Annotated in this window: 34 protein-coding genes and 4 pseudogenes (1 of these 38 running past the window's edge); 36 read left to right on the plus strand and 2 right to left on the minus strand. The window is 55.1% G+C overall.

Features of this window, described 5'->3' with window-relative positions; translation table 11 throughout:
- The first annotated feature begins 191 nt into the window (after positions 1 to 191).
- From IQ273_RS01735 to IQ273_RS01880, 30 genes and pseudogenes are all read left to right on the plus strand, one after another.
- The gene (locus tag IQ273_RS01735) at positions 192 to 632 is read left to right on the plus strand and encodes a hypothetical protein (protein ID WP_194021456.1); all 441 of its coding nucleotides are present in this window, start codon (positions 192 to 194) and stop codon (positions 630 to 632) included.
- A 780-nt stretch (positions 633 to 1,412) separates the two neighbouring features.
- Positions 1,413 to 4,061, plus strand: a complete 2,649-nt coding sequence (locus IQ273_RS01740; RefSeq protein ID WP_228052223.1) for an ATP-binding protein — start codon at positions 1,413 to 1,415, stop codon at positions 4,059 to 4,061.
- A 15-nt stretch (positions 4,062 to 4,076) separates the two neighbouring features.
- Complete coding sequence (locus tag IQ273_RS01745; RefSeq protein ID WP_194021457.1) at positions 4,077 to 5,375, plus strand: hypothetical protein; 1,299 nt, start codon at positions 4,077 to 4,079, stop codon at positions 5,373 to 5,375.
- Between the two features lie 36 nt (positions 5,376 to 5,411).
- The gene (locus tag IQ273_RS01750; RefSeq protein WP_194021458.1) at positions 5,412 to 6,572 is read left to right on the plus strand and encodes a hypothetical protein; all 1,161 of its coding nucleotides are present in this window, start codon (positions 5,412 to 5,414) and stop codon (positions 6,570 to 6,572) included.
- 124 nt (positions 6,573 to 6,696) lie between these two features.
- Positions 6,697 to 7,377: a hypothetical protein gene (locus tag IQ273_RS01755; RefSeq protein ID WP_194021459.1), complete on the plus strand. Its 681-nt coding sequence runs from the start codon at positions 6,697 to 6,699 to the stop codon at positions 7,375 to 7,377.
- Positions 7,374 to 9,059, plus strand: coding sequence for a hypothetical protein (locus IQ273_RS01760; protein WP_194021460.1), 1,686 nt, complete (start codon positions 7,374 to 7,376; stop codon positions 9,057 to 9,059). The genes IQ273_RS01755 and IQ273_RS01760 overlap by 4 nt, the downstream gene beginning before the upstream one ends.
- A gap of 9 nt (positions 9,060 to 9,068) precedes the next feature.
- Positions 9,069 to 9,875 carry a hypothetical protein gene (locus IQ273_RS01765; RefSeq protein ID WP_194021461.1) on the plus strand — a complete coding sequence of 269 codons (807 nt, stop codon included), beginning with the start codon at positions 9,069 to 9,071 and terminating at the stop codon, positions 9,873 to 9,875.
- Entirely contained in the window at positions 9,872 to 11,365 is a 1,494-nt protein-coding gene (locus tag IQ273_RS01770; RefSeq protein ID WP_194021462.1) for a hypothetical protein, read from the plus strand. The genes IQ273_RS01765 and IQ273_RS01770 overlap by 4 nt, the downstream gene beginning before the upstream one ends.
- A 10-nt stretch (positions 11,366 to 11,375) precedes the next feature.
- On the plus strand, positions 11,376 to 13,253 hold the full coding sequence (locus IQ273_RS01775; protein WP_228052224.1) for a type IV secretory system conjugative DNA transfer family protein: 1,878 nt from the start codon (positions 11,376 to 11,378) through the stop codon (positions 13,251 to 13,253).
- Positions 13,253 to 13,459, plus strand: a complete 207-nt coding sequence (locus IQ273_RS01780) for a hypothetical protein (RefSeq protein WP_194021463.1) — start codon at positions 13,253 to 13,255, stop codon at positions 13,457 to 13,459. The genes IQ273_RS01775 and IQ273_RS01780 overlap by 1 nt, the downstream gene beginning before the upstream one ends.
- A gap of 1 nt (position 13,460) precedes the next feature.
- Positions 13,461 to 14,456, plus strand: coding sequence for a hypothetical protein (locus IQ273_RS01785; protein WP_194021464.1), 996 nt, complete (start codon positions 13,461 to 13,463; stop codon positions 14,454 to 14,456).
- 212 nt (positions 14,457 to 14,668) lie between these two features.
- Positions 14,669 to 15,610 (plus strand): dienelactone hydrolase family protein, encoded by a 942-nt coding sequence (locus tag IQ273_RS01790; RefSeq protein ID WP_194021465.1) that lies wholly within the window; start codon positions 14,669 to 14,671, stop codon positions 15,608 to 15,610.
- 165 nt (positions 15,611 to 15,775) lie between these two features.
- Positions 15,776 to 16,624, plus strand: a complete 849-nt coding sequence (locus IQ273_RS01795; protein WP_194021466.1) for an AraC family transcriptional regulator — start codon at positions 15,776 to 15,778, stop codon at positions 16,622 to 16,624.
- A gap of 66 nt (positions 16,625 to 16,690) precedes the next feature.
- Positions 16,691 to 17,584, plus strand: coding sequence for an SDR family NAD(P)-dependent oxidoreductase (locus IQ273_RS01800; protein ID WP_194021467.1), 894 nt, complete (start codon positions 16,691 to 16,693; stop codon positions 17,582 to 17,584).
- Between the two features lie 73 nt (positions 17,585 to 17,657).
- The gene (locus tag IQ273_RS01805; protein WP_194021468.1) at positions 17,658 to 18,542 is read left to right on the plus strand and encodes an SDR family NAD(P)-dependent oxidoreductase; all 885 of its coding nucleotides are present in this window, start codon (positions 17,658 to 17,660) and stop codon (positions 18,540 to 18,542) included.
- 46 nt (positions 18,543 to 18,588) lie between these two features.
- The gene (locus tag IQ273_RS01810; RefSeq protein WP_194021469.1) at positions 18,589 to 19,629 is read left to right on the plus strand and encodes an aldo/keto reductase; all 1,041 of its coding nucleotides are present in this window, start codon (positions 18,589 to 18,591) and stop codon (positions 19,627 to 19,629) included.
- Between the two features lie 190 nt (positions 19,630 to 19,819).
- Positions 19,820 to 20,671: an SDR family oxidoreductase gene (locus IQ273_RS01815; protein WP_194021470.1), complete on the plus strand. Its 852-nt coding sequence runs from the start codon at positions 19,820 to 19,822 to the stop codon at positions 20,669 to 20,671.
- Between the two features lie 282 nt (positions 20,672 to 20,953).
- Positions 20,954 to 23,386, plus strand: a complete 2,433-nt coding sequence (locus tag IQ273_RS01820) for a glycoside hydrolase family 19 protein (RefSeq protein ID WP_194021471.1) — start codon at positions 20,954 to 20,956, stop codon at positions 23,384 to 23,386.
- Between the two features lie 12 nt (positions 23,387 to 23,398).
- Positions 23,399 to 23,842, plus strand: coding sequence for a hypothetical protein (locus tag IQ273_RS01825; protein WP_194021472.1), 444 nt, complete (start codon positions 23,399 to 23,401; stop codon positions 23,840 to 23,842).
- Positions 23,839 to 24,516, plus strand: a complete 678-nt coding sequence (locus IQ273_RS01830) for a hypothetical protein (protein WP_194021473.1) — start codon at positions 23,839 to 23,841, stop codon at positions 24,514 to 24,516. Before IQ273_RS01825 ends, IQ273_RS01830 begins: the two co-directional genes overlap by 4 nt.
- On the plus strand, positions 24,513 to 24,803 hold the full coding sequence (locus tag IQ273_RS01835) for a hypothetical protein (RefSeq protein ID WP_194021474.1): 291 nt from the start codon (positions 24,513 to 24,515) through the stop codon (positions 24,801 to 24,803). The genes IQ273_RS01830 and IQ273_RS01835 overlap by 4 nt, the downstream gene beginning before the upstream one ends.
- Before the next feature lie 2 nt (positions 24,804 to 24,805).
- On the plus strand, positions 24,806 to 33,364 hold the full coding sequence (locus IQ273_RS01840; RefSeq protein WP_194021475.1) for a DUF6908 domain-containing protein: 8,559 nt from the start codon (positions 24,806 to 24,808) through the stop codon (positions 33,362 to 33,364).
- Between the two features lie 90 nt (positions 33,365 to 33,454).
- Positions 33,455 to 35,260 (plus strand): bifunctional DNA primase/polymerase, encoded by a 1,806-nt coding sequence (locus tag IQ273_RS01845; protein ID WP_194021476.1) that lies wholly within the window; start codon positions 33,455 to 33,457, stop codon positions 35,258 to 35,260.
- Positions 35,261 to 35,442: 182 nt separating this feature from the next.
- Positions 35,443 to 35,973: pseudogene (locus IQ273_RS01850) on the plus strand (transposase); the annotation flags it as partial.
- A gap of 821 nt (positions 35,974 to 36,794) precedes the next feature.
- Positions 36,795 to 37,712 (plus strand): annotated as a pseudogene (locus tag IQ273_RS01855) (IS982 family transposase).
- 467 nt (positions 37,713 to 38,179) lie between these two features.
- Positions 38,180 to 38,476 (plus strand): annotated as a pseudogene (locus IQ273_RS01860) (IS1 family transposase); the annotation flags it as partial.
- A 236-nt stretch (positions 38,477 to 38,712) separates the two neighbouring features.
- On the plus strand, positions 38,713 to 40,416 hold the full coding sequence (locus IQ273_RS01865) for an EAL domain-containing protein (RefSeq protein WP_194021478.1): 1,704 nt from the start codon (positions 38,713 to 38,715) through the stop codon (positions 40,414 to 40,416).
- Positions 40,417 to 40,546: 130 nt separating this feature from the next.
- Positions 40,547 to 40,861 (plus strand): hypothetical protein, encoded by a 315-nt coding sequence (locus tag IQ273_RS01870; RefSeq protein ID WP_228052225.1) that lies wholly within the window; start codon positions 40,547 to 40,549, stop codon positions 40,859 to 40,861.
- A gap of 705 nt (positions 40,862 to 41,566) precedes the next feature.
- Positions 41,567 to 45,625 carry a response regulator gene (locus IQ273_RS01875; protein WP_397196846.1) on the plus strand — a complete coding sequence of 1,353 codons (4,059 nt, stop codon included), beginning with the start codon at positions 41,567 to 41,569 and terminating at the stop codon, positions 45,623 to 45,625.
- 12 nt (positions 45,626 to 45,637) lie between these two features.
- Complete coding sequence (locus IQ273_RS01880) at positions 45,638 to 46,681, plus strand: PleD family two-component system response regulator (protein ID WP_194021480.1); 1,044 nt, start codon at positions 45,638 to 45,640, stop codon at positions 46,679 to 46,681.
- A 1-nt stretch (position 46,682) separates the two neighbouring features.
- Here IQ273_RS01880 and IQ273_RS33485 read toward each other — a convergent pair.
- Positions 46,683 to 46,943 (minus strand): annotated as a pseudogene (locus tag IQ273_RS33485) (IS4 family transposase); the annotation flags it as partial.
- Between the two features lie 379 nt (positions 46,944 to 47,322).
- Between IQ273_RS33485 and IQ273_RS01890 the strand changes: the two are divergent.
- From IQ273_RS01890 to IQ273_RS01910, 5 genes are all read left to right on the plus strand, one after another.
- Entirely contained in the window at positions 47,323 to 49,893 is a 2,571-nt protein-coding gene (locus IQ273_RS01890; RefSeq protein WP_194021482.1) for a PAS domain S-box protein, read from the plus strand.
- A 97-nt stretch (positions 49,894 to 49,990) separates the two neighbouring features.
- Positions 49,991 to 50,641 (plus strand): response regulator transcription factor, encoded by a 651-nt coding sequence (locus tag IQ273_RS01895; protein WP_194021483.1) that lies wholly within the window; start codon positions 49,991 to 49,993, stop codon positions 50,639 to 50,641.
- A 130-nt stretch (positions 50,642 to 50,771) separates the two neighbouring features.
- A complete protein-coding gene (locus IQ273_RS01900) occupies positions 50,772 to 51,245 on the plus strand; it encodes a hypothetical protein (RefSeq protein ID WP_194021484.1) in 474 nt (157 codons plus the stop codon).
- A gap of 157 nt (positions 51,246 to 51,402) precedes the next feature.
- Entirely contained in the window at positions 51,403 to 53,208 is a 1,806-nt protein-coding gene (locus IQ273_RS01905) for a GAF domain-containing protein (protein ID WP_194021485.1), read from the plus strand.
- Positions 53,209 to 53,415: 207 nt separating this feature from the next.
- A complete protein-coding gene (locus IQ273_RS01910; RefSeq protein WP_194021486.1) occupies positions 53,416 to 55,398 on the plus strand; it encodes an EAL domain-containing protein in 1,983 nt (660 codons plus the stop codon).
- A 332-nt stretch (positions 55,399 to 55,730) separates the two neighbouring features.
- On the opposite strand, the gene IQ273_RS01915 is transcribed toward IQ273_RS01910, so the two are convergent.
- Entirely contained in the window at positions 55,731 to 56,522 is a 792-nt protein-coding gene (locus IQ273_RS01915; protein WP_194021487.1) for an IS5 family transposase, read from the minus strand.
- A 942-nt stretch (positions 56,523 to 57,464) separates the two neighbouring features.
- Here IQ273_RS01915 and IQ273_RS01920 point away from each other — a divergent pair.
- A protein-coding gene (locus tag IQ273_RS01920; protein ID WP_194021488.1) for a hypothetical protein crosses the window boundary here: on the plus strand, positions 57,465 to 57,671 show its start. Its footprint extends 294 nt past the window's final position; only the first 207 of its 501 coding nucleotides appear in the window; the start codon lies at positions 57,465 to 57,467; its stop codon lies off the right edge, out of view.

Consider the following 57,671-nt stretch of genomic DNA (forward strand, 5'->3'; position numbering starts at 1 on the left):
CGTGCAGTCGTTCTTCGAAAGGCGACCACTGCTACAGCGCTCATGAACGGGGGTGCTGACCTTCTCTCAGACCCTGCAATCCGCCAATCTAGCTGTCGCGTCACCTCTATGTACTTGACATTTGATACCTTCGGCAGTTACTTAAGTTGCTGCCCTGGTTTAGCGTCGGTGGTCTGGTTGGATTCCATCTATTGACAGCATCTCCTGTCCTAGCTATTGGTTCTGGCTTGGTTATGGCCGTCAGCCTTATCCTCCGTCGGGCTGCCAAGAAAGACAACTTTGCAAATCGCATCTTGGGCAAAATCAAAGGCCCTCGCGCAGTTCGCCTGGTTATTGGCGTTCTCTTCGGCTCGACATTGTGGATGAGACATACCAATCCGCTGTTTGCGCAGTTCTTCCAGGTGGCTGAGGACTTCTTTACAACCACTTTTCCTGACGCAGGGGATGTTGTTCCCCTAGTGTTTGGGGTAATTCGAGCGCTGTTTTTGCTTTATATCGCGGTTTCCCTTGTGCGCGTTATCCAAGCAGCCAGAAATGACGACGATTGGCAGCAGTTGGCCCGTGCTCCCATGATTATTGTCATGGCTGTGGTTATTGGGGATGTGCTGGCAACCTTGGTAGTTGGAGCCTAGTCTCTAGCGACCTCATATCTAAATGGTTGTGCAGTAGCCATTTAGATATGAGGTCAAATGACTGTACAACTTCATTCGGAGAGTAATTCCCAATGTTGGGACACCCCGACGATTTTGTCCCGGTAAACGGGGCGATCAATATGAAGCCAGGGTTTGGGCCGATTCCGGCAGACCAGCTGGTTCCCTGGTGTGTGATTGCCCTGTTTAACATCGTTATTGTCAATCGAATTTTTGGGGCTGGGTGGATACCGACGATCTTGTGCATCGGCTGGGGGGCCGCAACTTGGTGGGTGCTGACGGGGTCTGATGCATCACGTTTTCTTTCCAAGTTTCATTCACCTCCCAGATGGTGCTACGGCCATCTTGCCTATTTCACGCCACTCGCGCCGTACCCCGACCTGAATCCGAAACCGAGCAGGGGCAAGAAGACCAAAAAGGCTAAAAAGAATCCCAAAAAGGCAGAGCGAAGGAAGGCATGCACAACTTCCAGAACTCCCCAGAATCGGCCCAAAGTAGATTATTTCTGAGCAATGGGTTTAAGACAATTAGAGAGTCAATCGCATGGCACGTGGAAAGCTTGGGAAACGAAACACAAAATCTCTTAAGTCAACAAAAGATGGGTCGGCAAAGACGACGCTAAAGGCATTTGAAGATTTTTGCAGCCTTAGAACCTTTGTCAGATTTAAGATGAAAGGCCGGAGTGTAGGAGCAGCTCTTTTATCCCATAAAAATAGCTATCGACTGGTATTTGGATTTACCTGTCGGGGGCTACACGACACGTTGCGGTCTGAGCAGATTTTTCCCACGGTTGAGCGGCTAGAGTCTGGGCTTAAGGAACTGCCTCGTAATGGCACGATGACGGTTCAGCTCAGCAGCTTTGCTACCGATCGAGATCGCCAGACTGAGCTAGATGAGCTAATTGCGTCGGCCCCATCACCAGAAATCAAGCTGATTCTACTCAGCGAGAAGAAACGTGCCCAAGACCTTGCCAGTCAAGGGGTTCGTAAGGTCAAAACCATGACCATTTACTGTACCTATACCATTGCTGGAGATGATCGCGCCGGGGCCGAGGCCGACCCGATTGAGAGAGCACTGGCCTCCCTGGTGTCCTTTTGGGAAGGGTTTAAGGGTAAGGGCAAAAACGTCATCTTGAGGCGGTTTGAGGAGATGTTTAGCTCTGCCTTTGAAGAGGGCTATATGCGTTGGGAGTCTCTGCTGGCCATCAAGATGGGACTTGAAATTACCCCTATGTCTGCTGACGATCTTTGGGGAAAGACCTGGGATATTTTCAATACGAATCAGCCCCCGGATGTCCCCAATCCCCTCACGTTTGACGGGCATACTATCACGGAAGAGTCCACCAGCGAATACGATCCAAAATCGCTGTTGATCCAGGGCGAGGGCGGTGAGATGACCGTCCCCGATGCGGATCGTGCCTGGGTCAAGGTGAGGGGCAAATACGTTGCCGTCATGCCCTTTGTGGCAAAGCCTGCGGGGTTCTCCAACATGCGCGCCCAATTGAGGTATCTCTGGGATGTGCTGTGCCGCCATCAGGTGGTGGATACCGAGATTTTCTGCCAGGTTTCCCCGGCGAATCAGGCTATTGTCAAAACTCAAATGCAGCGGCTGATTAAACAGTCGAACAATGCAGCAACAGCAGCGGCTAGCTCCAACTCCATTGACGTGGGGGCTGCCCTCAAGGTGCAGAAGTCGGTGGATGCGACCGCACAAATTATCGAAGGTGCCATCCCCGTCAAGATTGCAACGGTGATGGTGATCCATCGCTCCAGCCGGGCCAGGCTGACGGAAGCCTGTCGGCACATGGCCGAGGGATTCCTATTGCCCGCGAAGGTGGTCAGAGAACCCGAGGTGGCTTGGCAGCAGTGGCTCCAGTGTCATCCCACGCTGGCGTGGGAGAAGCTGCTGATGTCCCCGTACAACCGGACCCAGACCTACCTCAGCAGTGAGGCTCCCGGCCTGATTCCGTTCACCATGACTCGCCAGGTCAGCCGTCAGGGCTTTGAGTTGATCGCCGACGAGGGCGGGAGCCCGGTCAAGATCGACTTTATTGGCGAGCATCGCAATATAGCTGTATTTGGCACCACCCGGTCGGGCAAATCGGTATGTGTGTCAGGGATGCTGTCGATGTTTCTGGCGAAGGGTTATCCCATCGTATGCCTGGACTATCCCAAACCGGATGGTACCTCCACCTTTACTGACTACGCTAAATTCTTGGGCGACCATGCCGCCTATTTCGATATTGGGCGAGAGTCCAACAACCTGCTGGAACTGCCAACGCTCACCGGTCTGAGCCCCGAAGATCGCGATGAACGAATGCAGGACTATGTCTCGTTCTTGGAGTCAGCCCTGGTCACGATGGTGTTGCCCTCCACCGAGAACCAGCAGCTGCTGGAGCAAACGGTGAGGAGCTTGATTGGCAGAGCTTTGAGTAAATTCTTTGTCGATGCCGAAATATTGAGTCGATACAGGGCGGCTGAATCGGACGGGTTTGGCAGTGAGGCCTGGAAACGGATGCCCACCCTTGAAGATTTTATTGAGTTCTGCTCCTTTGAGAAGCTAGAGCTGGAAGAAAGCGGGAGTGATGAAATTGCCAATGCCGCCAGCCACATCAAGCTTCAGCTCAACTACTGGTTAAAATCGCGGATCGGTAAGGCGATCGGTCGGGCTAGCTCCTTCCGCACTGACGCCCAGCTCCTGGTCTTTGCGCTGAGGAATCTGAGCAACGAAAATGAGGCTGCAATTCTTTCGCTCTCGGCCTATTCTGCTGCCCTTCGCCGCGCCCTGGGCAGCCCAAAGTCAATCTTCTTTATTGATGAGTCACCTATTCTCTTTGAATACAAAACGATCTCTCAACTGATTGGCCGCTTATGTGCGAACGGTGCCAAGGCTGGCATTCGCGTGATGCTGTCAGCCCAAGACCCAGACACCATTATGAGGTCAGTGTCTGGGGCTAAGGTCATGCAGAACATGAGCACCAAGATGATTGGCCGTATCCAGGCCGTAGCGGTGGACTCCTTCGAGACGTTGCTGGGCTACCCCAGGGAGGTGATCTCAAGGAATGCGACAGAGGCATTTTTCCCGAAAAGAACGGAGCTGTATTCAAATTGGTTGCTCGACATAGACGGGCAGTATCTCTACTGTCGCTTTTACCCTGGTGCCGTTCAAATTGCAGCAGTTGCCAATAACCCAGACGAACAAGAACTTAGAGATCTGATGCTCAGTCGCCTCCGGTATGAAGGCAAATTTAAGGCGATGGCCAGATTTGCTGAATGCTACGTCAACGCCATTCGTAATGGCGGAGGAATAGCCGATCTCGTTGAGCAAGAAAAAGCTTTGGTGCAACGCGAAGTAACCCACGTCTACCCATCAGTGGAACGTCCCTCTCGACCCTTAAGTTCAGTTAATTAGTTATGAGGCGGACCTATGAATCGGCAACTCTTAAAACCTGGATTATTCTCATTAACGCTGGTTGGCGCATTCACTATGGCGGTGGCCCAGGGGCAGCCAGTACAAGCTCAGGTCATAAATCAGACTGCCATCCCTGCTGACTCGACTGCAACATTCGCCCCGACCTCTACTACTGGCTCTATCCCTGGACTTGACTTGGGGGCGCTTGCCAATGGGGGCTGGGGGAGCGGTACGGGTAGCATTCTCAATGGCGACCTGAGCAGTATCCTCAACGGGGGAGGCTTAGGAGGCATTCTCAATGGCGACCTGAGCAGCATCCTCAACGGTGGGGGTCTGGGTAGCATTCTCAACGGCGACCTGGATAGCATCCTCAATGGCGGTGGCTTAGGCGGCATCCTCAATGGCGACCTGGGCAGCATCCTCAATGGCGGTGGCCTAGGCGGCATTCTCAACGGCGGTGGCCTAGGCGGTATCCTCAACGGCGGCTGGGGCAGCACCCCCACTGGCGGTGGCCTGGGTGGCATTTTGACGGGTGGTGGTGGGTCTAACAACCCTCTTGGGGACATTCTCAATGCCGGTGGCGGGTTTGGCGGCGGGGCTGTGCTTGGCCCCGGTGGTCTTTTCGGCGGTGGCGCAGGCGCTGGGCATCAGGCTAATGTCAATATCCGGACTCCAACCCTAGTGCAGGGGGTTGCGGCTCGTTCTCCGCGCGTTGCTACGGCGGCAGGCCGCTTTCTTGACAACATTCGAGGCGGCTTTGGAGCACCGCCTGAATTCATCACCGGCAGCTTAGGTGTCCCCGATGTTCTGGCATCACAGCTCGCGCTCACCGAAGCGATCGTATCGGGGTCAGAAAATGGTTCGCCTGGTGCCGCCTCGCAGCGGGTAGACCGGTTCAACATGAACCCGATCGCCCTGGCTGACACGGCGAGTAAAGAAGTCTCCCGTGCGGCGGCGGCAGGCTTCGCCAACTCTCTCCTTAGCGAGGAAGGTCAGGAAGCGATTGTGGCTGAAGTCAAGGCCACAGACGACACCTTGCAGGAAATCGTGGTTCTGGCTGAAGAGGCTCAGGACCTGGATGTAACGCAGGACATCATGAAAAGCCAGATTGCGGCCCTGGCGCAATCGTCTGCTATCGACGTGGCTCAGTACGGTCAAAACATTCAGATGCGGCAGCAACTGGCGGCTGACTCGCTGGTGCAGATTGAAGCCGCCCGAGAGCTATCTGCTCTCAACCGGGCGCAATCTCGGCAGGGCATGGCCCAGGCCGCTGAGGTGATCAACAGCTCGGCGGGCTTGGTGCTGTTTCAGTAACTCAACCCAGGCAACGGTTCTATTTGGGGACTGCAGATGAGCGTAATTTTCCCGCAGATTTTAGGAGTGCAAGGTGCTGGCGAGCTGCTTCGCCAGGGCTTTGAGATGAGCCGTGATATTGGCGATATCTACAGCCTGTATTGGACGCAGCTATTCACCTCGGAGCTCTATACCCAAATCACTGGCCTGGCGCTGATCTTTGCCGTTGGGGCGCTGGTCTTGTTTATGATGCGATTTGCCTATATGGCCGTGCATGAGGATGATTACCGAGAGCCGCTGAGAATGCTGGTGTGGCCGCTGATTGTGGTTGCCCTACTGAGCAATCAAGGAAACCTTTTGGGCATCTCTACGCGCTCTGTTCGTGACGTCATCAACCGGACGAATGAGCAGGTGCTGCAAGTCTCGATGTTGAACGTCACCCTGGAAGAAGCCATCCGGGGGGCGATCGCCAAGGGTGTTGTGGTCGCCGAAGTAGATGCCCAGGTGCAGCAATGCCAGTCTCTTTTAGGTGAGGCCCAGATCCAGTGTCTGGAAATGGCCTATGAGCAGATCGAGGCGACGGTGGGTGATTTCAAGCAGCATTGGCTGGTGACGGCTACGGGCGTTGCTGGCAGCGTTTTTCCTCAAATTGACATGACCTTGCAGATGGTGCGAGGGGCAATCGACGCCTACAACACTGACGGCAGTGTGGGTGATATTCTGCCGGGTGCATTTGGGGGGCTGATTGGTTCCCAGTCCCGTGTGATTATCCATGCCTTTTTGATGGCATTCCAGTGGGCGTTTGTGAATTTGATTCAAATTTCGCTCTTGCTCACGGCGCTGATGGGGCCGTTCGCGGTGGCGGCCAGTCTGTTGCCCTTTGGCGGCAAACCCATCTTTGCCTGGATAACCGGATTCTTGAGTCTGGGGTTTGCTCAGATGGCCTACAACATCATTGTCGGCATGTGTGCCGTCGTGATTATGAATGCCAATACCTTTGATACCAATGGTTTCCTGGTATTAATCGCCCTGCTGGCCCCGGCGCTGGCGCTGGGGTTAGCCAGTGGAGGTGGCCTGGCAATTTTCAACATCATGTTGGCCGGGTCAACGGGCGCTGCGACGATCCTGCTCAGCCGGATGGCGCTATCGACCACCCACGTCAGTACCAATCATTCCTCTCAATCGGCCTATCCAAGACTGCCCCAGGGGGGGCGTTGATTTCTGCCTGGATTGCTGCCGGTTGAGATTCCTTTGGCCGTAGACCCTGTAGGTAAATGAGATGACGTTAATCAACCCGAAAAGACAAGGTTTACTCGCAACCGAAAACCTCCTACCCCTCTTTGTGTTGCTAGCGCTAGTGCTGGGTGGCCTCAATCTGTTGCTGACGGCAGTGCTGGGGATGACGACCAGTCAAATTGCTAGAAAGCCTGTCCCGACGCTGGTGCAAACCATTGACGGCAATTCGTTTACGGTGAAGCCGATCGACAACCTGGATAGAACACCGGAGTCGATTCGCTTGTTCACTCGGCAGGCGATGACGATGTTGTTTACCTGGAATGGTGTCAGTCAAGCTCAGGATGCGACTGGGACGATCCAAACGACGACCGATGCAGGCGTCAAGGCGGGAAGTAACACCGTCACGACCAAGGCGTGGCAAGCAAGTTTTAGTCTTTCTGAAGACTTCCGGGCTTCATTTTTGGAGCAGGTCGGTGCATTGACCCCGAGATCGGTGTTTCAGGGGCAGGCGCAAAGCGTTTTCAATATTGAATCGCTGTCTGAGCCTCTACTAATTGCGCCTGGGTTTTGGGACGTAACCATGGTCGCGAACCTGATTATTTTTGATGTCAAAAATCCTGGTGGGATTGCGATTCCGGTCAACAAGGTGATTCGTATTCAGGCCGTTGAGCCCCCCGCTGACCCGATGGAGGCTGAGGCGACGGCAGTGCAGCGGGCCGTCTATCAGGTGCGTTCGGCAGGACTACAAATTACTGACATTACTGAGATGACGGAGGCGGCGAGATGACGACTGGAACTGAAAACGGAAATGGGGCGGCGATCGCCCCGAACACTGTAGATTTGCTGCTCGATGAAGGCGATCTCGATCGCGATGAGCTCTATGAGCTATCGGTTTTGGTGGGCATAGACCCAGAGAATGCCCCTTCTTATTCTGCTGCATTGGGTGATGAGTCGTTGGATGGTGTGGCGACCGACCCTGATAGCGAGGATGCAGAGGAGTTGGTTGACCGCGATGTGTTGGCCGGTCGTGTCCATGCAGACGGCAAGACCCGTACCCCGATCTGGGCTAACCCTCTGGTGAAGGCGGGTTCCGTCGCCCTGATTGGGGGGCTGTGCATGGCGGTAGTGGGTGGTGTTTTATCGGGTTTTCAAAGTGCCGGGAAGCGAGATTTAACCCCCACGGCGAGGCCAGAGCAAGCGCCGGAACCGCCTCCAGACCCGACTCAGTTGGCCCTAGAGCGACAGCGGCAGGAGATTGGGCAACTCAAGACGCGCAATGCCCTGGGGAATCAAACTCAGGCGTTGCAGCTCCACGAAGCTCGAACCAACGGTGAAGGGAATGATCCATCAGCCGCCGAGTTGCTAGCGCTGCGCAACCAGATGGCCCGCGCCCAGGCCGAACAGGAAGGGGGCGCTCAGCCTGCGCCGAATGCTCAGACTGCCGCTGCTGTCTCTCCCCAGGCCATGCAACCCACTGGGCCAGTGACTCGCCCTGCGCCGACCTATGCCCCTGCTGCGCCGCGTCCGGCACCAGCGCCTAGACCCAGCGCATCATCGCCGCCGCGACAACCCGTAGTGAATAGGCCTCCCCCGCCTGCCCCCGAAGTTCTTTGGGCCTCGTTGGCGGCGATGGGCAGCTATGGCACCGGCACGGGAATGGAACCCGCCTTTACTCCAGGCTCACAGGAACCTACGCCAGTAGCCTCGACCCCTTTGGCGGACTCGCCACAGCAGCCCGCAGCGGCTGGACCTACCGCGCAACTCGTCAGCAATCCACCTCCTGCGTCGTTGCAAATAGAGGAGGCTGCAATACTAGGGCGGACTCTGAAGCGAGTGGCTCCCGGCACCACTGCGGCGGCCAAGCTGGTTGCCCCCATTTATTGGGCCGAAGATTTGAGCCGGGAGCAGCAGAGTCAGCGAACGGCGATCGCCCTCAGTCAGCCACTTCTAGCTGATAACGGTGCTGTGGCGCTGGACGTTGGCACCGTGCTGGTGGCCGAGGTGTCTGTGTTGGCAGGCTCGGGGATGGTGGAGCTGTCGGTCACCGATGTGGTCACAGGCGAAAATGGGGTGAGCAAGGTGACGCCAGTGCCCCTGAATCACCTGCTGATCACGGGTGGCAACGGTAACCCTCTGATCGCCAAGGAGATGCGCAACGGTGGCGAGGTCAGGGCAGCACAGATGCAGCTAGCCGCCCTGGGCGCACTCGGCCATGTGGGCGAGCTGCTCAATCGTCCCCTGAGCCAGCAGACGATTATCGGCGAGGGAGCCAGTGCTGTCGCTACCGAATACGCCCCGGTCAATATCATTGCGGGTCTTCTGTCAGGCGCAGCTCAGGCTGTTTTACCCATTGAGCAGCAGCGAGTGACTCAACGCATTGACGACTACGACTCCCGCAACCGGATCTGGTTTCACGACACTGCGGAGGTGTCTGTGTTTGCCCTGAACGAATTTGTCTTTGAGCCGTAGGATGCCACGATGAAAGACCGGAACAGACTGCTATGCATAGCGCTGACGGCTTGTGCCGTGCCCCTCTGGTGGGTGATGTTGGGGGTACCTAGCTTGGCCCAGGGTCGCCCGCTGCGACAAGAGGTGCGGTTAGAAGCGGCTCAGGCCGGTACGGTACCGATCACGGTCTGGCCGGGGTCTGGGGCCAACCTCGACTTTTCTCGCCTGGGGCTGCGCATTTATCGAGCCTGGTTAGATGACCCCTCTAAGCTGACCATCGACTTTGACGCGCCCCTCGATGCCGGTGGTGCTCAGGTGGTACACCTCCGGCGCATTAAAGGTGTTTCGTTCCAGGGATTGCCCTCTGCCCCGGCTACCCTACTCTCTGTGGTGGCGCGGGATGCCTCCGGTACAGCTCACCTTTTCCAGTTTCCGATCGCCTATGGGTCTGGGTCAGCCGATTACTCGACGATCGCGGTGGTTCCTGCCCCGGCATCGGTTGGCCCTAGGGCCATGATTCAAGCCTCGACCATCCCTGGCCAGGGCGCTAATCCCTTAACGTTCTCCCACGGGATTGCGGCTCTGATTGAAGCTGGGACGATCGCCCCCAATGGTCCAATGCACCAAAGCCTGAGGGCATTCTTGGCGTTGATCACTAACGGCGTGCCGGTGGCAGAGGCATCGGCTCAGACTGGTGTGAGCCTGGAGGTAGTGCAGGCGGTAGTCATGCGAGGGCTAGAGCAGCAGCGCCAATCTATTCTGAGGCCAGGTGGTGCCCCTGAGGATGCGGATGCAGCACCCTTCGACCCGGCTGAGGCGGCTGGGGGTGACGAATGATGGGGCGGGTAACCTGGCTCCCGGCGTCGATTCTTCTGGGGGCGCTGGGGGTAGTGTCTGGGGCCGGTGCGATTCCCTTTTGGGGAGGCTTCGCCAACGCATCCCCACTCAACCCAGCCCCTGCTCAGGAGGCGCTGGCCCAGCCCGAGGCCCAGAGAGAGGCTACATCGGAGGCGGGCCTGACTGCCGCTGATTTTAATCTACCGCTGGGGGTGCTGCGGATTGGCGATCGCCAGGCGGCCATGCCCGACTGGCGGCTGATTGCTTTCTCTGACCTGCCCGTGTTGGCAGAGTATGGAACATGGGGGTCGGTGTCGTGGCAGCGGGGCAATGCGATCGCCGATGTGCTGACGGTGGGCGATTTGCAAGGTGGGTTTGACGTCCACCTACTGACGATTGCCGCGATCGCCGATCAGCTAGGGGTGTATGCCAGCACGGGCAGAGATGGAGGGATTAGAGCTATCCCCTTAGACCAGTTTGGGCTGCTGAACTATCAAACGCTCTCGTCCTTGGTGAGAGCTACTCCGGCCCTCTTGTCTGTCAAGGTGAGTGACTCTCGGTTGGTCAAAGACCTGATTGCCATCGTTGACCCCACGTTCGTCGCGACCGGTGGCACCACCCTGGGCGAGCTGATCAAGCAGCAGCCAAAGTATGGCGAAATCAGCTTGTCCTATCTCGACTTGGCCAACTACACCATCGGTGAGCTGCCGGGAATTGAGATTGCTCCGATCCAGAACTTTAGCCAGTGGGAGTCGGCCAAACTGACCGAGGTGCCGCTGCTCGAACACCTCAGCCTATGGACGCTGCCGGGCAAAATCGGCGTGCAGGGTGAGATCGCGATCGCCACCGTGCAGGAGGCCGACGAGGGTGCCCTCGAAGTAGTCTTTTCGGCCCCAGAGTCAGCTTCAGGGCAGGCAAGAACGCTGCGCTGGCGGGTCGGACAGCTCCAGATGGGTGGTCTCGGGACGGGCGACCTCCCTACCGTCAATCAGGGGTTAGAGCATCTGGGTGCCGCCATCTACAACCCGTCGTTCAAGGTAGTGCCGCATCGGGTGTCCCGCGACGAGATCCAGCTGGTGGCCTACTTCAGAACCTGTCGGCGGTCGGGAGAGAGCACGGCGGCGGACTGTTCGCCCTACGGCATTGGCCCAATTCCCTTCATGGTAGTTAAGCCAGGGGATGCCGTCTTTTTGGGCCAGCAGGCCTTTGGCGCTATTCCCTACAGCCCCACCCCAAAGCCCCAAGCTCTGGCCCCAGAGGAGTCGAGCCCGGTGACCCAAGCAATTGAAGCTCTGGCTGATAATCCAGGGTCAGTTGGACTGGTGGCATTTTCATCAACCCTCGCCCTGGCGCTGGTCTGGGGGCTGTGGAAGGGCAACCCGGCTCACTTGTTCACCCTGCTGGCTCAGCTAACTCGCGTTCTGCGGCCTATCCAGAAACATTCATCGACTCGATCTCGACCTAACCCCAAGGGCCAGAAGAAGGCCTAGGTAGCCCAGTATGTTTGCCACCGATCGCTCGCTTACAGCACAGGCTCCCCCGGCCCGATCAACGGCCCTAGAGTCAGTGGGGAATTCGATCACCCCGGCGCTCAAACCGCTGATGGGCAGCAATGGCATCATCCTGGGTGCGATCGCGCTGGTGTTCATGGTCATGCAGATCATGAAGGGCCGAGGAACCAGCGGCAAGATTGCCAGGGGCAGCGTCAGCGGTGGCGCGGAAAAGGCGCGGGCGAGAAAGCGGGCGATCGCCCAGATCAAGGCCAAGAAACACAATTCCGTGGCCCTCTATATTGGCTCCCTGCGCCGCAACAAACAGGGTAAGCCCCGCAATGCCAAGGCCCTCTTTCTGCCGGATGTGCAGCGGGGGGTGGCGATCGCGGGTGGCCCTGGCTCGGGTAAGACCTATTCGGCGATTAACCCGCTGATTCGCGCGGCGCTCGATGAAGGGATGCCTGCCCTGGTCTACGACTTCAAATATCCAGGGCAGGCCGAGTGCCTGGTGGCCTACGCCGCTCGCCGTGGCTACGACGTGCGCATCTTCGCGCCAGGCTACCCCGAGTCTGAGGTCTGCAACATCCTCGACTTTATGGCCGATGCCGACGATGCCTTGATGGCCCGGCAGATCGCGTCGGTGATGAACCGCAACTTTGCCCGCTCTAGCAACAGCTCCGAGGATAAGTTCTTCGCCGATGCCGGTGACCAGCTGACCCAGGCCATTCTCATGCTGGCCAAGGGGATGCCCAACCCCGATTTGATGACGGCCAGCGCCGTGCTGGGTCTCGACGCGCTGCCCGCCCGCATTATGGAAGGCAAGCGCTTGGGGGAACTGGGCAGTCTGCCCCAGGGCTGGCACATTTCCCACTGGGTGTATTACGCCTTTTCTCAGCTCTTGCAGCTGAAGGACTCTGAGAAAACGGTGGCTGGGGTGATCGGTACCGCCAGCAAGGTGTTTTCTCGGTTCATGGCCCCCGAGCTGATCTCGACCTTTTGCGGTCAGACTACGCTGCCGATTGAGCTGTCCGGTAAGCAGCTGGTGATTCTGGGGTTAGACAGGCGCAGGCGTGAGGCCGTGGCTCCCCTGGTAGCCACGGTGCTGCACATGATGGTGACGATGAATGTCACGAAGAAACGCAGCGATCCGCTGCTGCTGGCCATTGATGAATTGCCGACCCTTTACCTGCCCTATTTGACCCAGTGGCTCAACGAAAACCGCTCCGACGGCTTGTGTACGGTGATTGGCTTTCAGAACATTACTCAGCTAGAGGATGCCTATAAGCGAGAGCAAGCCAGGGCGATTTTGGGCGGTTGTGCCACCAAGGTGTTGTTTAACCCGCAAGACCCGGATAGCGCCCGGATGTTCTCGGATTACCTGGGTGAAGAGGAAGTGACGATCAAGCAAAAGTCGCGCAGCAGCGGCGGCAAAGGCGGAGCCTCTCACTCGACTAGCGACCATTTGCAGAAGCGCCCCATTGTCGAGCCTGCCCAGTTCAACCGGCTGCCGGTGGGGCGGTGTGTGCTGATTAGCCCTGGTTTTTGCCGCAAGGATGAGACATCGATTCCTTTGATTTCTTCGATCAAGGTGCCCAAGGCTGACGTTGTCGATGATGACTGGAGCGTCAAGACCTGGCCCAAGGTGAAAGCGAAGCTGGAGGCCCGTACCCCGCAGTCGCTGGGCGATAGCGATCGCGCCCGGCAGGAGATTGCGATTCGCATGGCGATCGCTGCGGAGCTGTTGCCGCTGCCGGTCGATGGTGAGGGCGCTGAAGCGTCGGGGGGTCGGTTTAACGGTGGGGTGCCCTCCATTTTGCCGACGCCGAAGGCTGGAGCACGGGTGATCAACGCAGCGGCATTGATGGAATTCACGGAGGCATTCTAATGGCAGACCCCAGCTACCCCCTCAATGGCATTGACCCCGAAATGGTGAAGACGGTGAACCGGATTGTGGCGTACATCACGGGCCAAGCCCCGATGCCCATCATGATGGATGCAGCTCCTACTCAGGCTTCCTCAGATACCCCGGTACCACAGGCCAAAGCGCCTCTCCCCGAAACCTCGATTCCAGACCCATGGGAGGACGGTTGATATGGCTGGACTGGAAGAAACGACGGGGGTGCACGGGCATGATGGCGATAAGGCCGAGCACTCTATCCGTGACGTGATGAGTGGAATTTTGGCGGCTATTGCTTTAATTCAGGGGCGACGGGTGGTCGTTCACGATTCTCCCTCCTCCATCGTAGAGGAGGGGGAGGAGCTACGGCCTCTAGTGTCTGAGATAGCGCTAGAAGGTGCCCCAGAGCGCCTGGGGCTACCAGCGGGGCCGATTCATGCTGAGCAGGGGAAGGTGCCCAAGGGCCTGAAGCTACATCCCCCGACCGATTTGGTGGCTACCCCTGGACGCTCTCCCAGGGTGCAAGGGATAGTGCAGATTCAGGTGGGTGACTCGGTGTTGTTGACCACCGAGGGCACTCTGGCTGTAGATCTGATGCAGCACGAACAGGTGAATCCTGGGTTTATTGAGGGGTTGAAAAGGGCGGCGGAAGATCGCGACCTGCCTGCTGATGCACCAGCGGTTTCGGTGTTTCGGGATGGCAAGCTGGAGTTTTACCGAGATGGTGAGCAGAGGATTGCTTCGCCTACCTTTCGGAGGGAGCATGATGCCTCGGTGATGGATGCGGATGTGGTTGAGTCTAAACCAGCTTTAGCTAAAGCTAGTTTAGGGTCGGTGGGAGGGGAGGCTGATGGTGGCCCTGCTGATGCGGTAGGTGGGCAGCAACTGGGAGTGGGGAGTTTGTTGTCTCGGGTGATGGATACCTGTTTTGACCCAGGGGGTGGCCCGGCTAAGTTAATTGGGGCTGACTATGAGGTTGAGCGCAGCGCAGATCGCTCGATCTCACTGCGGGCAAAGGTTGGGAGAGGGCAGATTTTTGCGGCGGATGCGGCGGGTGTGACGACGCAGAATGATTTGACGGGGGCGGATTTTGAGCGGCTGCGGGTGATTGAGCAGATTGCAGTGCGGCGGGGGGTGAGTGCGATCTCGCCTGCGGTTGCGCCGCCCACGGGGGGGATTGAGTTGGACTAGCTAGCCATTGTGGTACCACGATAAAGAATTGCTGAAGTCATCTTGATAACACCCCACTTTTGGGAGTTATGCAGAATTTTTTCAGTCTAACTACCCTTTTCGAGGCGATATTCAACTCAAAATCTGGCTAATCACCCTGATTGGGGGTGTTATACAGAGTACAGAAAGAGAAAGCAGGCTAAACACAAGTTATCTCGCTTAGGTTTCGGGTGGTGGCAGTAGTTGAAAGCGGATCTGTTAACATTCAAAGCATCGTTAGACTCAGCACAGTCATGAATAGAAACAAGTTACTGTCCTTGCTCGGTGAAATGCCCACAAAAGCTGAGTTAAATCTCAAAGTACATGAGGAAGTCGATTGCGGGTCATTCATTCGTCAGAAAATTAGCTATTCATCGGAAATTGGCGAAATTATTCCTGCATTTCTCTGCATTCCCAAACACACACTAACATCCCTTCCTGCCATCTATTGCTTCCATCAACACGCGGGGAACTGGCAACGGGGTAAAAGCGAAGTCGTCGGGCTTGCGGGTTCTCCTGACCAAGCTTATGCAAAAGAATTGGCAGAACGAGGCTATGTCACGCTTGCTCCTGATGCAATTTGCTTTGAAGAGAGAGCAAAGCTAGACGATCCGATTCGATATCATGTTCACCAACTGCATACAAGGTTGATGAGCGAGAAGACCCTACTTGGCAAAGTGTTGTTTGATATTTGTGCAGGCATTGATCTGCTAGAGAATCTACCGGAAGTAGATGCAACACGAATTGGCTTCATCGGTCACTCCTATGGGGGTAGAACTGCATTGTTCGTCCCAGCATTTGATAAAAGGATCAAGGCATCAGTAAGCAACTGCGGTTCTACAACGTTCAAAACGATGTTGGTACAAGATACTGGAATTCAATTTGATTACGTTATTCCAGATTTTCTGAAGTGGGGTGATATTGAAGATGTTGTGCGATTAGTTGAACCATGCAACTTGTTAATTCTAGGTACAGACGACGATCGGTGGAGTCGAAATATAGAAGAGATTTATGAGTATGCAAAATCGGCATTTATTCAAGGTGAACTTGAGCGGCAAGTTTATGCTGGAAAGCATTGTTTTTCCGAGGAGATGCGTGAAAGAGCCTATAAATTTTTGGATAAGCACCTAAACTGATGTGTGGGGTCAGCGAGATAACAATTCTGTTGGAGCGGCGAGCAATGTCTTCACGCTTCGTTTCGGTTTTATCTACCGCCGCTCAACAGACCCGTTAGCTAGCTAAGTTATCAGTAGGAACCTGACCGAACAGTTGTCTGTGGGACGCAGCATTAAATTGCTTTTATGAAAAACAAAGCAGCAGAAATATCCATTCATGCCTGGGAATCAGATGGCATTTTACTAGAGCGATATGCTTACACATCAGGTTCCGTAGAGCCGCTTCTAAGACATTCCCATGAAGAGTATCAGTTTGGTTTGAGTTTTAACTGCCAAGGTAAATATCACTATCGCGGTGCATACTATTCCATCCCTCCTGGAAGTTTGAGCGTGATCCATTCAGGCGAGATCCATGCGCCGAGCGATCGCACTTATCTGGCCGCACCCGCCCATTTTGCAATGATGCATATCAATCCAAAATGGGTACAAAAGGTTGCTGATGAAATGGCTGAAAAGCCTGTCAGTCTTCCTTTCTTCTCAACAGCATTTCTTACCGATACAAAATTGAATCATTTGTTTTTAGCATTGCAGACAGTGGCAAATCAGAGTACTTCTAAATTGGAGCAAGATATAGCCCTTGGGGACTTCCTCTCCTATCTGGTTCAGCATTACGTTTCAAATAGTTCTTTCGTTCACCCTTTGAAGTCAGCCCATGCATCTGTAATGGTTGCCCGTGAGTATCTTCATGCTCACTACACCGACGATATCTCTCTGGAGTCGTTGGCAGCGATCGCTGAATTAAGCCGCTTTCACTTCTGTCGCGTCTTTCGTCAAACGTTAGGCGTATCTCCCAATGTTTATCAAACTCAACTGCGAATTGCTCAGGCGAAAAAGCTATTAATACAGGGAATCCCAGTTTCAAAGATCGCTGAAATGACAGGTTTTTATGACCAGAGTCACTTTGGTTGGCACTTTAAACGTCAAGTTGGCGTCACGCCCAGACGGTATGTCAGCAAAATAGCAATAACTTCCTAGACTGATGAAAGGCATTTGCTATACCCTCTTACTGTTTATTGAGTTGTGAGAAAGGGAGAAGGAAGGATGTCAGATGTCAGTCGCCGTCAAATGCTAACGACTGGAGCGGTTGGGATTGCTGGATTTGCAGCGGCAATTGCAACTCAATCGGCTCAGGCAAATACTCAAGATCCGCCTGAACCTCAAACCAGCGTGAATCCCAACGGTCGCTTTACAGGTCAAGTGGTGCTGATCACCGGAGCTACATCAGGAATTGGAGAAGCTACTGCACGGGCATTTGCTGCCGAGGGTGCTACTGTTCATTTTTGCGGTCGGCGCGAAGTGTTGGGAGAGCAAGTGGCTCAAAGTATTCGGGATGCAGGCGGCAAAGCTATCTATCAACGAGCCGACGTCCGAATTGAGGATGATGTAAAAGCGTTTGTCAATAGTTGTGTGGAGCAGCATGGGCGCATCGATATTGCCTTCAATAACGCTGGCATCTTTATGACTCCTGCTGAAATCCAAGACATTCCATTGGATAACTTCATAGACATCTTGACAACTAACACTGTAGGCGAGTTTCTCTGCCTGAAGTACGAAATCCCGCAGATGCGGCGGCAAGGCGGTGGCAACATCATTAACATGGCATCAGTGGCAGGACATGTGGGCTTTCGTACAACGGCTCACTACAATGCCAGTAAGCATGGAGTTATTGGATTAACAAAAGCGGCTGCCCAAGAAAATGCTGATCATAATATTCGCATCAACTCAATTTCACCCTTAGCAGTCGATACACCGCAGCTACGGGAGTCCTTTGCCTTTCAGGGAATTACCTACGAACAGGCAGTTCAAGGCTTTGTGACGAAGCGGATTATGACGACCCATGAAATGTCAGAAGCCGTTATGTTCTTAGCGTCTAATCAAGCAACATCAATGACGGGCATGGATTTAGATGTTACGGGGGGGCAGTTAGCAGGTTAGAACCTTCGCATATTAACTCAACCTGGTTAATCGAAAAAAACCACTACAAGCAATTCCACAAGGAGTCATATTCATGTCTAACCTCTCACGTCGTCGTATTCTCACCACAGGCGCACTGGGAGCCGCAGGACTGGTCGCAACTGCGGCTTCGCAATCGCAAGCCACCGCACAAACGTCTGCGATTTCTGAGACAGCGATCCCTAACCCAAGTAGCAAATTCCAGAATAAGGTTGTGCTGATTACAGGAGCCACCTCTGGGATTGGAGAAGCCACCGCACGGGCATTTGCAGCGGAGGGGGCAAAGGTTTTCTTTTGCGGGCGACGGGAGAATTTGGGACAAACCGTTGAGCGCGAAATTAGAAGTGCGGGTGGCGAAGCGACTTACGTGCGGGCAGATGTGCGGCATGCAGAGCAAGTCAAAGCGTTTGTGGATGCGTGTGTCACCCAACATGGTCGTTTGGATATTGCCTTTAATAATGCCGGAACCGATCATCCACCTCACAGAATTGCAGACACCCCAATTTCCGAATTTGATGACTTAATGAACACCAACGCTCGTGGCGTATTTTTGGGGATGAAATACGAAATTCCTTATATGCTTGAGGCAGGTGGAGGAGCCATTGTCAACATGGCAAGTATTGGTGGATATCGTGCCTTTCCCAATATTGTGGGATACGGGGCAAGTAAAGCGGCTGTAATTCACATGACAAAAGCAGCAGCCCAGGAATATGGAAACTTGCGAATCAATGCGGTGTTGCCTGGAGCGATCGACACCGCCATGCTGGATCGAGTCAAGCGCGATTGGCAAGTGACAGAAGAACAATTAGTTCAGCCCTACCCCATCCAGCGAGTCGGACAACCTGAAGAAGTTGCAGCAATAGTACTCTGGTTAGCATCGGATGATGCGTCCTATGTGTCTGGAGGACAATTCAGTGTAGATGGAGGTGGACTTGGGTAAGGTTCATAGTAATCGATTGGGCGAATCAGCCAAATTAGGAGAAATCATGCAATACACCACCCTTGGGAAAACTGGCTTGGTTGTTTCTCGCCTATCTTTTGGTGCCATGACCTTTGGTGAAGGGCAACTCGTTCCGGGAGTGACCAACAGCATTGACCAGGCGATGGCGGATCAAATGATCGGTCGCGTTATAGATGCTGGGATCAACCTGTTTGATACAGCCGATGCTTACACCAATGGACAATCGGAAATCATGCTCGGCAAGGCCCTTGCGAATCGTCGAGATGAGGTCATTATTGCCACAAAATCAGGCTTTCGATCGGGCAATGCCATTACCGATGCAGGGTCGTCTTATCGTCATATCATGATGGCAGCAGAAGCCAGTCTGAAGCGGTTAAACACGGACTATATCGATCTCTATCAGATTCACATTCCTGATCCGATCACGCCATTAGAAGAAACCTTACGCGCTTTAGATGATCTGGTGCGACAAGGTAAAGTGCGCTATATCGGCTATTCCAATTTTCCAGCGTGGAAAGCAGCAAAGATGGTGGGCATTCAGAAACACTACAACTATGCTCAATTTATCGCAGCCCAAATGTATTATTCGTTGCTGGGACGGGATTTGGAACATGAAGTCGTTCCGTTTGCTGAAGATACAGGCATTGGAGTATTGGTGTGGAGTCCGTTAGCGGGTGGTTTTTTAAGCGGCAAATATACCCGCGAAAACCCAACGCCAGAGGGAGCAAGACTGAACGAGTTCAAACTGCCACCGATCGATGTGGAGCAGGGCTATGACGTAGTGGATGCGATCAAGTCAATTGCTCAAGCCCATAGTGCATCTCCTGCCCAGATAGCGATCGCCTGGATTCTCACCAAACCTTTTATTTCTTCAGTTATCGTTGGTGCAAATAAAATGCACCAGCTTGAAGACAACTTGAAAGTTGTGGATCTCACGCTCTCTGCCTCAGAGATTGATCGACTGGATACTCTCACTGCTCCACCAGCACTTTATCCTGGTTGGATGCAAGCACTGGGATGGGATGCTCAAGTCAAAGCAGCATTTGATCCAGATTCCAAGAATTAGTGAAAGAGTTGAATTGGCAATAGGAGCGATCGTAAGTGCCGTCAGCTAACAACGCCCATGCACGCCGACCGCCGAAAGGTGATCAGGGATGATGCAGAGGTTATCTGCGGCGGGTGATTGGTACCGTTATGCTGCTCTAAGTTATCAGTAAGGCTATTCTTTAAAGCCTATTTGTCAAGGAGAAATCTTCGTGATCTTCGTAACAGGCGCAACTGGAAGGGTTGGAGGCAAGCTGGTTGAATCACTTTTGCGATCAGGAAAAAGGGTAAAGGTGTTAGTCAGAAATCCACAGAAAGCAACAATCTACCAAGCCCTGGGAGTATCAGTTTTCCTGGGTGACCTCAACCAATCAGATCGTTTAGAGGAAGCATTATGGGGGTGCGATCGCCTTTTTTCAATTCCTCCCAATACGATGAATCAAGCGGAGCAAGAGATTCAACTTTACCAAGCAGCTAAACGTGCTGAAATACGGCATGTTGTCAAATTATCTACTGTTAAATCTGACCCCGAATCACCCTGCCAGTTTTTTAAGCAACATGCGATTGCAGAGCAATACCTAAAACAATCCGGTATCAAATTTACAATTTTGCAGACAAACTCGTTTATGCAAAACTTTCTATGGTTCGCTCATGAGATGAAGACAAAAGGTACATTAGCTTTGCCCATGAGAGACGCAAAAACCGTACCAATAGACATTCGTGATGTTGTGCGTGTTGGATCTGCAATTTTGACAGAGGAAGGACATGAGGGGAAAACGTACAATTTAACGGGTTCAGAGCTACTCTCATTGCAAGAGATTGCTGAAAAGCTCTCTATAGTCGCCAATCAAAAGATTACTTACATTGATGCCTCTCCATTGGATTTTAAGCAAACCCTAATTCGATTGGGTGTTCCAGAGTGGTTTGCTGAGGCGGTAACTACATCTTGGCAAATCGCTAGCAAAGGAAGACCAACCCTTACTGACACGGTTACTAAAGTTGGAAGAGAGCAACCAATTACTTTTAATGAATTTGCTTGGGATTATAAAGCAATATTTACCTAAGAGTAGCTGCCAGCAGTCCAACACATCGGTAGAGCGGACAGTTAAAACTTGTGTGCAAGCCGAGCATGTCTGCTGCCGCTCACCTTTGCCGTTAGTGCAGCCTTGAAGGGGATGAGCAAGTGTTTTCCACGCTAGCTTCGCCATCATGTCTGCGCATAGAAAAAACGAGCCTGTAACTTTCTAGCGCAAAATTATCAGTTCTTCATCTCCCCCATATCGCACGCCATATAGTAGCCATATTGCCCCACTACCGTTCAGGTATCAGCGCTCCGCGTATCCTGAATGCTTGCAAAAATCAGCCTGGCCGCCACCCAAAAAGCCTCGACCCTCAGATCGCTGCTGCTCGCCCTGCTGGCTGCCCTCGCCCTCGCTGGCCTGCTAGCCGTCGCTCAGCTCACCCCCGCGCTCGCCCAACCCGCAGCCCCTGTTACCTACCAAAACTTCCTCACCACCACCTTTCGCGACCTGGGCCTCGCCACCACCCCAGGGCAAATCGCTGGCCTGCCCCCTGAGCTGTCGAGCCAAACCGGGTTTGATACCGCCCGCAGCTGGCAACCCGGCGCGGCCTTCACCGACATCCTTCGCCTCGGCGACCTGGGCAGCAGCTTTCTACCCCAGGCCCTCACCCTGGCCGAGATTGCCCAGGCCTCTGGCGTAGACACCGGGGCTGTTTCCCTATCCCAGTTTCACTCTTTATTGCAGCGGCAGACCCTCGGCAGCCTGGCCAACCTAGCCGATGTGCAAGACCTCGCCCTGCAAGACGTGCCCGCCTTGCAGAGCGCCTTCAACGCCGCCGTGCGCCCCGAGCTGCTGACGCTAGCCGGGCAAACCGGAGACTTGCCTGCCGGGGCCATCAACCCAGAGCAATTTGTTCAGCAGGCCCTCAACCAGTTCGGCGTCACCCCCATCACCGACCTGATTTCCTCCCCAGATCACCTCCTGGGCGGGGCCAACCTGGGGGAGATTCAATTTGCTGGGCCAGCCCTCGACCAGCTAGAGGGGTTTACCGTCGGCGACATTCCAGGGCTGGATCAAATTGAGATCGCAGACCTCGACGGCTGGCAAGAGCTAGCGATTAGCGACATTCCAGGGCTTGACCAAGTCCCCTTTGGATCCTTCCCCGGCCTGCTGTCGGGTCTAGTCAACGGGTTTGGCGGCACCCACGATGTCACCTACGGCGACCAAGAGCACACCCAAACACCCACCCAATTCTCGATCACCGGCTCCGACGTAGAAGGGTGGGAGGTGCAATGTGCCCAGGCACGGGGCTGCGCCCACCTGGAGCTAGCTGGGCCAGGCAAAATGCACGGTGCCCAGTGGATCGCCGGGGGTACCGGGCCGGGCCAGCAGATGGTGCGCGGCGGCAGCGGCATTCTCGCCGCCGTCAATGGCGGCATGGAACCCACCGGGCGCGTCCCCTTTGGGGCCGTGTTCAAAGTCGTGCTGTCTGCCACCACCGAGTCGGAGGGGACGGGGCGATTTTCGTTATACACCCGCTTTTGTAGTAATTCATTCTTTGCCCCCCTGGGCTGTACCCCCTACTTTATTGGGCCTATCCCCATCTGGAGCACGACAGAAAAGGGCTTTGTTTTGACCGGCCCCCTGGATGGCAGCGGCGGGGCTTCGGGTGGCCTAGACGTCCCGCCAGAGCTTCAGCGCTACGTCAGCCAAGACCTGGGTGGTTCCTACTATGGTTCCGGCGGATCTCCCGTGCAGATGGATGAGCCCTGCCTGGATAGCTTGATTGGTGCCCTGCGCCATTCCAGTGAAGCCGCCGGGGCGAGAGAGCACATTCCCCGCATCATCGCCGCCGCTAACGAGGCTGGCGTCACCGATAAAGCTCAGCTGGCCTACATCCTCGGCACCGTTTCTACTGAGTTAGAGGGGCGTTGGAGCCCGATTAGTGAGCAGGGGGTAGGTTGTGGCACCTATGGCAGCGGCTGCTACTACGGTAGGGGCTACGTGCAGCTTACCTGGGAGGCCAACTACCGCAAGATGGGCCAGGTGTTAGGCCTCGACCTGCTCAACAACCCTGACCTGGCCAACGACCCCGACACCGCTGCCAAAATTACCGTTATTGGTATGCGCGACGGCCTCTTTACCGGCGTGGGCCTCGGCACCTACATCGGCAATGGTAAGGCCGACTTCCGCAATGCTCGCCGCATCGTCAACGACGCCGACAAGATGGACTATACCGCCCAGCAGTCCCAGCGTTTCTACGAGGCGCTGCAATCGTGCTCGACCCTCGAAACCCAGGCGGGCGGTGGCGGCGACCTCAACGCCAAGATCATGGCCGGGGTCAGGGCCGTGCAGGCTGAAAACTTTAGCGCCTCTCGCATACCGGGAACCAACCAGGGCCGATTGGGCTGCGCAGGTATGGTCAACTACGTGCTGCACAAGGCAGGCATTTCGACCCTGGGCGGTGGCCCCCCCTACGGCAACCTGGCGGTGCGCGGCGTCGAAAGCGCCATCAAAGGCGGTCGCGGCATTAGTGTCAACGCCAATGAAGCCCAGCCCGGCGACCTCAATGTGATTGATATGGGGGGCGGACGACAGCACATCGGCGTCTGTATGAATGTGGGCTGTACCCAGGTGGTATCCAACAGTTCATCCAAGGCAGCCAGGGGCGAGGCCTCGTTTACCTGGGTGTCCGATGGCTATTTCTCGCCATCCTATGGGGGCGGGCGACGGGCGATCTATCGAGTAACCAATTAGTGAGGCTGGCAAATGTTTGATCGATTTCTACGAAAAGCGCTCAACGTCTTTGAGAGTAGACCCTCTGCTTGGGCGGTCTTTGGCCTGTGTTTGGCCCTGGTGCTGCACACCATCATTTTTGTTCTGCCGGTCACGGCCCAAGACAGCCGTGAGATCACCTTCTCGGGGCGCACTCCCCGTGCCGCTGTGCAGGCGCTGCTCGACGACCAGCGCCCCCCCGAGGTTGATGCCGAGATTGGCACCCTCTCCCAGACCGGCGACTACGGCATTGCCGACTACTGGTATGGCGAAGGCGGCGGCATGACCCTGCTGCGCCGAGTCCCTGGTGGCTGGGAAACCTTTTGCGGCACAGGGGGTGCCTACCGGGCCAACGACCTGGTTGACCTCTGCGGCCTGGCGATCGCCGATGCCCAGGCGCTCTGGCAGCAGTACGTTGCCGATGGGGGTGGGCAATGAAGACACAGCTACTAGGTTTGCTGCTGTGCGCCCTGCTCACACTGCCAGCCTTGGCCGGATGTTCGGCGCGGGCACAGAGCGATCGCACCCTGGGGGCCAAGGTAGTGCCGCCGGTCTTTCAGACGGTGGCGGCAGAGGTGGAGGCAGCATCAAACATCCCGGTGCTGCTGCCGACATCTATCCCCGAAGTGGTGCTGAGGGAGCCTGCCCCTGGCCAGGATGAGCCCTTTTACCCCTCGATCGCCAGAGCTGACCGGGGCGGCTACGACATCAACCTCGATGCGATCGACCAGTGCTACGGGGCTGGATACTGCAACTTTGGCGTATTGGGGGCCATCCGCCTCACCGCCGATACCCCCACAGTGGATGAGGAATACTCCTTCTACCTCGACCCCACCTATCAGCCCATGATGCGCAGTGAAGAATCCATCGCTACGGTCACGCTGAGCGGGGGTATTACTGGCACCTTTATCCCCTGGGTCTGTGGAGCTAACTGCAACGCGGCCAAAGTCTTTTGGGAGGAACAAGGTATTCGGTACTTCGTCGGCATTCGCTCGGGTCGAATGCGCGATGTGGTGGCGATCGCCAACGCCATGATTGAAAATCAGCCTGCGTCAGGAGTACCTGACTCCACAAATCCGCAACCTGGTGCCGTTCTTGAGGACACGAAATGAGCCATACAGACCCGTTCGGTAGCCCTGGACAACCCGCGCAACTCTCCCCTGAGTGGCTGGATCTTCTCTACTCTGTCTGCCCCACCTTACCGGAGGACGACTCTGGGCCAGAGGGCAAACCGGAAACGGGGTTACCGATTCCGGCTGATGACCCGTTCTGGGATCAGGCAGCGGCCTTGGGGTATGACCGTCCCGATGCAGAGCCGGTCTTCTATCCCCCCGTCAGCGACGTGCTGATGACTTCGTTTCTAGATTCTGTATTTGGCCCACCTTCTGCCGATCTCTAGCGATGGACGTCAACGATCAAATTGAGCTGACCCGTGCCTACGGCGATCACTTTAGAGCGGGCCATGCCTTCCGCAATATTGTGGAGGCCAGGGCATTTGCGGCGACGGTTCTGGGGGTGCCCGTCGAGCCCTCGACCATGCTGGCCAAGGAGGTAGATGAGGCGATTGAGTCAGGGTTGGTGCAGGCGGCTCGGCAGATAGTAGCGCAATCCGAGGGCGATCACCTCCTGGCCTTTGACGACCTGCTATCGCTCTATGAGGCTCAGCCCAACCTGCTGGTCCGAACCTCCGACAGCATGGCTCGGCAGGCCTACTCTACCCCGTTGCCCATGGCCTTTGTAGCAGGGCTGATTGCCCAGGTTCACCCCTCGGTAACCGTCTACGAACCCACGGCGGGCAATGGCTCCCTGCTGCTGCTGGCCGAACCAGCCCAGGCGATCGCCAACGAGCTCCATCCCCCCCGTGCCGCCCAGCTGCGCACCCAGGGGTTTACAGTCACCGAACACGACGCCACCCAGTACCGACCGGATCGCCCCTACGACGTGCTGGTGAGCAACCCTCCCTTTGGGCAGCTGCGCGAGAACGGTACCGGGCCGCCCCAGCGCTGGCAGCATGGCCCCGTCAGCACCCAGAAGATCGACCATGCGATCGCCCTCCAGGCATTACAGGGGCTTTCCCCAGAGGGTAGGGCGTTACTCATCATCGGCGGCCACATGGGCAATGCCAGCGCCCGCCAATCCGCCTACCGGGGTCAGGCAGACCGCAGTTTCTACTCATTCCTCTACCAACAGAGCGGCTGGAAGGTAGACGATCACTTCACCCTGCACGGCTCGACGTACCGACGGCAGGGAGCCGGGTTTCCCATCGACTTCATCTCCATTGCGGGCCAAGGCTCCACTGACCTGAGGCTGCCCGGCGCTCAAGCCCCCCGCATCTATGACCGATACGACGATCTCCGAGAGGTAGTCATCCATGCCGCTAGAACCTACGACGCAAAGTATCTGGAACTCTCCCCTCCCGTTGAGCTACGCCCTGGATCACCCCGACGAGCCGGTTCAGGTCTGGACGCCAACCCGGTGGCCAGCGATGACCCAGGCCGAGGCCGGAACCTGGTGGACGACGGTGCCGGTACCCCCCAACTCACTGTTGATGACTCTGGAGGATTACCGCGCCCGCTTGCTCTGGCTGTTGGAGGTGAAGCTGTCCCAATTCCTCATGGACAGGCAGGCGGAGGGGATGACGTCCAGTCAGGCGATCGCCTTGGTCAATCAACTGATCAACGCGGTGCTGCCGGAGGCCCACTGGATGCCGGGAACCGTGAGTCCGCTGGCCCGCCTGCTGAATTTGGATTACTCACCTCTGCGGGAGCTGTTGTTTCCCCAGGGAGTGGACGAGTTTCCAGTCCTACCGGAGGCGATGGCGACCGACACTCTGGAGATGATCACCGACAGCTGGAACCTGATCGACTGGCTGAACAACCTGCAAGCCCTGTTGATGGAGGACTCCCGATGGTAGCTCAAGCGAATACCGAGGAGGATATCCTCCAGCAACCCCAGGATGATGCCGTCACCCTGCCCTACAGGCCGCGATCGCAGGGCTACTCCCTGGGAGTATTGGCCCCCGCCTCAGCGATTACGGCCTACGGCAACGTGTTCGACCGTATCGAGGCGACTACGGGTCTGGGAGTCGATGCCTACGTCCAAGACCGACTGCAAGAACCCGACCTCGACTCCCTCTATAGCCACTACGCAGCAGAGCAGATCGACACCCTGGCCCTGGCCATCTACAACCACGAGTACAAGCAGCAGGCGACGGTTGTCGGGCATGATACGGGCATTGGCAAAACCCGGATCGTGGCGGGCCTCTGCCGCTACGCCCAAAACCAGGGGCTAACGCCTGCGGTGGTGACCGCTGACCCCACCCTCTACAAAGACCTGGTCTACCGAGATGGGCCAGACACCGGCAACCAATTCCGCCCCTTTATTACCGACAATGGCCTGAACGTGCGGGTCGAAGATAGCCAGGGCGAACTGATTGGGCGGATTGAAACCCCTAAAAAAAATGGGGTCAATGTCCGTCGGTTTACCGAGCTGGGCACCATTGGCGACCACAACCTGTTGATGAGTACCTACGGGCAACTCCAGGGGCTAGCCAGCAAAGATCGGCGGGCACTGTTCGAGGCGCTGGCCCCTAACCTGTTTTTGATTGCCGACGAGTCCCACAAAGCCGGTGGCCCAGCAGGAGAATTTGAGATCAGCAGCTACGAGGAAGCCGCCAGGGCCAAGAAGATGGCCGCAGGCAAGTTTATCGCCCCGGTGACCGAGTTTTTTCAAGATCTCACCCAGCGAGTGGGCGGGTTTGTCGCTAGCTCCGCAACGGCGATTAAAGAGCCGGTGGTCGCTGCCCGGCTGTTCTACCACACCACTGACTTCAAAGATGCCGCCGAAGACCAAAAGACCTTTGCCGGGCACCTCCAGTCCGGCGGGGCCGCCATGCAGCAAATGGCCTTTGGGCTCTGGTCAGAGGCGGGTGGGTGCATTCGCTTTCAAAAAGATTACTCCGGCGTTGACTTCAGCCCAGCCCCAGTGGCCGTCAGCCTGGATCGCGCCGAGGCCAATATTCAGCTGATGGCGGCCATCAACCGCTTTGATGAGTACAAGCAAGGCCTGCTCGAAGACCTCGACGCCCGGATGGCTGAGACCGGCGAAGCTCTGTTCCGCCATGACACCCATGTGGGCTATGCCGGAGTTGAATCAACGACTTTTACCTCGGTGGTGCACAACCTGGGAGCCATCTGCGCGATCGCCCTCAAGGCTGAGGCTACAGCAGATCTGGCGATCGCAGAGCTAGAGGCTGGGCGCAAGCCGGTGATCATGCTTCAACGCACTGGGGAGTCGGTGCTCAAAGACCTGGTGAAGCTTACCAATGGGAGCATCGAGACCCATAACGCCCTCTTTCCCGATGACCAGCGGTCTATCCTCAAGCCGGGCGATGCCTTTGACATTACGGCAGGAGAATACTTCAAGCGATACCTCGACGCGGCTCGAACGATTCGGATTGTCGGTGCCCATGAGGATGAGGGCGGCGGTAAAGTCATCCTGCCCCACTACCTGACCGACGCCGAATTGGGCGAGCGGGGGGTCGAAATGTATAACCAGGTGCTGACGGCGATCGAGTCTAGCGACTGGACAGGGCTACCTGCCGACCCCATTGCCTACATGGAGGCCCGCATTCGACAGGCGGGCTACAACGCGGTGGAAATGACCGGACGGAGCCAGCGGCTGGAGTACCAACCGACTGAAGACGGGCAATTTGTGACGACCTACCAGGCCCGTAAGTCGGGGGCCGCTGCCAAGGTAGCGACGATCGCCGGATTCCAGAACGGCACCGTCGATGCGGTGATCACCAACCTGACCACCGGCTACTCGCTCCATGCTGCGATCAATGGGGCCACAGACCTCAGGCGTCGCTCCATGCTGATTCTTCAGGCTCACCCCGATGTCAACCAGTGTGAGCAGTCGATTGGGCGCACCCATCGCAGCGGGCAGCTCGACCCAGAGGTTCACCCCGCTACCGGCACCGACTCTGCGGGTAATCCCCTGTGGGGTCAGAAGGCCGGTGAGTTTGGCCTGCCCATGTTCAAGCTCGTCTACGGGGAAGGATTGCCCACCGAGGCCAGAGCCATGGCCGTTTTGATGAACAAAATGCGGGGGCTCAAGTCCAACACCGCAGGCACGGGCGAAAGCCAGTTTTCGGGGGCCGATGTGCCTGACTTTTTGAACAAGTACGGCGACCAGGCAGCGGCCAACACCATGGCAGCGATGCCAGAGGTCAATCAAACCCTGGACTACCCCTGTAGCCCCCCTGACAAGGATGGAGATGTCAGCTATGGCGATGTGCGCAAGCTGACCGGACGGGTGGCTATTCTGTCGAGCGATCAGCTGCCGACCCCAGATGATCCGTACCCATCCCTGGCCCTTCAGGGTGAGGTTTACGACCTGTTGATCTCCGAATACAACGGCCTCAAGAATCGGCTAACCGCGATGGGGGCCTGGGATCTCGATGCTCAAAAGATGGATCTAGACGCCAGGCCCCTGCGCCGCAAGATGCTCCATAACGGCGATGGGGGCAACCCGTTCCGGCAGCCCGTCTACGCCTTGGAGGTGGAGGCCAAGACCGGGGGCAAACCCCAGACTACGTTGCAGGTGGTGCAGTCAGTTTGTGATGCCTTGGAACTAGCTAAACCCGACGACCTGGAGGGGGTTGAACTAACGGTTGAGGGTGCGATTCGCCAGGCCGGGCAGGCTCATGCCCAGGAGACGGTGGCGCGGGTGACCGCAGAGGGCGAAGCCTTCCGGGAGGGCAAAGCTGAGCATTTTACAGAAGCTCTGAACCGGGCTCGACAGCAGCTTGAAGATGCCAATACGCGTCGCGAGGGGCTGAGGGATGAGCGTGATCAGTTGACCACAGCTCTAGAACAGGTGCTCCCAGAGTACACCGCCGCCAGGGAAGCGCTGAACCAGTCGGGAGCGGTGACCCCAGAGCGGGAAGCTGAGCTGGAAGGCCAGTATGAGCAGCGCCGGGTTGATATGCGTAACGCCCTCAAAAAAGTTGAAGGGAAGCTAACCAAGCAGGATCAGCGGGTCAAAAACGCTGAGAAGAAGGTCGCCGATGCCGAGAAGGATAAAGCTCAGAGCGCCATGATTTTAACGGCCCAGCAGAACGGTGTCCTTGGCAAGCTGCGGGAGTTTCCCATCGGCGCTCCGGTACAGTTGGCCTCCCTCGATACCAGCCGGGCGCTGCCAGGGGTCATCGTCGGAGTCACCCGCCAGCAAAATGCCTCCAACCCAATCAACCCTGGGTCATGGCGATTCAGGATTGCCCTGGCGGACGAGGCCGGAGAACTGTCGGTCAAATTTAACGAACTTGGCCGAGATGTCTCGCTTAAGCCCCAGGAAAATTCCTTTGTCTTCAAGAATCAGCCGGGGCAGGTGTTGCAGCAGTACACCGAGGTGCCGACCTACAGCGTCTTTGACGAAAAGCAGATGGCCTCCCGCGAGCATCGCATGATGGTGGTGGGCCAGGTGCTCAAGTCTGACCTCGTGGGTCGGTTTGCCCTCATGCAGGACAACGAGGGGGAATACCACCCGGCCTACCTGCTGGCCAAGGGGATCGATGCTGGAGAGATTGATAACCGTCCGATCTCGATTCAGCAGCCCGATCAGTTGATGGCATTCCTCTCGGCAACATCGAGGGCGGCCAGCTTCACAGATCGCGATGGCGTTCTAGACGCTGAGTTTAACCTGCGCAACGAGCTGGTCTTGACGGTGCCCACCAGCAGCGCGGGTAAGAAGTTTTACCAAGACCGCGAGCTGCTCGACCTGGCGCAGGGGGAGTTTGTCTCGGGGACTCGACGAGTGGAAGGCGACAAGCCAGGCCGCACCACCGAAGAGAAGATGATGCAGATCAAAATTGGCGATGCCAAGGCCCAGGACGATGTGCTGGCCTACCTCGTTACCCGGCGCGGCATCAAGGCTACATCGCATCTGGAAGAGGCGACCGCTGCGGTGGGTGGAGAAACTGCAGGCTGGGAACCAGCAACCACCTGGCTCCCCGTGGGTAACGAAGTCACCAGCAGTGACCGGAGTCGGGCCATTCACCCCATTTTGCGGGCCGAACTGGAGCGCAACCCTGGGCTCATCCCTGAACCTGGCGAGGACTCATCCCCCAGCCGCTGGGAGGTGATGAATGCTGTTTCCGATCGCCTGTATTCCGGCAGCAACCTGGCCGACCTCAAGGCCGAATTCAACCTCTACGAGCCACCCCCGCCCGCGTTGACCTTTGACACCCTGGTTAAAGGCGGGGTGCTCCAGACTGACGGGCAACCCCTGCACCCAGAGGCGATCGCCTTCCATGAGTATCTCGGTGACTCGTCTAGCGGTGCGACCCCTGATGTCTTGATGCAGCGGGCCGTAGAGACCCTGGGTGGCGAGATATCCCCGGATAGGGCGATTGAGGCGATAGGACGCACCTACCGTTGTCTGAGCGATCACCTGGAGGCTGGCCTGGATCTGGAGATGGCTAAGTCCGCCATGGACAACGAAGACTCTGCCTTCTTGGGACAGTTTGCTGCCGATAGCCCTGAGATGGAGGAACGCATTGCCGAGGCTGTGCGCCAGGTTGTCGCAGAGGCCTTTGATGAGGCGATCGCTGCCCAGGCCCAGGAGCAACAGGATGAGGCTGTGCAGCAGGCGGGCCGACAGCGGCTGCGCGAGATGTCCCGCGAGGGTGGCCCCCAGGTGCTGGCACCGTCGCAGCAGACGACCCCGATCGCCCAGGCCGTTACCCGGCTGCTCCAGCAGGGCGGGCTCCAGCAGGCGGTCATGGTCGATGGGGACGACGATTTTCATATCAGAGTGCCGAATGAACCCTACATGGATTTAGTGGTTGAGTCGCACCCCAATGGGGTGGGCGGCAGTGATTTGTACCTGACCCACTACGCCACCGGCAACGGCGATATGTGGATTGATACTGAGATGAAGATGGGCATTCAGCCCGATGGACATCTTCAGTTCGTTGAGACTGCGGTGCAAGGGTCTAATGGCGGCGAACTGCGTGCCCCCGATCGCGCCTTTGGCATGATATTTGCTCAGAACTTGCTGGAGCAGGGCTTTGGTGAGGCGATCGCTGATGCTTATCTGACCCAGTTGGGTCAGGAGGCGATCGCTGAACCGGGTCTCGAATCTGTTGCCCAGCAGCCTCTCCCGCCAGAGCTTGTGAATCCCCTAGAGGTGCTATTCCAGCAGCGCCCCGATCTGTTCCATGGGTTTGATCGGGCTGAATTTGAGGCACTGGCTGCCGACTCGCCTGAAATTCTCTATCAAGACGGTGAGCAGGGCTTCCTATGGTTGGAGGGCCACAATAATCCCTATGCCTATCAGCAAGATGCGGTGAGAGATGCCTTGGCCGGGGCCTCGATTTCCCCGCCCGAGTTCCTGGCTGAGGATGCCCCTTCAGAGCCTCACCTAGCATCAGCCCACGACCCGCAGGTTCCCCCGGAGACGGCCCTGGCGGGGGGCATAGGAGCCACAGATATGCGGCCTGCCCAAGATATTTATGACGATCTGGGGCTGGTGGTGCAACCCTTATACCCTCAATCCTCTCAGGATGCGCCTGTCAGCAGCCCGTTGCCGCAGCCTGACCCGCCCACCGATGGAGATGAGGCATTGCTTCCCGATCTTGGCCCTGGGCCACACCATCCCCACCTGAAGCGTTTTGCTGAACTCAAGGCCGATTACCCAGAGGCTGTTGCTTTTGTCCGGGTGGATCAGGCCTATGAGTCTTATGCCGAGGATGCGCAGATCGCGGCCTATGGTGTAAGGCGACCCACTCAACCGATGCAGTGGGGACTTGACCCCGACTGCGAGGGCTTAAGCGTCAATACCGCTGACCTGCAAGAGCAGATTATTCCGACCCTCACCCAGGAGGGCATTACTGTGGTTGTGGCCGAGCTGCACCCGCAGCTGGGCTTTGAGGCAAATGGGGCTGCGCGCGTCTACGAGGCCGACCTAGAGCGGTTTCACGATGCTGTTGGATTTGCCCCACCCCCGGCGGTAGAGGTGCCAACGGGGTCTCTTGGGCTTGAGGCGCTCGAACGTGGTGGCGCTGTACTCACCTTTGAGGCTGGGGAGCGGATTTGGGAACTACAGCTTTCCCAGGATGAGCTGGCCATGGTCAACGCCTCCATGCAAAATGCCAAGGCCGTGGTGCGTGAGAGCGGTACAGAGGTTGGGGCTCAATGGATGGAGCGAGCAGCCAATACTATCGCCACGAAAGCCTTGGGCGATGAGCACGGCGACCCCGTGACCATCAGTGGTGCTGTTGGTCAGCTGATGGCCGAGTTTTATACCTCTCTAGATGCAGCGGTCAATCCTGCGAGTCAAAGTGCTACGCCATTCGAGCGGCAGGCCGATCCCGGTGGAGTAGATCCGTCCCCTACGATTCCCATCGCTGAGCAACCCTCCGTCGATGCTCCGTCTGAGGTGTCGCCGGTTGCCCTAGCAGAGCCGGTGCAAAGCCAAGCCTTGCTCGAAGATTTGCGTGAATGGTATTCCCAGGCGCGGGCCTTGGGGCGATCGCCGTCGCACCTGGGTCGCATTGAACAGATCGGCCAAGCGATCAAATCGGGGCATGAGGGGGAGTACGGCGACGTAGACAGAATGACGCGTCAGCACGACCAAAAGGCCTATCTTCAGCAGGCCGCTAACGTTTTGGCTCAATCTAAATACCTGTTAGCTCAGTTAGGGCAAGATCAGCCCGATGGTTCAAAAGTCTTTGCAGGTAAGACCTATACCCTTCTCAGTCAGGGAGATGAGATCGCCGTTTCGGCAAGAGAAAGAGGCGAAATTTTTAACGCCAAGGGCAGCCGAGTTTTGCACAGTCAGGGGCTGAGTGCCGAAGATGCCCACAAGTTTAGTGCCCAAGTATCTCGGGTGCGACAGGCCCTAGCGGCACAAACTACCCCTCACCCAGCTGCTATCCCGGCTGTTTATGATCGGTAGTACCCATACAGGTTTTGTTAGATGGCCCAGCCTTTGATGTTGATGGACTGCCCCTGAGTCAAGCACCCCCCCATTGCTCAAGGTTCCCCGATGAACGCATTATCGCCATGGCCAAAGCAGCCATCCGTGCAGGATGTCGCGAAGTGGTTGTTGAAAAATAACCTACCGCCGCTCCCCATTGCGCCAGAGCAGGATGCTTACCGGTATCCCAAGGTAAATCTTGACCGCCCGAACAGGGGGATTTATTGCCATACCCCCTTGGTTGAAGTCGATGGGAAGCTTTGCCCGATCTCTAGATTTACCGGTAAAAACCCGAGCTACCTGGATGCCGATGGCCATCCGCACAGTGTCAATCATCGGGACTTTCAGTCTAGGATGCCTAACCCAAGTGAGCTGGACGCCTGGTTTTCCAATCCCCAGAATGGAATTGCCACGCTGGGCAATGAGCGTACCGTGTTCATTGACTTCGATGTTAAAAACTTTGGTTCACAAGACGTTTGTGATGCCGCTGTTCTAGCGTGGGCTGAGACCCATCCTCAACTGAAGCAGACCTACGCTGAACAGACCCATCGAGGCGGGTGGCATTTTATGGTGCAACTGGATCACCCCAAAGACTTTACCAACTTTGCCCTAGAGCCAGGTGGCCAGCATGTGGGTGAGGTGCTTGGAGTCGGCAGGGTCTGTGTACTGGCTCCGACCATTGGCCCCACCGGCAATCCTTACCGGGCTAGGCATCTCGTGGCGGCCCCAGTGGCCGTCGCAGACCTCTCTGCGATCGGGATATTTAAATCAGGGGTTCAGACTGCAACAAAAAACTCTGAGCATGGTATCCCTATTGGCGAGACTATTCCTATCAAGGCTCGGCCACGACGTAAAAAGACGCTGCCAGGGAGTTCGACGGTAGACCTGTCAGATCTGATTTCAGACCGCGCCAGAGACGTTCTAGCAGGCGGTGGCGGTGGGCATAGCGATCGCTCCTATGCGATCGTGTCGCTGGCCCGAGAGACATTTGGCTGGGAAAACTGGGCCAGAGAGAATGGTATCCCTCTGAGCGGGCAGACTGCTGAAGCGCTGACGATTCAAGGGGGATTGGCCCACGGGGCTGACGAGGATCACATTCATAGAATCATGGATGGAGCGTCATTGGAACTGGCTTGCCCCTCCTGTGAGTATCAAGGGGCTGAGTTCCCCTGGGTACGATTACGAAAAGTTTCTCCGACGATGTTCGAGCAGAAGGCTCCGCTGGCCATGGGGCTTCCGGTAGATCGAAGTCGGCTAGACGTGAAGCCCAATCAAATAGTTAATGAGCCCGTCGATCTAAATCATGACTTGTTATGTGCGGCCAGTCGAGTTTTGCATGAGAGAGGGCAAGTTGGATCTAACGATTTGATGCTTGCCTTTGTGGGCGATCAGTATGCCGTAAATCTTGACAAAGAAGGGAAGCTTAGTATTTTGAAGGATGGACGAACTATATTCGTCTATGAGAATAAGAAAACTGTCTTCAATCGATCTCAAGCCAGCGATTCAAAATCACTTCTGGCTGATGCAGAGATTGAACCGGGTTCGCAATCTAACGCAGAGAAACAAGCTACTGACAGGCAGTATCCTTCTAAATCAGTTGAATTGCTAAATCTTGCTGCCTTGATTTTGTCTCGTGCTGGTCAGCCTAGCGAGCTTGGCGGGTTTAAAGTTGAGGGGCGAAGAAACTCAGTCATCTTGACCGAGGAGGGAGTTTTGCTAGCGACTCAAGAAGGGAGAACTGTCTTGAAGGCAAAAGGGTCAGCAATAGAATTTAGTCGAGCATCTGAGCCTGTTTTAGAAGACTTTAGGAATGCAGTCTCTATCTTAAACCAGCAGAATCAGGGACAGACTAAATCCCCGCAGAATCAGATTTAGTCTATATGACAACCTTTGCCACTTCTTTGAGGCTTCTCCAATATTTATTCTTGTCGTTAGCATCGGGGTGCAACACAGAATGATTTTATCAAGCCAGATCATGACCGGATTTTGATAGTTGAGTGAAATGCGGGGAGTCACTCCTTCTATATCGCCAGTAAATGAAGGGATTTATTCAACTTGAGGCTGGACTAAGTCTGGAAGGCTTGAACCAAGCCCTGATTGACCAGGTGAGCGCAGATGACAGCTCCCAGATCGTGGTGGTAGATTGCACCTTCACGGAGAAAAGTGGTCGCCACACCTACGGGCTGGACTGGTTCTACAACGGCAAAACGCAGCGGGCCGAGCGAGGGCTGGAATGGTCGGTGGTCGCGGTCGTTGATCTAGCGCAGAAGACGGGCTATGCGCTATCGGCTCAACAAACCGAAGCGGGGCTGGGTGCTCAGGCCCCCGCTGCAACTGATGCGTCGAAGCCTCCCAAAAGCCGAGTTGACTTCTATCTCGGGCATCTGGCCTATTGCACGGCCTACTTTCCGGCGAGGATTCGCTACGTGGTCGCCGATGGCTTCTACAGCAAGTACAAGTGGGTCACCGGTGTCGTGCAACTGGGCTTCCACTCTATTGGTCGGCTGCGGAGTGACGCCAACCTCAAGTTTCTCTATGAGGGTCCCCAGAAGCGACGGGGCAACCGTCGTCGTTATGACGGCAAGGTGAGTCCACTTTCTTGAGTCAAGATCAGTGCCAAACAAAACACCCCAAGCCGCAGCGATGGCCGGGGGTGTTGACTAGGGTGCATCTTCTTTGGAGTTTCAGGAACTCGCTGCCCGCCTATGGTGCCCTGGTCGGTGGAGACCGATCGCGGGAGTATAGTGCGTTCGGCCAGGTGGCTTAGTCGTTTTTGCTGCTCATGGCTAAGGCCCACTGGCCTTGGGTTACCACTGGGTAAATATAATGAATTGATAGCTTGCCGATCATCTAGAGTTCCGTAGAATTAGCCATGTGTCGGGAGAAACAATAAGGGATAATGTAAATCAGCATGGAAAGCAGGGTCTACCACTTGCTACAAAATCCTTATTATCTTCAAATTAATGCTGTTTTACTTCATACCTGCTAGCATCGTCTTTGCCTTTTGCTCAAGTCTCCTAATAGCTGATAGCTCAAGTCCTAAGGATTTAGAAAGCTGGTTGTTTATCCTTTTGGCATCTTTGATTTGGCCTATTTGTCTACCCTCTATTCTCAGGAAGCAGTATTCCAATTTGCGAAAGCTTTTAGGAGAAGCACCCCACAAAAATCAGGGCTTCAGCCCTGACGCACTCTGATCGCCCACTCAGCAGGCCATTCCCCAGAGTTCATGCTCAGCACCTACGCAACTGGCTTAAGGTGCCCAAAAACACAACCCCTCACCAGTGCAGCGCTGCTGGTGAGGGGTTGTGTCTATGCATCTTTTTTTAGGAACCTGAGTTCGACAAGGGTGAAGTGCAGAAAGAAAGGCTGAGGGTTACGCTCAAAGTGTTGAATTCTAAGCACCTCAGCCATGTCTTTGAGTCTAGCGCGCCTCGACCTGACCGAAATCTTCTGCGATGTTGATGACTTCTACCTGGAGTTTGAGCGGTTCTGTGAACGAGCTATCCCTCGGTTACCGTGCGATGGCCAGCTGAAAGGCTATCAGTCCCGGTTGAGTATCAGCGAAGTGATGACTATTGTTATCGCGTTCCATGGCTCGGGCTATCGGACATTCAAGGATTTCTACAAGCAAAAAGTCCTAGCTGACTGGCGGGATGCCTTCCCCCATTTGGTCAGCTACGGACGGTTTGTAGAGCTGATGCCTTGGAGCTTTATGGCCTTAGTGAGCTTTCTGAACACGTGCTGTTTGGGCGAGGTCACTGGCATTAGTTTCATCGATTCCACCTCGGTAGCCGTCTGTCACATCAAGCGGGCTAAGGCACACAAGAGGTTCAAGGGCTTGGCGGGTTGGGGAAAGTCGTCGGTGGGGTAGTACTTTGGCTTTAAGTTACACCTCGTCATCAACGACCACGGCGAGTTGCTGTCCGTCGCCCTAACACCGGGCAATACTGACGACCGTAAGCCGGTTCCCGACATGACTCAAGACCTGGTCGGAAAGCTGTTTGGCGACCGAGGGTATATTTCGCAGGCGCTCTTTGAGACGCTCTTTGCGCGTGGCCTGGAACTGATTACCAAACGGCGCAAAAATATGAAAAACGCCCTGATGCCGCTGCTCGAGAAGATTCTGCTGTGCAAGCGACCAATTGTCGAGACGGTGAATGACCAACTCAAAAACCTCTGCTAGATCGAGCATTCGCGGCACCGCAGTCCCTTCAACTTCCTCGTCAACCTGGTCTCGGGCCTGATTGCCTGCGCCTACCACCCCGACAAGCCTTCATTGGGTATTCCTGATTATGAGCTTAAAGCCCTGCCACAAACCGCTTTTTAACTGTCGAACTCAGGTTTTAGGAGCATCAGGAATTCGCTGCCCTCCTATCGCTCTTCAATGTCTCTGGCGGTAGATAATTTAGGGTATAAGGGCTGAGAACTAGGTAGGCGTGATGACAGTGCCTCGCATGGCCAAGTCGACAGTGAGATTTGTAGATGACTATTGCGAGAGGTACCGCGACTTATTTGCTGAAGTAAGAAGCTTTGAAGCCTTCAAGCATCTGCACGTGGGGATGATCTCCGAGGCGAAGCGAAAATCATTGCCCGCCATTGCGAAGGTCACAGGCTTACCCAATGTCCAATCGTTGCAACAGTTCTTGGTCAACTCTCAGTGGCGTGCAGGAGACTTGAGGCAACGAGGAATAGAGTTACTTCTTTCAATCTTGGGCCGTCGAAAACTGGGTAGAACTCTAGAGGTAATGATGGATTTGTTAGGGTAATAGGGAAGCTAAGCAACGATACTTATGCCGCTCTGCCCAGAGTGCCCTACGACTCTGGGAGTCCTTGCCCAAGGTCTATCGACAGTGTGCCGTCAACTATACCGACGCTTGGGAGGCGTACCAGCAGGTGCTACCCTACCAACGAGATCGAGTTGTCAGTAAGTCGAGCGGCAAAACAAGTTACATCGAGCGGTTTAACAATACCCTCAGGCAGCGGGTTTCACGCTTTGTCAGACGCAGCTTAGCCTTCTTGAAGAGTCTACGTAATCACATTGGCCTGTTGTGGAATTTTATTCACTACTACAACGCATCATTACCTCTCTAGTACTACCGCAATTCAAATCTTCCCAACTAATCCTCTTTGAAGCGAGCCAGATGGCGTGATACCCAGTACCTAGTTCGGGGCAAGATAAAGTCTGGTGTGTGTCTCGCAGTCCGATTAGCTGTTCTCGACATAGAGCGGTTAGGGAAGGTGCTGGTTAGCTGACAATGTGTGAGTGGTTTGTGCGTAAAACTTAGTTAATTGCTCAACAAACGGCATCAGCAAAGAGGAAATTAAGTATGCAACCGACTAGTGAAGCGGGCTCCACTGATTCAGTTTTCCATTGCTTGCTTGAGATTGCGCAGAAGGAGTTGCAGATGGATGCCTTGTGGATATCCGAATTCGTCGGTGGAAAACAGATCTTTCATGCGGTCAATGGCAACGAAACTTTTCAGGCTCTCAAGGAGATAGGTGCTAGTGCCTACGATGGTTCCTACTGCAAGCGTGTGATCGATGGTCGGTTGCCATCGGTGATCCGGGATGCCCATCAGGATGCCCGTACAAACTTGCTGCCAATTACCGACGAGCTTGGCATCGGCAGCTATGTGGGCGTGCCAATCAAACTTAGCGATGGCAAGATTTTTGGCATGCTGTGCGGCATCAACAGCAGCGAAATGAATGCTGATCCGCCGATGTATCTGCTCCTAGCACTGGCGATTGCCGCCAGGGAGGCGGCGGAGGCGCGATGGGCAAAACGCGAAGCACTCGATACGAAGCGTGAACGGATCGAGCGCACGCTTGCTGAGAAACGTCTGGACGTGGTGTTTCAACCGATTATTCGCCTCTCAACCATGAATGTTGTCGGAGTCGAGGCGCTTTCGCGCTTTCGCGATGCTCCGGCACGGCCTGATGTCTGGTTTGCAGATGCTGCTGAAGTTGGTCTAGAGGAGGAATTGGAGCTCCTGGCGATTGAATCCGCCCTTAGACTCCTACCGATGCTACCCGGCAATATCTACCTGTCGTTGAACGTATCTCCCCAGGTCGCCACCACTGACGCGCTTGCCCGGTCGCTCCTACGGAGCGAGAGTTCTAGATTGGTATTGGAGATCACAGAGCAGAGTTCGGTCGGGAGCTACGAAGACCTCATGTCTGCGCTCGCGCCGCTGCGTAAGGCTGGTATTCGCCTCGCGGTGGATGATGCTGGTGCAGGCTACGCCAGCTTTAATCATATCTTGGCACTGTGTCCAGACATCATCAAGCTGGACAAGCACCTGACAAGAAACCTCGATCAGGACCCGGTACGCCTGTCGCTCGCTGAAGCGCTTTCGTCGTTTGCGACCAGAATAGGGGCACAGCTGGTGGCGGAAGGTGTCGAAACACAGTCTGAACTCAATGCGCTGCTACATATCGATGCTTATGCGGTACAGGGCTATCTGACCGGACGCCCTGGCGATCTTCCTTTAGAGGAGACTAACGTGCGGCCAAGGGCGGCTACCGACCTCAATGCGCGCCCGAATCTGACGCTAACAAACGGTATTACCTTTGACGATGACGTTAGACGCATTTTGCGAGCGGTGATCGAGGAAACCAGCCTGGACGTTGCCTACATGACGGTGCTACATGCCGAAGACGAAAGCCTGGAACATCGTTACGTCTATCCGGAGGGAGTTCCTGACCTATGCGCCGGTTTGATAATTCCATGGCGCGATTCGCTCTGCAAGCGGTGCCGAGACGCCGAAGTTGTGTGGACCGCAGATATCAGCAAAGCGCTAGCCCCGGGTTCCTATGCTGATGGTAAAGGCGTGCAGACCTACCTCTCAATGCCGATCCGGACACCTGCGAATCACGCCACATTCGGCACCTTGTGCGCTGCGAGCTTTAAACACCGGTATCTCAGCGAGCGCGTTGTATCGCGGGTTGAAATGCTGGCGCGCATGATTGGAGATCGGATCGTACGCGACGGCGTTCAGCAGTTCATGAAAGCGTCTGTAACGCAGGACTAAGCCGATTCTTAGGTGGACTTTTGATATGGACAGCTTGGCATTGCTGATCTAAGCTCGACTTTACCCATTTGTGCCCAAAAGGAAAATAGCAAGCAGAATTCAGGTGAGGGTCTGATACCAAATCCGACTTGTGTACCGCCGAAATGGTGTAGAGGTTCAAGATGCAGGGTCTAGGCATCTTGAACCTCATTTTTCAGTCGATGAGCTCAAAGCGCGCTATCGCGCCAGCGGTGACCCGGTTGAATCTCGACGCTGGCATCTGCTGTGGCTCGTACACACGCAAACGATCCTGACGGATGCCGCAAAAGCCGTGGGCTTGAATTACGACTATGCCCGAGCTGTCGTGAGAGACTATAAACGTGACGGCGCTGCTGGCCTGCGCAATCAGATGTTTGGGCGGGCCAACTTGGAGTTGTTAGAGAAGCGGTTCATTTTGACCAGCTAAACGGCTGTAATTTGAGAACCGCAAAAGATGCCAGTTTTGCACATCACCAAAAGTGGCCAAGAGCCCAAAGTAATTGACATTTGATACGCACCGGCTCAAATCTTGCTCTGGTTTCGCCAACGCTGGCAAATCGAGGTCACCTTCCAGGAAGTGCGGACCCATTTGGGGGTTGAATCAGCGGCAGTGGTCTGACTTAGCGATCCGACGTACCAGGCCTGCCCTGTTGGCCCTGTTCTCCCTCGTTGTGCTCCCCACCCAGCGCTTGCTCCCGAAATTTCTGTTCTCCCTGCCTCATACTGCCTGGTACGCGAAGCAACACCCAACCTTCGCTGATGCCGTTGCCTTTGTCTGGCGCTATTTGTGGGCCTCCCGACTTTTCCCTCCATACACCAGAAATGAGCATAGCTCTCATTACTTCTTTAGTACTAAGTAGCAAGGCTCAATCATTTACAAGATGGCTCGGCTTCTTCGCAATCGCTGAAAGCTTTGACTGACAAAGGTTACAGGCACCTAACCTATTTGACATTTAATTCGTCCCACCTACTTGCCGCAGTATGAACTTGTGGAATTCTAGATGAGTCCTCAACGCGTTTAGCCTTTGCTTCACACCCCGAATTAGCAACGCCTAGAACATTACCCAATTTGGGAATACTTTTCATTCAGAGCCTTGTGCCACAGGATTGTCATCTAGGGGGAAGTACAATCATGAACCAGAGTGGGCTCACGCTCACGGCCAGCTATGATGTCCGGCTGGTCGTTCTATCAATCCTGATTGCGATTCTGGCTGCCTACACTGCCTTGAATCTAGCTAGACGAGTCAGCACGACTCAGGGTACCGCTCAAAGGATCTGGCTGAGCGGTGGTGCAATATCCATGGGTATTGGGATGTGGTCCATGCATTTTGTGGCAATGCTAGCCTATCAACTGCCCGTTCTCATGGCCTATGACAGCTTCACCGTCTTCATTTCGGTCTTAGCGGCTGTGTTTTCTTCGGGGCTGGCGCTGTTTCTAGTAAGTGGGCCGCAGCTTGGCTGGCTGAAATTGGGCTTGGGCAGCCTGTTCATGGGAGCCGGGATTGCCTCAATGCACTACATCGGAATGGCAGCAATGCGCGTACCGGTGCTTGCCCACTATGACCTAAAGATTGTGGCTCTCTCGATTGGCATTGCAATTGTGGTGTCTGGAGTAGCCTTAAGCTTAGCCTTTCACTTTCGACAGGAAACTTCGCTGATTGGCAGTCTGCCAAAAATTGGCAGTGCCATCCTGATGGGATTTGCCGTTGTTAGTATGCACTACTCAGGAATGGCAGCCGTTAGCTATCAGCCTCTGAAGGGGGCTTTAGTAAGGGAGCAGCTCACCGCCCATGCCATGGGCAACCCCTTGCTAGCCTTTGGTACTGTCATCGCCACCCTATTGATTTTAGCCCTGGCACTGGCTGCTTCCCTCTTTGACCAATGGATTCATACCAAAACCGCACAGGTAGAGGCCCTGCGCCAGAATGAAGAGCGATTCCGGGTCTTAGTCCAAAATGTTTCGGATGTTCTGACGGTGATGGCAGCCGACGGCACAATCAGCTACATCAGCTCCTCGGTCAAACAAATTTTGGGATATGAAACCCAAGAGATTCTGGGCAAGCCGATAAGTGAGTTGGTTCATCCTCAAGATCAGCTCAAGATAGCGGCATTCCTGCAAGAGGCGCTCCAGCATGTCGCCACCAATATTGTCATGGAAATTCAGTTGCGACACGCTGAGGGATTCTGGCTCGATTTTGAAGCCGTCGCCAATAATCTAATAGACCAGCCCAGCATTGCCGGGATCGTGGTTGCATACCATAATATTAGTCAGCGCAAGCAGGTGGAAGCACAGCAGATGGAGCGCCAAAGCCGCCTCCAACGCTACAATGCTGCCCTGGTGAAGTTAGCCAAACCCAAGCATATCAATTCTGGCGATTTGAGTATTGTCCTGCAATCGATTACGGAAATTGCAGCCTCAGCCCTGCAAACAGAGCGGGTGAGCGTGTGGTTATTCAATCCCGAGCGCTCTAGGATTCGCTGTCTGGATCTCTACGAGCTGAGTCTTGAGCGACACAGTCAAGGCTTGGAGCTATTCGCCACTGATTATCCAGTTTATTTCCAAGCTTTAGTGGAAAACCGGCTTATTGTTGCCCCTGATGCCCACAGAGATCCTAGAACCAAAGAATTCTCGGCCTCCTATCTGGCTCCCCTTGGCATTTCCTCGATGCTGGAGGTCGCGATTCGTCTCGATGACGAGGTGGTTGGCGTTCTCTGTTGCGAACAGGTAGGCCCTCAACGTCAGTGGTTGTTGGAAGAAGAAAGTTTTGCCATTGCCATTGGGAATCACATCTCCCTGGCCGTTGAAGCCTCCGAGCTCAGACAGATTGAAGCAGCGTGTTCTCAGCTGGCTGCGATTGTAGAATTTTCCGAGGATGCCATTATCAGTAAGACCCTAGATGGCAGGATTACTAGCTGGAATGCTGGTGCCGAAGCACTCTTTGGCTACGGAGCCGAAGAGGTAATAGGTTGCCCAGGCGCAATCTTGATTTCTGCCGATCATTCTATTGAAGAGCCTGAAACCCTAGAGAAAATTCGACACGGAGAGCGTGTTAATCACTATGAGACCGTACGGAGGCACAAAGATGGAACATTGATTGATGTCTCCCTCACCATCTCCCCCATTAGAGATAAGGCTGGCCAGATCATCGGAGCTTCTAAGATTGCTAGAGACATTACCGGGTTTAAGCAGGCAGAAGCCGCTCTACAGCAGGCAAAAATAGCAGCTGAAACCGCCAGCCAGGCCAAAAGTGAGTTTCTGGCAACCATGAGCCACGAGATTCGCACTCCTATGAATGGGGTGATTGGCATGACCGGACTGCTCCTAGATACAGCACTCACTCCTCAGCAGCAGGACTTTGCCAAGACCATCCGCCGCAGTGGCGATGCCCTGCTAACGATTATCAACGATATTCTGGACTTCTCCAAGATTGAGTCCAACAAGCTGGAACTCGAGCGGCAGCCTTTTAGTCTGCGAGCCTGCCTAGAAGAGGTCCTCGATCTGCTCGCTCCACAGGCGACGGAAAAAACCATTGAGCTGGCCTGCTTGATTGAGGCTGACGTTCCCGAGCGAATCATCGGTGACGTTACCCGAGTGCGGCAGATTTTGGTGAATTTGCTGGGGAACGCAGTTAAGTTTACGGAAGTAGGGGAAGTGACCCTTACGGTTACCGCTCAACCCATTGCGACCGAACGTCCTCGGACCCACGAACTTCAGTTTGCCGTTAAAGATACCGGGATTGGCATCCCTGCTGATCGAATAGACCGCCTGTTCCAGTCCTTCTCTCAAGTCGATGCCTCCACCACCCGTAGATATGGCGGCACTGGCTTAGGCTTAGCGATCAGCAATCGCCTCACTAAGATGATGAACGGCAAGATGTGGGTAGAGAGTGAGGTGGGAGCGGGATCTACTTTCTTCTTCACAATCCAGGTAGAAGCAGCTCCTGAACCCCGAGGAGCAAGCTTGCAGAAGCGCCCGGCTCAGCTTGCTGGCAAACGGCTGCTGATTGTGGATGACAACGCCACCAATCGCAAAATTCTGACGCTTCAAAGTCAAGCCTGGGGGATGTCGTCCCAAGCGGTTGCTTCAGGATCAGAAGCCCTCGAATGGCTGCGGCAGGGAGAAGAGTTTGATCTGGCGATTCTGGACCTGCAGATGCCGGAGATGGACGGTGTCACTCTGGCGACTCAAATTCGTCAGATGCCGATCTATCAGGAGTTGCCCCTGATGATTCTGTCTTCAATCGGATGTCCCAATCCAACCATGCTGTCTGGAGGATCCACAGTCAAGTTTGCAGCTTTTTTGAGCAAGCCCATCAAGCAGTCCCAGCTTCATAACGTTTTGACAGAGGCTTTGGGAGAGCAGACAATGCAGCTCAAGCCTACCTCGGCCCCTGCTCCAGCCATGAATACCAAACTAGCTCAACGACTGCCCCTGCGGATTCTGCTGGCTGAGGACCATCTGGTAAATCAAAAGATAGCTCTCCTCCTGCTTGAGAAACTGGGATACCGGGCAGATGTGGCAGCCAATGGCCTGGAAGTCCTAGAAGCTCTCCATCGTCAGCCCTACGATGTCGTGCTGATGGATGTGCAGATGCCGGAAATGGATGGCCTAGAAGCCAGCCGCCAGATTTGGCAGGCCTGGCCGTCCGGACAGCGGCCTCGGATCATTGCCATGACTGCCAATGCCATGAAGGGAGACCGGGAGGAATGCCTAGCCGCTGGCATGGATGACTACCTCAGTAAGCCCTTCAAACTAGAAGCTTTGGTCAAGGCCCTGCAGCAGTGCTTCCCCCAGTTTCCGTGTCCAGAGCCAAGTTCGAAACCTGTTGAAGTGCCAGCTGTTGATGAAAGAGCTCTCCAGGATCTTGCAGTCACACTGGGGGACAATGGCGCTGTTCTGGTTGAAGAGCTGATGGAGTGCTATCTCCAAGAGTCTCCCAAACTGTTGCGGGCCATCTCTATCGCAGTGGATCAGGAGAATTCAAGAGCCCTGCGCCAAGCAGCCCATATCCTCAAATCCAGCAGCGCTGACCAGGGAGCCATGATTCTGGCTGACCTCTGTCAACAGCTCGAAGCCCTAGGGAAGTCAGGAGTGCTTGCTGGGGCGGCAGGTAAAGTTGCCCAAGCCGAGACCGAGTATGAACGCGTTCAGACTGCTCTCCAGGCCAGACGCAGCCCGATCAATTTATAGGAAGGTCTAAAGATGCAAAATGACACCAAAAGCCCACTAATTCTGGTGATTGATGATGATCCCTACACGCGGCTGAAGCTGCGTCAGATGGTCCAGCAGGAAGGCTACCGAATAGAAGCGGTCAACGACGGAGAACAAGGGCTGGAGGCTTATGAGCGTCTGCAGCCCGATCTAGTGCTGGTGGATGCGATGATGCCAGTGATGGACGGCTTTACCTTCTGCCAGCAATTGCAAACCCTGCCCGGGAGTGAAAGGACACCCGTTTTGATGATTACAGGTTTAGACGATCAAGCCTCAGTGGATCAAGCCTTTGAAGTAGGAGCCGTTGACTTTGTCACTAAACCTATTCACTGGCCAATTCTGCGGCAGCGGATGCAACGGGTGCTGCGGGAAGCTCAGCTCTCCCAAGACCTGGTAGAGGCAAACCATAATTTACAGCGAGCCAACCAGGAATTCTATCGCTTAGCGATTGTTGATGATCTGACGCAAGTGGCTAATCGTCGCCGGTTTAATGAGTACCTCCAGCAGGAATGGCAACGCATGAGTCGTGAACAGTCTCCTCTGTCCTTGATTTTAGGTGATGTGGATTCTTTCAAAGCCTACAACGACGCTTACGGCCATCCAGCTGGCGATCGCTGTTTGCAGTCTGTTGCCAAAGCCTTTAGATTGTCCGCTACCCGTCCAGCAGATTTAGTAGCCCGCTATGGCGGAGAGGAGTTCGTTGTCATTTTACCGAATACCGTGGCGGCAGGAGCCATGTGTGTTGCCAAACAGATTCAGGACACCCTCAGCGCCTTCAAGCTCCCCCATGCTCAATCCCTGGTCAGTGACTGTGTGACAATAAGTCTGGGGGTTGCCAGCCTCATTTCTGCCACCGATACCACACCTGAAGCCCTGATTTTAGCTGCAGACAAGGCGCTCTATCAGGCTAAGACCGATGGGCGAAATCGAGTGGTCATTGCTTGCTCTGGGGGGCTTTGTTGCATGAATGGGTCAAGCGACACCGGGTTCCCTCATGACAACACTTCGGACAGATTTAGGAGGCTGTGGTCCTAGTCTAGGCGGCTATAACCCTGTAGTTTAGGAGCGCCTGGTAGTTGGGATGGAATTTAATCAAAGTCGGCTCGAGAGCAAACATGGCTATAAATAGGTCGAGAAGATGAGCGTTAAGAGCCTGTCGTTTGAAGGAGGCGATGGAGAAACTGAGCGGTTCAGCGGGCTCGGGCACAGGGTGAGACGATTGCAGGGCAGCTTTGGCCAAATTGAGGGCCATCACACTGGCGTTGACATGGGCATCGAGTGCAGCGGCATGAACGACTACCTATAGCTCTGGAATTGAGCAAAGTTCGCAGAGTTACTTGCCTGCATAGCTAGCTGGGTTCCCCTCCCTAAAAGCTAGATGAAGGGCACGCTGGCCTTGAGTTGCTATGCTCATCCCATTACTGCCGATTGAGGGCAGAGCAAAACAACCTTACCTACAGTCTCCTTGTCTTGCCTTACCTTAAGTATGACTATCATTGATTCTATTGGGCTGATTCTTGAGCTTCCCTAAACCAGCGCTGTAGATGTGGTAGTTTGCCTAGATCTGTTTATTCGGCTTCGTAACTCTGGGCTACCCCTTAGCCTGCCCCAGTGTCGGCAGCAGATTTTTAGCTTGGTTGGCTACTGTCAGCGCCCAATTCTTTAAACCTTGAGCTATGTGCGATCATCCTGCGGCAAACCTTAATGACTGTAACGACGACGATTCTCTCTGTGAATCGGAGGATTCGCTGCTCATAGCTAACCCTCTAGAACCCGTGGCGTTTCAGCAGCACACCCTAGGGAATCCTGAGTCGTCAGACCTCTGCGCCGCGATTGAAGGCATAAACCATGGCATTGTCTTATGTGATCGTCATCGAACTATCACCGTCTTAAACCGGGCCGCACGCCAACTGCTAGGACTAGAGACTAGCGCCCCGACCGCTGACTATCTGACCGCGTCGGTTGATATCTATGTTCCAGGCGATCGCACTCCGCTACCCTCCGATCGAGTTCCTCTGTGGCGGGCTCTGGCAGGGGAAAGAGTGAACGACGTAGAGCTAGCCGTTGTGCATGCCAATGGTGAGCGCTACCTAGTGCTGGCCCATGGTCAGCCTATTTTTTCTGACGACCAGAGCATCTGTGGGGCGGTGATGGGCCTGCACGATATCAGCGATCGCTACCGAAGCGAAGTGGCTCTGCGGGCCAGCAACCGAGGCCTGCGCACCCAAGCCCAACAGCGGCTTGAAGACCTCCAGGCAATCAACCAACAGCTCCAGGACGAGGTTGTCCAGCGGCAGAAAGCAGAGGTAACCCTGCGCCTGTTCTACGATTTGCCATTTTTGGGTATGGCTATTATCGCCGCTGATACAACTACTTGGCTGCGGTTTAATGATCGCCTTTGCGAAATTCTGGGCTACAGCCGTGATGAGCTTAGTCGAGTTTCCTGGGCTGAGCTGATTCACTCCGAAGAGCAGGCCCAAGCCCAGGATCAGTTCGCGCACATGGCGACCGGCACAGTTCAAAGCTGCATTCTGGAGACTCGCCTAATTCGCAAAGACAGCCTGCTAGTTTACACCTCCATAGATATTAAAGGGGTGGTCGGGTCTGATGGTAGCCCCGATTTTTATGTCATTACCGTTAAAGACATTACCGAGCGCAAGCTGGCCGAAGCTGCCCTAATAGAAAGCGAAACTCGCTTTCGCGCCACCTTTGAACAGGCCGCGATTGGCATTGCCCACCTCGATCCAGACGGGGTACTGCTGTGGCTAAACCCAGTGCTGGGAGACATTTTGGGCACGCCTTACTCCGAACTGCTAGGAGAATCTCTCAGTGAGATGATTCACCCTGATGATCGAGCGGAGGATCGGACGTATTGCGAGGCTCTGCTGCGAGGTGATCGCCAGAGCTATAACCGCCAGCAGCGCTACATCTGCCTGGACGGTCGTCTGATCTGGGCAAATTTGACAGTGTCGCTAGTCTACGATGCAGATCAGCAGCCTCGATATCTTATTGCGGTGCTCCAAGACATCACCGTTGCCAAGGAGGATGAAGCCACTCTCCAACAGTACGCCCACCGGCTGCAGGGGCTTCACGCCATGGATCAGGCTATTCTCACCAATTTTAAGTCTCAGGACATTGCTCAGTCGGCCTTGCTGCTGCTAGGGCAAATTTTGCGCTGCCCCCAGGGGCTGGTAGCGCTGTTTGATCGCAAGGCCGCTAGGAGCAATGTGCTGGCAACTATTGGAAACCCTTTCCCCAGCGTTGGAGAACCCGAGACAGCCTGGCCTCTAGCCGATTTTATGCTGGATCAAGAGGCAAACCCCTTTGAGGCAGTGCGGGTGCTCGATTCATTGGGGCAAGAGCAAGCATTACCAAACACACAGCAATGGGCAACCGTTGAGGGCTCTGCGATGACAGTGCCCTTGGTCAGCAGCGGCGAACTAATGGGCGAAATTGTACTATTGTCACCCGATAAAGACCACTTTACCGATGACCATCGGGAAGTCGCCCACCAAGTGACTAACCACCTGGCGATCGCCCTTCAAAATGCACAACTGTTTGAGCAGGTAAAACGCGATCGCACCCGCCTACAAACCCTCTCTAGTCAGCTACTCGAAGCCCAGGAAACCGAGCGGCGGTTTTTGGCCCACGAGCTCCACGACGAAATAGGTCAGGCTCTTACCGCTGTCAAGCTCAACCTGCACCGCCTTGATCGGCTAATCGCCCCCCAGCTTGACGCTCCCCTGCAAGACTGTTTAGCCATCGTCGATGGGGCGCTCCAGCAGGTGCGCAATCTCTCCCTCGATTTACGCCCCTCTATGCTCGACGATCTGGGTTTGGTGCCGGCCCTGCGCTGGTACATAAACCGCCACGCCGACCGCTCCGGTCTACAAGAAACCCTAGTCTGTGGAACCATACCCCATGGGCTACCGACGTCCGCTGAGACTGCTTGCTTTCGAATTGTGCAGGAGGCCTTGACCAATATCGCTCGCTACGCCCACGCCACCGCCGTCACCATCACCGTTGAGCAGGTCGATCAAACCCTGCATTTAACCATTGAAGATAATGGACTTGGTTTTGACGTTGCTACCGTGGGTCGAGCTAAAAGCGAGGGCACCAGCCTAGGGTTGCTGGGCATGGAAGAACGGGGCAAACTGATCGGCGGACATCTGACTATTTCCTCATCTCCTGGACAGGGGACCTGCATTCATCTTCAGGTACCTCTGGCAGAATTGCCCATAGACTAATTTGACCAGGAGAACCGCTTAACCTTCACGGAATGTCACTGCGTGGGAAAACACTCACAATGCTCAACGTACCGTCTTACAACCCCAAAGGCTCTGTATGTCACCCATTCAGCTCGTGATTGCCGATAACCATACCCTTGTCCGAGCGGGGTTTCGATCGCTTGTCGAAGACCTCGACGGGGTCGAGGTGTTGGGCGAGGCCGAAAACGGCCGCGAAGCGCTACAGCTGGTGGAAACCCTCAAACCCCAGATTGTGCTAATGGATATTGCCATGCCCGAGATGAACGGGCTGGAGGCCACTGCCCGCATTGCCCGCGAGTTCCCTAAGGTACGGGTGCTAATTCTCTCGATGCACGCCAACGAAGAGTACGTCTATCAGGCGCTGCGATCGGGGGCCAGCGGTTACCTACTTAAAGACAGCGGCACCGAAGAACTAGATCTGGCCCTGCGGGCGATCGCTCGGGGAGAAACCTATCTCTGCCCCGCTGTCTCTAAGTATGTTATTAGCGACTACGTGCGCCGCCTGGGCCAAGACCAAAACCCCCTCGACCAGATCACCCCCCGCCAGCGCGAAATTCTTCAGCTGATCGCCGAGGGCAAAAGCACCAAAGATATTGCCGACATGCTCTACATCAGCACCAAAACCGTCGAAACCCACCGCACCCAGCTAATGGATCGCCTAGATATTCACGATATTGCCGGGCTGGTGCGCTACGCCATTCGCACGGGGCTGGTGGTGTTGGAGTAGGCAAAACTCAGGCGGCAAAAACCTTAAACTCAGGGATTTGCTGATGGGGCAATGGGGCTGCGATCGCTACGGTTGAATCAGCTGTTAGATGCCCCGATGCGTCTGAAGTGTTGTTCCCTGAGGACTGACGATGAAACTCAGCAATTCTGCCCCAAACAGCAGCGACAACCTGCTGTCTCGCATGGCCCCAGAGATAGCCGTGACCTTTAGCCCTGCGCAGGTTCAGGCGTTGCAGGTAGCGCTAACGCCGCGCCGCCACCCGGTCAATATTCGGCTATCGCTGCCCCTGGGCATTACTCGGGTCTACCTGGTGGTGCTGGCTGGCACCGAACTGCGATCGCCCGATCGCCTTCGTCAGTCAGCGGTGCAGCATCCTCTGTGGACGCCGATGAATCTGCTGGTGATGGCGGGCACCACAGGGTTGGGCATTTTGGCGCTGCTGGCGATGATGCAGATCACCAATACCGACTTGTCTCAGGTGTTTAACCCCAGGGCGGCCCCAGCGGGCATTCCCTTTAAAGCCGACCGCAGCAGTTGCGAAGAGAGTGGTCGCACCTGGCGAGAGGGCAGCTGCCTCGATTTTGGCCACGACCCCACCTTTTAAGGGGAGCACCCAGCAGCAGAGGCACCAAATGGGTAAATTGACGGCAAAATCAGACTTTTCTCAATGCGGAACCAGGGTTTAATTACGTACCGTAGATCCATAAATTGGCATCAAAAATGGCCAACTGTCAGGAGCATAGAGAGGTTAAGAAGCAGCTATGAACCATACCTGCGCTGATGACGTTGAACCGTGCGCCGCCTATCTAGAATCGGCCTTTGAACCACGCTGCCCGCTGTCGGCATCGAAGGTGAGCCAGCTGGGGCTAGAGGAAAACAGCGATCGCAACCCCCTGGCAGCGGCCTTTAGCTCGCTGCAGCGCATTCATCAGTCTTTAGATCTAGACGTGGTGCTGCCAACAACGGTCTCTGAAGTGCGGCAGCTATTGCAGGTAGAGCGGGTGTTTTTGTTTCGCTTTGAGCCCGACTGGAGCGGAGTAGTAGTGGTCGAAGACTGTGCCCCCGGCTGTCTGCCGCTGCAAGGTCAACGGGTCTACGACGAGTGCTTCGCCGAGAAGTGGGTTAGCGCCTACGCTCAGGGCCGAGTTCAGGCGGTGGGCGATGTGGATCAGGCGGAGTTGACGCCCTGCCACCGAGATTTGCTCAGAGGTCTGGGGGTGCGGGCCAATTTAGTGATGCCGCTACTGACCCAGGGTCGCCTCTGGGGTCTGCTGGTGGCCCAGCACTGTTCTGCCCCGCGCCCCTGGCAGCTGACGGAGGTGCAGATGATGCAGCAGCTGGCGGTGCAGGTAGGCCTGGCCATTCAGCAGTCAGAGCTGTACCAACAGATGCAGGCTAAGCTGACCACCCACCAGCAGACGGAGGCCCATCTGTTGCAGCAGGCCCAGCGATCGCGCGATCGCCACCTGGAGAGTATAGGCACCCTGGCCGGGGGCATGGCCCACGAGCTCAGCGACATTCTCACCCCAATTATGCTGGCGGAGGAAATGCTCAGGCAGCCCGCCCTCGACAGTGAGCAGCAGCAGCAGTGGCTCAACCGCATTCACACCAGCGCTCACCGGGGCGTCAGCCTAGTTGATCAGGTGCTCTCCTTTGCCAAGGGGATGAGCGGTCAGCGGGGCGAAATTCAGCTAGCCTACCTGCTGGGGGAGATGGTGCAAACCCTGCAAGAGATTCGCCCCGAGGGCATTGCGGTGACCTCACGGCTGCGACAGCCTCATCTCTGGACGGTGGATGCCAACGCGCCTCAACTGCACCAGGTGTTTATGAACCTCTGCCTCAATGGCTTTGAGTCTATGGCTCCGGGCGGTACCCTGCACATTGAGGCGCGCAATGTCTGGTGGCGGGGGGCGCTCGACCATCCCCAAACAACGTCAGGCCCCTACGTGGTGGTGACGGTTACCGACACAGGTACGGGCATGACAGCAGCGGTGTGCGATCGCAGCTGCGACCCGTTTTTTACCTCCCGCGCCACAGCGGGCCATACCGGGTTGGGGCTTTCCACCGCCCAGGGATTGGTGAAGGGCCACGGCGGCTGGCTCAAAACTGATAGCAAGCCCGGCAACGGCACCACCGTTGAGGTCTATCTACCGGCGATCGTTGAGTCCGCAGCGTTGATCTTAGGTCTGGTGTCAGTGCCCACCGGGCTAGAAGGCGGCAACGCCCTGGTACTCCTAGTGATGGCCGATGATCCTACCCGCGAGCTGCACCGCACCCTGCTAGAGGGCTACGGCTACCGGGTGCTGGTGGCAGAGGAGGGGGCCGATGCGATCGCCTTATTTATTCAGCATCAGGCTGAGCTGAGGGCGGTGGTCTTAGACCTGGCCCTGCCCACCTTTAACGGTATGGCCATGCTGCTCCGTATGCACTACATTTTACCAACGCTACCCCTGATAGCCTTAGGCCATAGCGACCTCACAGAAGTTGCAGTAACTACCCTAGACTCACCTGATGGCGCGGCTTTGCTGGATACCTTGGCCCAAGTAGGCTCCTTGCCTCGGACTTAACTCAGCAATAATCTGCCCCAGACTCAGGCTTTTCCTGATGAGTAAAGCCACCTTTCCTAACTAATCTAGAACTGTTTAAGAGGTGTGTTGCCGGGGTAAGCCAAGGCTGGGTTCACCAATAGGCTGTATCTTGCTCTGTTTTTTTCCGCCCTTGCTTCACCGGGTTGCAGACATCATTCCCCCCGTACACCTAATTTTTTTAAGACAATGGCACAGTCTCTCACCACTGCCTATCAGCACATCCCCGTCGTGCCCCCAACTGAGTCCACGACGGCTCAGCTCACCATGATCACCACTCCTAGCCAGTCCCTACGCCAGTGTGTCGCCGAGTTCAGTGTCTACCTTCAGCGCTGCTCAACCCTGTCTGACCTTTTGCAAACCGCAATGACCAAAATTTGTGAGGCAATCGCCGCCGATGTGGTGGCGGTGAGCCACCGGTGGTCTAATGATGATAATTGCCTGCTAGCTATAGCCTATAGCCAAGGCCCTACTCCTGAGATATGTCCTCGCTATTTTCGCTGGGCGGGCCTGACTGGCCTAGAGCACTCCCAGTGTCTCAACGCTACCGCCTTACAGCAGATGCCTACTGCTCTGGAGCAGAGTTTACAGCTTCAGCACATGGACAATGGGTGGATCGTTCCCTTGTGGTACAACGAGCAGCTCTGGGGGCACTTGATGGGGTTTTGGCAATCGCGCTTTGCCCCCAGGCCGGTAGACATCATGGCTCATCTAGAACAGATGGCGGCTCAGCTGATGGTGGGCGTCAAATTCATGAATCTCCAGCGTCAGATTAACTACAGCCAAGGCCAGCAGCGGCGGCTAGAGCAGTTGCTCCATCACCTTCAGCTGCACGACCCGCTGACCGGGCTGCCCAACCGCAGGCACCTTTTGCAAGAGCTCACCCAGGCGCTGTCCGCCGAGTCAACTTCCCAATTGACCGGGGTTGTGCTGGTGAATGTCGATCGGTTTCAGGCGATTAACGACAGCTTGGGTCACGAGGCCGGCGATCAGCTGCTGCTAGAGATTAGCTTCCGGTTAGCCCAGGCCCTAAAACCTATCCACGCTTTGGCTCACTGGGGCGAAGACACCTTTGCCATTGTGCTGCGGCAGCTGCCTGACTCAGATAGTTTGGCGGCGATCGCCGCCAAACTACGCCACCAAATTGAACGTCCTTACGACTGCAACCATACCGAGGTCTTTCTCACTTGCTGCATGGGTATTTCCCTAAGTCACTCTGCCCACACCACCCCTGAAGCGCTGCTGCAAGAAGCTGACACTGCGCTGCACCAGGCTAAGAGCCAGGGACAGGGGCGAATTTTGAGCTTTCAGCCCGATATGCACGATCAGGTGGTGGCCCGGCTTCAGCTCGAAATCGATCTGCGCAAAGCCATCCAGCGCCAGGAGTTTTTGCTTTACTACCAGCCCATTGTGACCCTGAGAGACAAGACGCTGGTGGGCTTTGAGGCCCTGGTGCGTTGGCAACACCCCACCCTGGGACTAATTTCTCCAGCAGAGTTTATCCCCTTGGCTGAAGAAACTGGGCTGATTGTAGCCATCGATCAATGGTGTCTGCAAACAGCCTGCGAGCAGATGCGCCAGTGGCAGCAGCGGTGGCCCAACTTACCGCCTCTGACGATTAGCGTCAATCTCTCCAGCCATAACTTTTCTCAGCCCAATTTGGTCAAGCATATCCAGACTTGTCTAGAGACGGCTGAGGTTGCTCCCGATCGCCTCAAGCTCGAAATTACCGAAAGCGTTTTAATTGTTGACACCGGCTTGACCACCGCTATTTTGACTGAGCTTCAGCAGCTCGGCCTTCAAGTCAGCATGGATGACTTTGGCACGGGCTACTCATCGCTCAACTATTTGCACCAATTCAAGTTCAACACCCTCAAGGTCGATCAGTCGTTTATTGCTCTGCTAGAAGCCGGTACCGAAAAAACGGCGATCGTTCAGGCGATTATTACCCTGGCCCATGCCCTGGGTATGGATGTAGTGGCCGAAGGGGTAGAAACCTCAGCACAACACGATTTATTGGTAGCTATGTATTGCGAGTATGGCCAGGGCTATTTATTTGACAGGCCGCTAACTTCAGACGACGCCACCAGCACAATTGAGCAGCAAATTTTCGGCTCTGCGGGATTCACTATGCTGGGAAGCCACTCAAATTCACCAAAGCCCTTGCCCTGAAAGGCTTTCAGGTATTTATGAGCAAGGGCTAGCATACTAGATCCGGTAGAGCCAAATTTTCTAGGACAAACCTCAGAAACAACACTCCGGACAGTTTTTGGGAGCCAACGGCAGAATGGGAGTTTCAGCCCTCTTCCACAGTGGTCTAGTCAACGAGAGATCAGGGGTTTCAGCGCTTGCCCAGACAAATGTCCGGACTATTGCAGAAAGTTAATTTAATTAAGAATAAGCGGTCATTCCTCATTCCTGTCTGAGTTTGTGCGTAAGACATGAATTATTTCGCTAAGTAGGCCGTCTTAGAGGGTGTTTGAAAAGTCCGATGGGGTCAAAAATCATGCTAATCGCTTGACCATAATACGGATCATGGCGAGGTAGATTAGAGTTTCTGAGGTTTCCGGTAGCCGTTCGTAATCTCGTGCCAACCGTCGGCACCCCATCAACCAGCCAAACGTGCGCTCGACCACCCAGCGTTTCTTCAGCAGGACAAACCCTTTCGTCTGCTGCGGTCGTAAGACGACCTCAACGATCCAGCGGCAGGTATCCATCACCCACATCATGAAGTCAGGGCCGTCAAAGCCACCATCGGCCCAAATCAGAGTGAGCCAGGCGATGGACACTCCCATTTCCTTTACCCGAGCGAGCACCTGCTTGCCACCTTTCCGTTCGGGCACACTGGCCGCGGTGCCCAGCACTCGCAACACCAGTCCCAGCGTATCGACGGTCATGAACCGTTTGCGGCCTTTAATTTTTTTGCCCGCATCGTAGCCCACGGCCTCATGCACGAATGCTGCGCTTTTCACGCTTTGGCTATCGATGACCGCCTCTGACGGCTGGGCACGACGGTCTTGCTCGATGCGCACCCATTCCCGGAGATGGTCATGAATGACAATCCAAGTGCCATCTTTACGCCAATTGCGGAAATAGGTGTAGACCGTTGACCACGGCGGTAGGTCGCCTGGTAACGCCCGCCATTGCACTCCCTCGACCAGTAAATACATGATGGCGTTGAGAATCTCCCACAAATCAACGCTCCGAGGTCGTCCTCCCGGCTTGGCGGCAGGCAGTAAATCACTCAGCAGTTCGTACTGGTCTCGGGTTAAGTTGCTGGGGTAGTCTTTACTCATAGTCTCACTCCGGCGTTGCTGACATCTATCTGCAACCTATACGGAGTGAGCTTTTTTACTCAAGCCCTAACTTTTCAAACACCCTCTTAAATCAACGATGCCGTAGGTTATGCTGTAGCACCAGCCCAGCGCACCATAAGCTTTGGACTGATGCATCATTGCGCGGCGTGATGCGTGTTTTTTCAGGTGAGCAGAGCGTTAGGCATTTTGCTGTTAGGAAGCCTTTTGGTGCGGGGACTTGCTTCAGCAGGTGTCCTAATCAACTGGACATCTGCAACACGTATGAATTGCGAGACGGCGATGGCGCTGAAAATTGGGGGCATGATGCTCAAAGAGCGAAACAAAAACTATAAATAATCAGTATTTGACAATCCAGAAAGATTCAATCTCTTCGTAAAAACTTGATTTAATATTCATTAAACACGCTTTTCGCAAATCCGGGAAGTTTCTAAAATTGTTAACATAAAGATAAAGTGCTTTGGACTTTTTGATCCTTTTTTGGATATATTTTCTATTAAAACTAAGTGGATTTTATGATCTATTTTATACCTATATATCTCTCAGCATAATTACGTAAAATAATCTGTTTCTGAAAATATAGCTAGCAAAACTTAAGTGCAATTAGCATGGGTTAACTTGGTCAGACCCACTAAATTAGTAAGCATGAAGAGAGGAGAAAAAACCTGATTGTAAGCAAGCGGTTCACCCATCTGCTACTCGAAGAGCGAAACGACTAGCACTTTCGCTACGGCCTCAATCGGCCATCTCACTACTTCAGTGCAAGCTACCGAAATTCTGGTTAGGGAAGAGGTTATTCCTTCAGTTACAAAGGGGAATGTATTTCTAAACCTAACCCAGACTGCAAGCCGCAGGGGGCGTTACATAATACCCTGCGAACAAACTCACTTCAGGCAAAACATTGCCACTTCAGGAGACCCCATCATGTTTGCTAAAACCTTCCGCAATACCCTAATCGCATCCACTCTAGTTGTAGCTGGAGCCGCGCTGGCTACTCCCGCGAAGGCAGATCCTGTTAACCTCGGCGGCACAGTCGCCGATACTAGCGCCGTTACCTCCACCGCCACCGCTGCGGCTAGTACCCTCAACCTCTATGGAGCGGGTACAGCGCAAACTAATGTGGTAGTCAAA

The sequence above is a fragment of the Nodosilinea sp. LEGE 07298 genome, from assembly GCF_015207265.1.
Lineage (GTDB): Bacteria > Cyanobacteriota > Cyanobacteriia > Phormidesmidales > Phormidesmidaceae > Nodosilinea.

Bases quoted from the DNA above. Each gene is read 5' to 3' on its own strand.
- IQ273_RS01915 (WP_194021487.1), bottom strand. From the start codon at position 56,522: ATGAGTAAAGACTACCCCAGCAACTTAACCCGAGACCAGTACGAACTG.
- IQ273_RS01910 (WP_194021486.1), top strand. From the start codon at position 53,416: ATGGCACAGTCTCTCACCACTGCCTATCAGCACATCCCCGTCGTGCCC.
- IQ273_RS01800 (WP_194021467.1), top strand. From the start codon at position 16,691: ATGTCAGATGTCAGTCGCCGTCAAATGCTAACGACTGGAGCGGTTGGG.
- IQ273_RS01750 (WP_194021458.1), top strand. From the start codon at position 5,412: ATGAGCGTAATTTTCCCGCAGATTTTAGGAGTGCAAGGTGCTGGCGAG.
- IQ273_RS01775 (WP_228052224.1), top strand. From the start codon at position 11,376: ATGTTTGCCACCGATCGCTCGCTTACAGCACAGGCTCCCCCGGCCCGA.
- IQ273_RS01745 (WP_194021457.1), top strand. From the start codon at position 4,077: ATGAATCGGCAACTCTTAAAACCTGGATTATTCTCATTAACGCTGGTT.
- IQ273_RS01780 (WP_194021463.1), top strand. From the start codon at position 13,253: ATGGCAGACCCCAGCTACCCCCTCAATGGCATTGACCCCGAAATGGTG.
- IQ273_RS01760 (WP_194021460.1), top strand. From the start codon at position 7,374: ATGACGACTGGAACTGAAAACGGAAATGGGGCGGCGATCGCCCCGAAC.
- IQ273_RS01830 (WP_194021473.1), top strand. From the start codon at position 23,839: ATGAAGACACAGCTACTAGGTTTGCTGCTGTGCGCCCTGCTCACACTG.
- IQ273_RS01865 (WP_194021478.1), top strand. From the start codon at position 38,713: ATGCAACCGACTAGTGAAGCGGGCTCCACTGATTCAGTTTTCCATTGC.
- IQ273_RS01770 (WP_194021462.1), top strand. From the start codon at position 9,872: ATGATGGGGCGGGTAACCTGGCTCCCGGCGTCGATTCTTCTGGGGGCG.
- IQ273_RS01880 (WP_194021480.1), top strand. From the start codon at position 45,638: ATGCAAAATGACACCAAAAGCCCACTAATTCTGGTGATTGATGATGAT.
- IQ273_RS01765 (WP_194021461.1), top strand. From the start codon at position 9,069: ATGAAAGACCGGAACAGACTGCTATGCATAGCGCTGACGGCTTGTGCC.
- IQ273_RS01825 (WP_194021472.1), top strand. From the start codon at position 23,399: ATGTTTGATCGATTTCTACGAAAAGCGCTCAACGTCTTTGAGAGTAGA.
- IQ273_RS01845 (WP_194021476.1), top strand. From the start codon at position 33,455: ATGAACGCATTATCGCCATGGCCAAAGCAGCCATCCGTGCAGGATGTC.
- IQ273_RS01890 (WP_194021482.1), top strand. From the start codon at position 47,323: ATGTGCGATCATCCTGCGGCAAACCTTAATGACTGTAACGACGACGAT.
- IQ273_RS01835 (WP_194021474.1), top strand. From the start codon at position 24,513: ATGAGCCATACAGACCCGTTCGGTAGCCCTGGACAACCCGCGCAACTC.
- IQ273_RS01875 (WP_397196846.1), top strand. From the start codon at position 41,567: ATGAACCAGAGTGGGCTCACGCTCACGGCCAGCTATGATGTCCGGCTG.
- IQ273_RS01795 (WP_194021466.1), top strand. From the start codon at position 15,776: ATGAAAAACAAAGCAGCAGAAATATCCATTCATGCCTGGGAATCAGAT.
- IQ273_RS01900 (WP_194021484.1), top strand. From the start codon at position 50,772: ATGAAACTCAGCAATTCTGCCCCAAACAGCAGCGACAACCTGCTGTCT.
- IQ273_RS01805 (WP_194021468.1), top strand. From the start codon at position 17,658: ATGTCTAACCTCTCACGTCGTCGTATTCTCACCACAGGCGCACTGGGA.
- IQ273_RS01785 (WP_194021464.1), top strand. From the start codon at position 13,461: ATGGCTGGACTGGAAGAAACGACGGGGGTGCACGGGCATGATGGCGAT.
- IQ273_RS01820 (WP_194021471.1), top strand. From the start codon at position 20,954: ATGCTTGCAAAAATCAGCCTGGCCGCCACCCAAAAAGCCTCGACCCTC.
- IQ273_RS01840 (WP_194021475.1), top strand. From the start codon at position 24,806: ATGGACGTCAACGATCAAATTGAGCTGACCCGTGCCTACGGCGATCAC.
- IQ273_RS01810 (WP_194021469.1), top strand. From the start codon at position 18,589: ATGCAATACACCACCCTTGGGAAAACTGGCTTGGTTGTTTCTCGCCTA.
- IQ273_RS01905 (WP_194021485.1), top strand. From the start codon at position 51,403: ATGAACCATACCTGCGCTGATGACGTTGAACCGTGCGCCGCCTATCTA.
- IQ273_RS01895 (WP_194021483.1), top strand. From the start codon at position 49,991: ATGTCACCCATTCAGCTCGTGATTGCCGATAACCATACCCTTGTCCGA.